The 54,566-nt window shown below is 61.1% G+C and carries 59 protein-coding genes and 6 pseudogenes (1 of these 65 only partly in view); 39 read left to right on the top strand and 26 right to left on the bottom strand.

The window, feature by feature from the left end; genetic code table 11:
• The 3 genes from L6637_RS32835 to L6637_RS32825 all read left to right on the top strand — a co-directional run.
• Positions 1 to 729, top strand: partial view of a trypsin-like peptidase domain-containing protein gene (locus L6637_RS32835; protein ID WP_377803196.1) — the 3' portion only. The gene continues 447 nt to the left of window position 1, outside the view; 729 of the gene's 1,176 nt are visible here — the last part of the coding sequence; its start codon lies beyond the left edge, outside the window; the stop codon is at positions 727 to 729.
• Between the two features lie 21 nt (positions 730 to 750).
• Positions 751 to 1,056 (top strand): hypothetical protein, encoded by a 306-nt coding sequence (locus tag L6637_RS32830; RefSeq protein WP_237873141.1) that lies wholly within the window; start codon positions 751 to 753, stop codon positions 1,054 to 1,056.
• Between the two features lie 1,057 nt (positions 1,057 to 2,113).
• The gene (locus L6637_RS32825) at positions 2,114 to 3,013 is read left to right on the top strand and encodes a site-specific integrase (RefSeq protein WP_237873140.1); all 900 of its coding nucleotides are present in this window, start codon (positions 2,114 to 2,116) and stop codon (positions 3,011 to 3,013) included.
• A 102-nt stretch (positions 3,014 to 3,115) separates the two neighbouring features.
• Here L6637_RS32825 and L6637_RS32820 read toward each other — a convergent pair whose 3' ends face one another.
• The 3 genes from L6637_RS32820 to L6637_RS32810 form a co-directional block, all read right to left on the bottom strand.
• Positions 3,116 to 3,625, bottom strand: a complete 510-nt coding sequence (locus L6637_RS32820; protein ID WP_237873139.1) for a lipocalin-like domain-containing protein — start codon at positions 3,623 to 3,625, stop codon at positions 3,116 to 3,118.
• A 201-nt stretch (positions 3,626 to 3,826) separates the two neighbouring features.
• Positions 3,827 to 4,624 (bottom strand): MBL fold metallo-hydrolase, encoded by a 798-nt coding sequence (locus tag L6637_RS32815; protein WP_237873138.1) that lies wholly within the window; start codon positions 4,622 to 4,624, stop codon positions 3,827 to 3,829.
• Between the two features lie 8 nt (positions 4,625 to 4,632).
• Positions 4,633 to 4,797 carry a hypothetical protein gene (locus L6637_RS32810; protein WP_237873137.1) on the bottom strand — a complete coding sequence of 55 codons (165 nt, stop codon included), beginning with the start codon at positions 4,795 to 4,797 and terminating at the stop codon, positions 4,633 to 4,635.
• Positions 4,798 to 4,957: 160 nt separating this feature from the next.
• On the opposite strand from L6637_RS32810, the gene L6637_RS32805 reads away from it, so the two are divergent.
• The 3 genes from L6637_RS32805 to L6637_RS32795 all read left to right on the top strand — a co-directional run bounded on the left by L6637_RS32805 (position 4,958) and on the right by L6637_RS32795 (position 7,745).
• Positions 4,958 to 5,443: a lipocalin-like domain-containing protein gene (locus tag L6637_RS32805; RefSeq protein ID WP_128962341.1), complete on the top strand. Its 486-nt coding sequence runs from the start codon at positions 4,958 to 4,960 to the stop codon at positions 5,441 to 5,443.
• A gap of 181 nt (positions 5,444 to 5,624) precedes the next feature.
• Positions 5,625 to 5,894, top strand: coding sequence for a hypothetical protein (locus L6637_RS32800; protein WP_237867333.1), 270 nt, complete (start codon positions 5,625 to 5,627; stop codon positions 5,892 to 5,894).
• 84 nt (positions 5,895 to 5,978) lie between these two features.
• The gene (locus tag L6637_RS32795; RefSeq protein WP_237873136.1) at positions 5,979 to 7,745 is read left to right on the top strand and encodes an adenylate/guanylate cyclase domain-containing protein; all 1,767 of its coding nucleotides are present in this window, start codon (positions 5,979 to 5,981) and stop codon (positions 7,743 to 7,745) included.
• Positions 7,746 to 7,788: 43 nt separating this feature from the next.
• Here the strand turns inward: L6637_RS32795 and ku are convergent, their stop codons facing one another.
• Positions 7,789 to 8,712 carry a non-homologous end joining protein Ku gene (gene ku, locus L6637_RS32790; RefSeq protein ID WP_237873135.1) on the bottom strand — a complete coding sequence of 308 codons (924 nt, stop codon included), beginning with the start codon at positions 8,710 to 8,712 and terminating at the stop codon, positions 7,789 to 7,791.
• Positions 8,713 to 8,878: 166 nt separating this feature from the next.
• Here ku and L6637_RS32785 point away from each other — a divergent pair, with 166 nt between their 5' ends.
• The gene (locus tag L6637_RS32785; RefSeq protein WP_237867329.1) at positions 8,879 to 9,109 is read left to right on the top strand and encodes a hypothetical protein; all 231 of its coding nucleotides are present in this window, start codon (positions 8,879 to 8,881) and stop codon (positions 9,107 to 9,109) included.
• Between the two features lie 362 nt (positions 9,110 to 9,471).
• Positions 9,472 to 9,984 (top strand): GAF domain-containing protein, encoded by a 513-nt coding sequence (locus L6637_RS32780; protein WP_237873134.1) that lies wholly within the window; start codon positions 9,472 to 9,474, stop codon positions 9,982 to 9,984.
• A gap of 70 nt (positions 9,985 to 10,054) precedes the next feature.
• Here the strand turns inward: L6637_RS32780 and L6637_RS32775 are convergent, their stop codons facing one another.
• Positions 10,055 to 10,264, bottom strand: coding sequence for a hypothetical protein (locus L6637_RS32775; RefSeq protein ID WP_237873132.1), 210 nt, complete (start codon positions 10,262 to 10,264; stop codon positions 10,055 to 10,057).
• A 517-nt stretch (positions 10,265 to 10,781) separates the two neighbouring features.
• On the opposite strand from L6637_RS32775, the gene L6637_RS42665 reads away from it, so the two are divergent.
• Together L6637_RS42665 and L6637_RS32765 are read left to right on the top strand one after the other, a co-directional pair.
• Positions 10,782 to 10,982 (top strand): hypothetical protein, encoded by a 201-nt coding sequence (locus L6637_RS42665; protein WP_237873131.1) that lies wholly within the window; start codon positions 10,782 to 10,784, stop codon positions 10,980 to 10,982.
• A 327-nt stretch (positions 10,983 to 11,309) separates the two neighbouring features.
• A complete protein-coding gene (locus L6637_RS32765) occupies positions 11,310 to 11,468 on the top strand; it encodes a hypothetical protein (protein WP_237864914.1) in 159 nt (52 codons plus the stop codon).
• A 19-nt stretch (positions 11,469 to 11,487) separates the two neighbouring features.
• Here the strand turns inward: L6637_RS32765 and L6637_RS32760 are convergent, their stop codons facing one another.
• Positions 11,488 to 12,096, bottom strand: coding sequence for a cell envelope biogenesis protein TolA (locus L6637_RS32760; protein ID WP_237873130.1), 609 nt, complete (start codon positions 12,094 to 12,096; stop codon positions 11,488 to 11,490).
• Between the two features lie 248 nt (positions 12,097 to 12,344).
• Here L6637_RS32760 and L6637_RS32755 point away from each other — a divergent pair.
• Positions 12,345 to 13,241 (top strand): annotated as a pseudogene (locus L6637_RS32755) (3'-5' exonuclease).
• Between the two features lie 11 nt (positions 13,242 to 13,252).
• Here the strand turns inward: L6637_RS32755 and L6637_RS32750 are convergent.
• The 3 genes and pseudogenes from L6637_RS32750 to L6637_RS32740 all read right to left on the bottom strand — a co-directional run bounded on the left by L6637_RS32750 (position 13,253) and on the right by L6637_RS32740 (position 15,291).
• Entirely contained in the window at positions 13,253 to 14,041 is a 789-nt protein-coding gene (locus L6637_RS32750; RefSeq protein WP_237864912.1) for a hypothetical protein, read from the bottom strand.
• A gap of 91 nt (positions 14,042 to 14,132) precedes the next feature.
• On the bottom strand, positions 14,133 to 15,032 hold the full coding sequence (locus L6637_RS32745; RefSeq protein WP_237873129.1) for a methyltransferase domain-containing protein: 900 nt from the start codon (positions 15,030 to 15,032) through the stop codon (positions 14,133 to 14,135).
• Between the two features lie 76 nt (positions 15,033 to 15,108).
• Positions 15,109 to 15,291 (bottom strand): annotated as a pseudogene (locus L6637_RS32740) (DUF3606 domain-containing protein).
• Positions 15,292 to 15,404: 113 nt separating this feature from the next.
• Between L6637_RS32740 and ligD (L6637_RS32735) the strand changes: the two are divergent.
• Positions 15,405 to 16,324 (top strand): annotated as a pseudogene (gene ligD, locus L6637_RS32735) (non-homologous end-joining DNA ligase).
• Between the two features lie 58 nt (positions 16,325 to 16,382).
• On the opposite strand, the gene L6637_RS32730 reads toward ligD (L6637_RS32735), so the two are convergent.
• From L6637_RS32730 to L6637_RS32715, 4 genes are all read right to left on the bottom strand, one after another.
• A complete protein-coding gene (locus L6637_RS32730) occupies positions 16,383 to 16,646 on the bottom strand; it encodes a GlsB/YeaQ/YmgE family stress response membrane protein (RefSeq protein WP_237873128.1) in 264 nt (87 codons plus the stop codon).
• 23 nt (positions 16,647 to 16,669) lie between these two features.
• Positions 16,670 to 17,131, bottom strand: coding sequence for a YidB family protein (locus L6637_RS32725; RefSeq protein ID WP_237864908.1), 462 nt, complete (start codon positions 17,129 to 17,131; stop codon positions 16,670 to 16,672).
• 74 nt (positions 17,132 to 17,205) lie between these two features.
• Positions 17,206 to 17,826 (bottom strand): hypothetical protein, encoded by a 621-nt coding sequence (locus L6637_RS32720; RefSeq protein ID WP_237864907.1) that lies wholly within the window; start codon positions 17,824 to 17,826, stop codon positions 17,206 to 17,208.
• Between the two features lie 37 nt (positions 17,827 to 17,863).
• Positions 17,864 to 18,184 carry a hypothetical protein gene (locus L6637_RS32715; protein ID WP_237873127.1) on the bottom strand — a complete coding sequence of 107 codons (321 nt, stop codon included), beginning with the start codon at positions 18,182 to 18,184 and terminating at the stop codon, positions 17,864 to 17,866.
• A gap of 466 nt (positions 18,185 to 18,650) precedes the next feature.
• On the opposite strand from L6637_RS32715, the gene L6637_RS32710 reads away from it, so the two are divergent.
• From L6637_RS32710 to ligD (L6637_RS32695), 4 genes are all read left to right on the top strand, one after another.
• Complete coding sequence (locus L6637_RS32710) at positions 18,651 to 20,330, top strand: DNA polymerase/3'-5' exonuclease PolX (RefSeq protein WP_237873126.1); 1,680 nt, start codon at positions 18,651 to 18,653, stop codon at positions 20,328 to 20,330.
• 78 nt (positions 20,331 to 20,408) lie between these two features.
• The gene (locus tag L6637_RS32705; protein ID WP_011090751.1) at positions 20,409 to 20,648 is read left to right on the top strand and encodes a DUF2171 domain-containing protein; all 240 of its coding nucleotides are present in this window, start codon (positions 20,409 to 20,411) and stop codon (positions 20,646 to 20,648) included.
• A gap of 676 nt (positions 20,649 to 21,324) precedes the next feature.
• Positions 21,325 to 21,513: a hypothetical protein gene (locus L6637_RS32700; RefSeq protein WP_080677645.1), complete on the top strand. Its 189-nt coding sequence runs from the start codon at positions 21,325 to 21,327 to the stop codon at positions 21,511 to 21,513.
• Between the two features lie 133 nt (positions 21,514 to 21,646).
• Positions 21,647 to 22,594 (top strand): non-homologous end-joining DNA ligase, encoded by a 948-nt coding sequence (gene ligD / locus L6637_RS32695; protein WP_237873125.1) that lies wholly within the window; start codon positions 21,647 to 21,649, stop codon positions 22,592 to 22,594.
• 629 nt (positions 22,595 to 23,223) lie between these two features.
• On the opposite strand, the gene L6637_RS32690 is transcribed toward ligD (L6637_RS32695), so the two are convergent.
• From L6637_RS32690 to L6637_RS32665, 6 genes and pseudogenes are all read right to left on the bottom strand, one after another.
• Complete coding sequence (locus tag L6637_RS32690; RefSeq protein WP_237873123.1) at positions 23,224 to 23,955, bottom strand: hypothetical protein; 732 nt, start codon at positions 23,953 to 23,955, stop codon at positions 23,224 to 23,226.
• On the bottom strand, positions 23,952 to 24,368 hold the full coding sequence (locus L6637_RS32685; RefSeq protein WP_237873121.1) for a phage holin family protein: 417 nt from the start codon (positions 24,366 to 24,368) through the stop codon (positions 23,952 to 23,954). The genes L6637_RS32690 and L6637_RS32685 overlap by 4 nt, the downstream gene beginning before the upstream one ends.
• On the bottom strand, positions 24,365 to 25,030 hold the full coding sequence (locus L6637_RS32680) for a hypothetical protein (RefSeq protein WP_011090757.1): 666 nt from the start codon (positions 25,028 to 25,030) through the stop codon (positions 24,365 to 24,367). The genes L6637_RS32685 and L6637_RS32680 overlap by 4 nt, the downstream gene beginning before the upstream one ends.
• Positions 25,031 to 25,040: 10 nt before the next feature.
• A complete protein-coding gene (locus tag L6637_RS32675) occupies positions 25,041 to 26,003 on the bottom strand; it encodes a DUF3618 domain-containing protein (protein WP_237873120.1) in 963 nt (320 codons plus the stop codon).
• Between the two features lie 813 nt (positions 26,004 to 26,816).
• On the bottom strand, positions 26,817 to 27,239 hold the full coding sequence (locus tag L6637_RS32670) for a hypothetical protein (RefSeq protein ID WP_028150871.1): 423 nt from the start codon (positions 27,237 to 27,239) through the stop codon (positions 26,817 to 26,819).
• Positions 27,240 to 27,254: 15 nt separating this feature from the next.
• A pseudogene (locus L6637_RS32665) lies at positions 27,255 to 27,454 on the bottom strand (hypothetical protein).
• Between the two features lie 221 nt (positions 27,455 to 27,675).
• On the opposite strand from L6637_RS32665, the gene L6637_RS32660 reads away from it, so the two are divergent.
• Positions 27,676 to 29,040, top strand: coding sequence for a carbohydrate porin (locus L6637_RS32660; protein WP_237873172.1), 1,365 nt, complete (start codon positions 27,676 to 27,678; stop codon positions 29,038 to 29,040).
• Here the strand turns inward: L6637_RS32660 and L6637_RS32655 are convergent.
• Positions 29,037 to 30,347 (bottom strand): NRAMP family divalent metal transporter, encoded by a 1,311-nt coding sequence (locus tag L6637_RS32655; RefSeq protein ID WP_028150869.1) that lies wholly within the window; start codon positions 30,345 to 30,347, stop codon positions 29,037 to 29,039. The genes L6637_RS32660 and L6637_RS32655 overlap by 4 nt on opposite strands.
• Before the next feature lie 274 nt (positions 30,348 to 30,621).
• On the opposite strand from L6637_RS32655, the gene L6637_RS32650 reads away from it, so the two are divergent.
• The 5 genes from L6637_RS32650 to L6637_RS32625 all read left to right on the top strand — a co-directional run bounded on the left by L6637_RS32650 (position 30,622) and on the right by L6637_RS32625 (position 34,049).
• Positions 30,622 to 31,143 (top strand): hypothetical protein, encoded by a 522-nt coding sequence (locus L6637_RS32650; RefSeq protein ID WP_237873119.1) that lies wholly within the window; start codon positions 30,622 to 30,624, stop codon positions 31,141 to 31,143.
• Between the two features lie 294 nt (positions 31,144 to 31,437).
• Entirely contained in the window at positions 31,438 to 32,061 is a 624-nt protein-coding gene (locus tag L6637_RS32645; RefSeq protein ID WP_237873118.1) for a cysteine hydrolase family protein, read from the top strand.
• A gap of 9 nt (positions 32,062 to 32,070) precedes the next feature.
• On the top strand, positions 32,071 to 32,382 hold the full coding sequence (locus L6637_RS32640) for a hypothetical protein (RefSeq protein WP_237873117.1): 312 nt from the start codon (positions 32,071 to 32,073) through the stop codon (positions 32,380 to 32,382).
• Between the two features lie 484 nt (positions 32,383 to 32,866).
• Positions 32,867 to 33,010: a hypothetical protein gene (locus tag L6637_RS32630; protein ID WP_237864895.1), complete on the top strand. Its 144-nt coding sequence runs from the start codon at positions 32,867 to 32,869 to the stop codon at positions 33,008 to 33,010.
• 883 nt (positions 33,011 to 33,893) lie between these two features.
• Entirely contained in the window at positions 33,894 to 34,049 is a 156-nt protein-coding gene (locus L6637_RS32625) for a hypothetical protein (protein WP_237873116.1), read from the top strand.
• Between the two features lie 255 nt (positions 34,050 to 34,304).
• On the opposite strand, the gene L6637_RS32620 is transcribed toward L6637_RS32625, so the two are convergent.
• A complete protein-coding gene (locus L6637_RS32620; protein ID WP_028150865.1) occupies positions 34,305 to 34,865 on the bottom strand; it encodes a type 1 glutamine amidotransferase domain-containing protein in 561 nt (186 codons plus the stop codon).
• A 137-nt stretch (positions 34,866 to 35,002) separates the two neighbouring features.
• Here L6637_RS32620 and L6637_RS42465 point away from each other — a divergent pair.
• Both L6637_RS42465 and L6637_RS42460 read left to right on the top strand, forming a co-directional pair.
• A pseudogene (locus tag L6637_RS42465) lies at positions 35,003 to 35,329 on the top strand (SDR family NAD(P)-dependent oxidoreductase); the annotation flags it as partial.
• Positions 35,330 to 35,438: 109 nt separating this feature from the next.
• A complete protein-coding gene (locus L6637_RS42460) occupies positions 35,439 to 35,759 on the top strand; it encodes an SDR family oxidoreductase (protein ID WP_276575785.1) in 321 nt (106 codons plus the stop codon).
• Between the two features lie 22 nt (positions 35,760 to 35,781).
• Here L6637_RS42460 and L6637_RS32610 read toward each other — a convergent pair whose 3' ends face one another.
• From L6637_RS32610 to L6637_RS32600, 3 genes are all read right to left on the bottom strand, one after another.
• Positions 35,782 to 36,459, bottom strand: coding sequence for an HAD family hydrolase (locus tag L6637_RS32610; RefSeq protein WP_237873115.1), 678 nt, complete (start codon positions 36,457 to 36,459; stop codon positions 35,782 to 35,784).
• A gap of 494 nt (positions 36,460 to 36,953) precedes the next feature.
• On the bottom strand, positions 36,954 to 37,175 hold the full coding sequence (locus L6637_RS32605; protein WP_237873113.1) for a hypothetical protein: 222 nt from the start codon (positions 37,173 to 37,175) through the stop codon (positions 36,954 to 36,956).
• A 705-nt stretch (positions 37,176 to 37,880) separates the two neighbouring features.
• Positions 37,881 to 38,120 (bottom strand): hypothetical protein, encoded by a 240-nt coding sequence (locus L6637_RS32600; protein WP_164935701.1) that lies wholly within the window; start codon positions 38,118 to 38,120, stop codon positions 37,881 to 37,883.
• Between the two features lie 469 nt (positions 38,121 to 38,589).
• Between L6637_RS32600 and L6637_RS32595 the strand changes: the two genes are divergently transcribed.
• The 4 genes from L6637_RS32595 to L6637_RS32580 all read left to right on the top strand — a co-directional run bounded on the left by L6637_RS32595 (position 38,590) and on the right by L6637_RS32580 (position 43,047).
• On the top strand, positions 38,590 to 39,393 hold the full coding sequence (locus L6637_RS32595; RefSeq protein ID WP_377803194.1) for a DUF72 domain-containing protein: 804 nt from the start codon (positions 38,590 to 38,592) through the stop codon (positions 39,391 to 39,393).
• Between the two features lie 105 nt (positions 39,394 to 39,498).
• Positions 39,499 to 42,042, top strand: coding sequence for an excinuclease ABC subunit UvrA (gene uvrA, locus L6637_RS32590; protein WP_237873112.1), 2,544 nt, complete (start codon positions 39,499 to 39,501; stop codon positions 42,040 to 42,042).
• A gap of 113 nt (positions 42,043 to 42,155) precedes the next feature.
• Positions 42,156 to 42,383, top strand: a complete 228-nt coding sequence (locus tag L6637_RS42655; protein ID WP_312016861.1) for an NUDIX domain-containing protein — start codon at positions 42,156 to 42,158, stop codon at positions 42,381 to 42,383.
• 322 nt (positions 42,384 to 42,705) lie between these two features.
• On the top strand, positions 42,706 to 43,047 hold the full coding sequence (locus L6637_RS32580; protein ID WP_237873171.1) for a hypothetical protein: 342 nt from the start codon (positions 42,706 to 42,708) through the stop codon (positions 43,045 to 43,047).
• Positions 43,048 to 43,164: 117 nt separating this feature from the next.
• On the opposite strand, the gene L6637_RS32575 is transcribed toward L6637_RS32580, so the two are convergent.
• Positions 43,165 to 43,392 (bottom strand): hypothetical protein, encoded by a 228-nt coding sequence (locus L6637_RS32575; RefSeq protein ID WP_128962293.1) that lies wholly within the window; start codon positions 43,390 to 43,392, stop codon positions 43,165 to 43,167.
• A gap of 181 nt (positions 43,393 to 43,573) precedes the next feature.
• On the opposite strand from L6637_RS32575, the gene L6637_RS32570 reads away from it, so the two are divergent.
• The 11 genes and pseudogenes from L6637_RS32570 (at position 43,574) to L6637_RS32520 (ending at position 54,210) form a co-directional block, all read left to right on the top strand.
• The gene (locus L6637_RS32570) at positions 43,574 to 43,996 is read left to right on the top strand and encodes a hypothetical protein (protein WP_377803193.1); all 423 of its coding nucleotides are present in this window, start codon (positions 43,574 to 43,576) and stop codon (positions 43,994 to 43,996) included.
• An 85-nt stretch (positions 43,997 to 44,081) separates the two neighbouring features.
• On the top strand, positions 44,082 to 44,309 hold the full coding sequence (locus tag L6637_RS32565; RefSeq protein WP_128962291.1) for a hypothetical protein: 228 nt from the start codon (positions 44,082 to 44,084) through the stop codon (positions 44,307 to 44,309).
• Between the two features lie 71 nt (positions 44,310 to 44,380).
• Positions 44,381 to 44,653 carry a hypothetical protein gene (locus L6637_RS32560; RefSeq protein WP_128962290.1) on the top strand — a complete coding sequence of 91 codons (273 nt, stop codon included), beginning with the start codon at positions 44,381 to 44,383 and terminating at the stop codon, positions 44,651 to 44,653.
• Positions 44,654 to 44,800: 147 nt separating this feature from the next.
• Positions 44,801 to 45,878: pseudogene (locus tag L6637_RS32555) on the top strand (IS630 family transposase).
• A gap of 716 nt (positions 45,879 to 46,594) precedes the next feature.
• Positions 46,595 to 46,801 (top strand): hypothetical protein, encoded by a 207-nt coding sequence (locus L6637_RS32550; protein WP_128962289.1) that lies wholly within the window; start codon positions 46,595 to 46,597, stop codon positions 46,799 to 46,801.
• Positions 46,802 to 46,937: 136 nt separating this feature from the next.
• Complete coding sequence (locus tag L6637_RS32545; RefSeq protein ID WP_128962288.1) at positions 46,938 to 48,014, top strand: glycosyltransferase family 4 protein; 1,077 nt, start codon at positions 46,938 to 46,940, stop codon at positions 48,012 to 48,014.
• Between the two features lie 12 nt (positions 48,015 to 48,026).
• Positions 48,027 to 49,034, top strand: coding sequence for a L,D-transpeptidase family protein (locus L6637_RS32540; protein WP_237873111.1), 1,008 nt, complete (start codon positions 48,027 to 48,029; stop codon positions 49,032 to 49,034).
• Between the two features lie 124 nt (positions 49,035 to 49,158).
• Positions 49,159 to 50,352: a DUF1236 domain-containing protein gene (locus L6637_RS32535; RefSeq protein ID WP_237873110.1), complete on the top strand. Its 1,194-nt coding sequence runs from the start codon at positions 49,159 to 49,161 to the stop codon at positions 50,350 to 50,352.
• Between the two features lie 396 nt (positions 50,353 to 50,748).
• Complete coding sequence (locus tag L6637_RS32530) at positions 50,749 to 51,372, top strand: response regulator transcription factor (protein WP_237864880.1); 624 nt, start codon at positions 50,749 to 50,751, stop codon at positions 51,370 to 51,372.
• A 289-nt stretch (positions 51,373 to 51,661) separates the two neighbouring features.
• Entirely contained in the window at positions 51,662 to 53,764 is a 2,103-nt protein-coding gene (locus tag L6637_RS32525; protein ID WP_237873109.1) for a response regulator transcription factor, read from the top strand.
• Between the two features lie 110 nt (positions 53,765 to 53,874).
• The gene (locus L6637_RS32520; protein WP_237864878.1) at positions 53,875 to 54,210 is read left to right on the top strand and encodes a response regulator; all 336 of its coding nucleotides are present in this window, start codon (positions 53,875 to 53,877) and stop codon (positions 54,208 to 54,210) included.
• A 97-nt stretch (positions 54,211 to 54,307) separates the two neighbouring features.
• On the opposite strand, the gene L6637_RS32515 is transcribed toward L6637_RS32520, so the two are convergent.
• Positions 54,308 to 54,526, bottom strand: a complete 219-nt coding sequence (locus tag L6637_RS32515) for a hypothetical protein (RefSeq protein WP_128962348.1) — start codon at positions 54,524 to 54,526, stop codon at positions 54,308 to 54,310.
• Positions 54,527 to 54,566: the final 40 nt, after the last annotated feature.

Raw genomic sequence — 54,566 nt, 5'->3', positions numbered from 1 at the left:
CCCGTGGGGCTCAAGGCGCTTGCTTTTGGCGACAGTGACATCCTGGAGGTTGGTGATTTTGTGCTCGCGATCGGCAATCCCTTTGGTCTGGGTCAAACCGTAACCTCGGGTCTGGTCAGCGCACTCGGCCGCACCGGCCTTGGCAAGCAGGGCTTTGAGGATTTCATTCAGACTGACGCGGCGATTAATCCCGGCAATTCCGGCGGTGCGCTGGTCAGCCTCCGCGGCGAGCTAGTCGGAATCAATTCAGCGATCATCTCGCCAGCGGGCGGAAACGTCGGAATTGGCTTTGCGATCCCGTCCAATATGGCGCGGAGAGTGATGGAGCAAATCGTTGCTACCGGCCATGTCGAACGTGGCCGCATCGGCGTTTCTTTGCAGGACCCGCGGCTGTCCGGTGCTCGGGCCGAAGGTGCTTTGATAGCTGAGGTTCTGCCAAACTCGCCGGCGGAAATGGCCGGTCTGCGCAAAGGGGACATTGTGACAATGGCCGACGACCGTCCCATTCGGTCGGCTGCGCAATTGCGCAACAAGGTCGGCTTGGCGCGAGTTGGACAGGACTTGAAACTAACGCTTCAACGAAGAGAAGGCACAAGCAGTGTCGTTGTCAAAGTGGCGCCTCGGATGGAACGAGGCGCGGCAATTACCCCAGGTACCCTCGGATTGACGAGCCGACTACCGTCGGCCGGGCTTGCGGGGCCCTATCACCGGTCCGGGACATCGACTTAACATCTTACGATGAGAACCCCAATGATTGAGAATCTCAAGGACAGGACCGAACCAGAAGCGGATGTTCGCGAGCGACAAGCGTTGAGTGCTCCTGTCACGAAGGCGACCCGAGCGAATTCGGCCGTATTGGTTCGAGTGCATCACGGCAACACCGAACGTTATCTTCGCTTGCTCCGAACCAAACTAATGGCCGCAGAGCGCCAGTTCGTCGAGCGACGTTTGTTTGAGGAGCAGCGTGCAGCGGATAAGCTCATCTCCAGTTCTTTCAGTACTGCTTCGGCTCAAGCGACCGATGGCTATATCCCGAGCCCGAACCGTGCTGCATAATACCGTGTCGCATCAATTTCCTACTTTCGAGATCATCCTGCAGCCCAAGGGCCGGCGATGGCGCTGGCGCGTATGTTCAACGAACGGGACAGTCGTTATGCAGGGCTCGCGAAGCTCGCGCGCTGCTGCGAGATATGATGCGCATAACGCGTTGTTTCTTGTGCTGCTCTCGACAACCAGCGCGGGCTGGCCCCGGGGGTAGGGGCTCGGCAAACCTATGATCGCTCCGCTATTTCCACGGGCCCTCAGCGAGCGATCATTGAAGACTTTTTCGGTCTCCGTCTCAGACGCCCGGTAATTACCTCCTTTCTGTATAAGGTTGGGGGCGGTTGTGGCCTTGGGATCGGAGCCGCGACCGGCTCTGACCCGCCGCCCCTGAGGGAGTACGCCACGCTTCTAGTAGCAGCATCTTGAGAAATCGGCTGGCATGAGGGATAGCGTCGACCCGTGCGGCGGGTAACGCTCAAACAGCGAGGTCATATGAGGTGATTAGCGAAGAAGGGCATTCCACGTATCGCTCGGCACGTCGGCCAACGGAGATGGCGCCTTCAGTCGCGTATGTGTCCTGGCTGACGGCGGATGCGTCGTCAATTTCGATAGTTTGAACTGCCACGTCGTAGGGAGAAGAGTAGGACGCTTTTCAACGGACGTCCCCCGTTACTACCCCAGAAATGTAACGCGTAGTTGTGTGAAAAGTAACGCGCCGTTTCCAGCTCACCAAAATCGGCCGGTAACGCGCAGTTTAGTGAAATGAGACGCCCGGTTTGGCAGTTTTCGAAGAACGGGGTTTGCCGTTGGAAAGGAATATTTTTCTCCTGTGCGTGATATGCACGCGCCCGTCGCGTAAGCCGTGCTGGGCAGTGCGAACGAAAGGCGCCGGAGCCTGCGAGAAGCCGAGAATGCGAAGTCGCATGTCAGCCCGTAAAGGGCAGGCGGTAGACTCGCCTAGGCTTGCGGGCGCGCATGGCCACGACTTGGGTGCGACGATTGCCCAACAAGTTATTGGAACGAAAAAACCCAGCGGCAGGTCCGTTCACTTGTCGCGACGTTCGTCGAAATGATCGGCGAGGACCATGTTCGAGCCCTCGCCCAGGGCCGCATTGCCGAGTATCGCTCGCTTCTGCTCGCTCTTCCGCGAGGCTACGGCAAGGGCCAGCGTGACCGCGCCACGCCGCTTTCCGAATGGCTGGAACGCGCCAAGAAATTGCCTGCACACGAGGTCGGGCGCGAGTCGGGTACGGTCAATCGACATCTTACGCAGCTTCAGGAGGTGTTAGTCTACATCGAGGCTTGCGGGCACAAGATTCCAGAGTTCTCCGGCGTTTCGAAGCTGCTGTCGAAGAAGAAGGGTCGCGCCCGCGACGAACGGAATCCTTTCTCTCCAGAAGACCTGACCTCGATCTTTCGACAGCCGCCGTGGACGGGATGCGAAAGCCTCAAGAAGCGGATGGTCCCGGGCGAGGTGATCTATCACGACGCTCTATCTATCGTGCCTTATCTTGCGAGATACACGTTGGCACGTCGCGAGGAACTCTGCGGCCTCGATGTCGATGATGTGTTGGAGGAGAGTGGGATCCCCTACATTTTCGTTCGTCCAAACGAACACCGGACGCTCAAGAATCCGCAGTCCACGCGAAGAATACCCCTGATCGGCGAAGTGGTCCGTCTCGGGCTTCTTCGCTACAGGGCGGAAATCAAATCGCTCGGACATAAACTGCTGTTCCCGGAGCTCCGCGCCGCAAGTGATCGCACGCCGTTGGGCGACGTCTTTTATGGCGACTGGATCAAAGTTCAAAATGTGGCTGTCGCCAACGCTGCTGAAGAGAAAAAGACTTTCCATTCGTTCAGGAAAGTCGGTGGTGCCGATCTGAAGGACGGCGGGGTCCCCTCCGAACTTCGAGCGGACATTCTTGGCCACTTCCGGACGGGGCTCTCCGGATCGTGGCACGGGGCGTGAAGGAAGATCCGGCGCCTGCGGCTTAAAGTTCTGCACTAGCCGCGGGACGGGTGGACCGGGGGCGTCGCCGCATGTCTACGGCCCGATTGCCCACTTGTCGGATCACTTCGCTCTTTTCCAGATCACGTCGACTACGTCTCCCGCAGGAGGACGAACAGTCAGCGTCAGTTGATCTCCCGCAACCGCGACGAAGCGCTTCTGTTGCGTGCCATTCCAGTTGGGAAACGAACTGCCTTCGACCTGGATCGCGATGCTGCCATCTGCCTCGTTCGTCGAATACGTTCCGAAGTAGGTTATCGTGCCGTCCGCGGTCTCTTTGTTCTCCTCGGATGTGCCCTGCCACAGGGCATTACTCGCGTATTTGGCTCGATCCGATCGCATCACCGTGATGATGTAGTGCCCATTCCCGTCGAAGAAAGCGATGCCCTTCGGAGCGGCCCCATAACGCTCGATCTTGGTGCCGTCGCTTTTCTTCTGCTCCCACGACAGCAGCGTCCACGTACCGACCAGTTGATCTTTCAACGATTGCTTCTGCCCGATCGCGTCGACTGTCATCATGATAAATCCAGAAGCCGCAATCGCGCACGCGGCGAAAATTGCACGCAAAGTCATCGGTCCATCCCTAGGCAATAGTCTCGACCAGACGCCTGCACGGTACCATGCACAGCCACGCCGGTTGAATCCTTCATCCAGCTATTCAAAGTGCTGGCTGCTTCTTGCCAAGGGCCAGAAGCATCCTGACGTGCCGAGCGGTTCGCCCGCTACCGGCTGCAGTCGTCGTCGCATAGTCATGGCTTAGTGCCACGGGGGATGTCACCCCTTGGCTGCGAATAAGTAGCCGTTGCCATCCTTGGCAACCGTGCCGACGTTCGGCATCAACCAGTGAGTACCCGAAATGGTGAGCTTGTCGGCGACCGCGCGATCGAAGATCTTCCTTCGCGTTTCCACCGCCATTTGCGGATCCTGATCGATCGAGAGCTGCCACTCGGGATGTGTTGCAATGTGGGGCGCAAGATTGACCACGTCGGCGCTGATCAGGAACTGCTCGCCGCCGGAAGCGACGAGATGCGCGACCATTCCCGGGCTATGGCCGGGCACCTCAATTGCGTGCACGCCAGGCAGGAGTTCAGGTTCTCCCTCGAATGTCCTGACGTTTTTCCAAGTCGCCACGGTAGCCTGAATGCGCCGCGCGAGGCCCTTGCGCGTCGGTCCGAGATCGAGTGACTCGACCCCTGGGCGCGTCCACCATTTCAATTCCGCGGCGGGCACTACGATGTCGGCATCCGGGAAGACCTGCGCATCGCTCTCATTGTTCATGAGGCCATAAATGTGGTCGCCGTGGAGATGGGAGATGAGGATTGTCTTGACTGCCTTGGGGTCAAGGCCCGCCGCCGCCATGCTCTCGAATAACCGGCCGTTCCCCTCGCCATAAATCGAATGACCGCCCGTACCCGCGTCGATCAGGACCACTTGACCGCGCAGCTTGAGCGCCATGACGATAAACCGCACGGGCGCCTGATTCTCGGGAAAACCGGCACCACGCAACACGGTCTTCACTTGGTCGGCGCTGACATTCCTGACCATACTGTCGCGCAGCGGCGCCTCCCGCATGCCATCGATCAGGGAGAAGACCTCAATGTCGCCGACCTGTATTTGCGGAAAGGTTGAGTGACGGACTGTTGAGCGTAAGCCGCGTCGACAAAGGTGATCGGCTTATCGAGTCCAAACGCGGCGCAGGCACCTGCTGCGCCAAGTGTGAGGTCGCGGCGCGAAATATCGAACATCGTTCGCTACTCCTCGTTGGACGATCAGCATATCAACGAGAACGTGCGCTGTACAAGGCGGTTTCGGGCATCGGACATCTCGCCCGAAGGGTATCGCGGGTCTTGTGGGTTTCGGCTAATCTGCCAAAGTTGAGCACGATCTACTTTTGAGGAGGACAACGTGGTGCGTCTCCTTGCCTTGGCCTTTGCCGCCTATTGCTATCTGCAGCCCGCGTTGCTTCTCGCGGACGATGCAGCAGGGCAACTCGCAGGTAGCTGGAAACTCACAGCCTGGACCATTCAGATTATCGGTGGCGAGCTCACCGAACCGATGGGCCACGATCCGAAGGGGCGGGCAGTTTTTACGCCGGACGGGCACGTCGCGTTCATCATTGCCGCGGCAAATCGCAAGCCGGCAGCCAACGATGCGGAGTCGGCAGCCCTGCTCAAGAGTCTACTTGCCTACACCGGAAAATTCACAATAGAGAGCGACAGGTTTACGACCAAGGTCGACATTTCGTGGAACGAGCTTCTAACGGGTCAAGATCAAGTCAGGTTCTTCAAGCTCGAAGGGGACAAGCTGAGCCTCAGAACGGCCGAACAAATCAGCGCCGTCTATCCGGGCAAGAAAGTCGTGGGGACATTAGAATGGGAACGCGAGCGCTAAGGCGGACAAGCTCGAAGTTGCGCACCCCTTGGCAGCGTGATTCAACGAAAAGTAAGTCCGCTTTGCCCCCACAGGAACAGGTGGACAAGCTGGAGCTCCGCCGATTGCGAATCCCTGACCCGTGCTAACCGCCGGGAACGATCAGGTGGGCGGAAGGATTCGTCCGGCAGGAGCGATCTCGATGCTGATGACGAAGGAAAGACGGTCGGCAATCCGGACGCTGCGGGGCTGGGCGATCGGCGTGCTGCAGGAGGCCGGCGTCATCCGCGAATGCGAGGAGCACGGTTGGATGCAGGACCGCGCCGATCCCCATGCCCGCGAGCGCGCCTTCGATGTGGCCCGCCGCGAACCACCGCCCGGTGCCTCGCGGGCGGACGCCGTCGCGGAGATACGCGACGTCCTGAATTCGATCGGCGATACCTGCCCGGAGTGTCCGCCGCATGTCAGTTAGCGACGACGACATCTTCGGAGTCCTAGCCGACGTGTACTGCCGTGTGCTTTACTTTCCGGGTGACATCGCCGGCAGGGGCGTAAGTTGAGCGAAGCGCGCGTTGAGCGGAGGTTGGCGGCGGTTCTGGCGGCCGATGTGGCCGGCTACAGCCGGCTCATGGGAGCGGACGAGATGGGCACGTTGGCGGCCCTGAAAGCATGCCGTCGCGAGATTGTTGATCCCGCTATCGCCAGACATGGAGGCAGGATCGTCAAGACCACAGGTGACGGCATGCTGGTCGAATTTGCCAGTGTCGTCGATGCCGTCACGTCTGCGATGGCCGTGCAGGAGGAGATGGCAAAGCGCGCCGGACATCTCGCAGCCCCGATCACCTTTCGCATCGGCATCAATGTCGGCGACATCATCCTGGACGGCGACGACATCTTCGGCGACGGCGTCAACATCGCCGCACGGGTCGAAAGCGAGTGCGAACCCGGAGGCGTGTACCTTTCCGACGACGCGTTTCGGCAGGTCCGCGGCAAGACAGCGTTCGCGTTCGAGGACGCCGGCGAGCGAAACTTGAAAAATATCGACCGACCAGTCCGCCTCTATGCGGTTCGGCCCGCGGATGGCTCGAATCGGCCGTCCAAGCCGTCTCGGATGAACGGCAAGCCGCTCCCTCTTCCGGACAGGCCATCGATTGCCGTCTTACCGTTCCAAAACATGTCCGGCGACCCCGAACAGGACTACTTTGCCGACGGCGTCGTCGAGGAGATCATTACGGCGCTGTCGCACTTCAAATCGCTGTTCGTGATCGCCCGCAACTCGAGCTTCACCTACAAGGGGAAAGCGGTCGACATCAAGCAGGTCGGGCGCGAGCTTGGCGTCCGCTACGTTCTTGAGGGCAGTCTGCGAAAGGCGGGAGACAGGGTACGCATCACGGGGCAGCTCATCGATGCATCGACCGGAGCGCACGTCTGGGCCGACAAGCTCGACGGCGACTTGCGCGACATATTCGCTCTGCAGGATCAGGTCGCCGAAAAGGTCGCTGCCGTTATCGAGCCGAACATCAAGCGGGCCGAAATCGAAGGAGCGGCGAAGCGACGACCTGAAAGTCTGAACGCGTACGACACGTATCTGCGCGCGCTGCCTCGGTACTACTCGCTGACCAAGGAGGGCTTCGAGGAGGCCCTCAGCTTGTGCTATCGCGCTCTTGACATGGACTCTCGCTACACGGCCGCCGCTCGGCTCGCGGCGGAGGTGCTGGGCGTAAAGGTAGCCCAAGGGTGGTCGTCGGACGTCAAGGCAGACTACGCAGAAGCATTCCGCTTGGGCAGACTGGCCCTGACGATCGACGACACAGATCCCGACTCGCTTGCACAATGGGGGCGCGGCGTCGCCGCCTTCTCGGACGACTATGACGCCGCAAAGGACGCCGTTGATCGCGCGGTTGCGCTCAACCCCAATTCCGCCCGCGCTTGGACCAACCGTGGCTGGACGTATCGATACATGAAGGACGTCGACGAGGCGGTGACCAGTTTCGAGCGAGCGATCCGCCTCAATCCGCTCGATCCGATGTTGTACGACACCCTGACTGGGCTTGCGAGTGCACTCATTGTGGCCGATCGTGACGAAGAAGCGGCGGCGCAGGCGAGGAAGGCGCTCGGGTTGAACCCCCGGTTTACCTCCGCGCATCGTGTCCTGGCAGCGGCCCTGGCCCTTCTAGGACGCGAAACGGAAGCGAGGAACGCCGCTGCCGCCTTGCTAAAGATCGAGCCGTCCTTTTCGATCGGCAAGTGGGCCACCTACGGAGGCCACTGGCAAGGCCAGCGGTTCTTGGAGGGACTTAGGCTTGCCGGGCTTCCCGAGTGATCTTCGAGAACAGCAGTGCCGACGTCGTGGCGCCGCACGCGCTCTACGCCGACTTCCGCTGCGGCTTGGCCGATGGTTTCTTCGCAGCCGCTTCCTTCGGCTTCTTGCCCTCGATCGGCATCAGCATTTCCTTCTGCCCAGCCGATGCCTTGCGCCCCTTCTTGGCGGGCTTGCCGGCCTTCGCCGGCGCGGCCTCCTTCCCGACGGACCGGCGCAGCGCCTCCATCAAGTCGACGACATTGGTCGCCGCCGGCTTGGACTTCGGGGTAATCGGCTTGCCGGCGCGCTTCTGATTGATGAGGTCGATCAGCGCGGTCTCGTAATGGTCCTCGAACTTCTCGGGCTCGAACCGTCCCGCCTTCTGGTTCACGATGTGCCTGGCGAGGTCGAGCATGTCTTTCGTGACCTTCACGTCCTGGATCTCGTCGAAATACTCCTGCTCCGAGCGCACTTCGTAGGGGTAGCGCAGCAGGGTGCCGACGAGCCCCTTGTCCATCGGCTCCAGCGCGATGATGTGCTCGCGGTTGGTCAGTACGACGCGGCCGATCGCGACCTTGTCCATCTCGCGGATGGTCTCGCGGATCACTGCGAAGGCGTCGTGGCCGACCTTGCCGTCGGGGCGGATGTAGTACGGGCGGATCAGGTAGCGCGGGTCGATGTCCGACTTGTCGACGAACTCGTCGATCTCGATGGTGCGCGTCGATTCCAGCGCGATCTCCTCGAGCTCCTCTTTGGTCACCTCGATGTATTGCCCCTTGTCGAGCTCGTAGCCCTTGACGATGTCCTCGTTCGGCACCTCGTCGCCGGTGTCGGCGTCGACCTTCAGGTACTTGATGCGGTGTCCGGTCTGCCGGTTGAGCTGGTTGAACGAGATCTTCTCGCTCTCGGAGGTGGCCGGGTAGAGCGCGACCGGACAGGTCACCAGGGACAGTCTCAGGAAGCCTTTCCAGTTGGCGCGGGGGGCCATGTACGCAGAACTCCGGTTGGGATGGCTTGGATTCAAGACGAACGAGCGGGGCCGGTTCCGACAGGCCCCTCGTCACCGAGGAAGATTCATTCGCTCGGCCGGCTGGTGCCAGCCGAATCCGATGGAGAGGCATTGACTCCCTCGGAACAAATAAAGAACATGAGCCATGCCCGCAGCACCAGAACCTGCCGCGCCCGCCGAGGGCGATCTCGAGCTCGCCGCCCATCAGGCGATCGCAGCCTGCGGCGGGGACGCCCGGGACGCGGTGAAGGCGCTGCTCGTGGCCAACGGTTTTCTCGAGGCCCAACTGGACAAACTCAGGAAGAAGGTCTCGACAGGTTACGCCCGGGGACGACTTCCAGGGGCACGCGCGCATTGGAGTGAGCCAGATGACTGACGTGACCTACTACGTCGCTCTGCCGTTCATTTTCTCCGACGACGGCGTGGCCGCCGACGACGATTGAAGAGGCCCGCTGGTGAGAAAGACGCTGGAATGCATCGACGCTTGGTCTCGCGGAGCTCTCGGCCGGATTGGACCCTTGGAGCTCTTTCCTGCCTCCTCGCCCGCGCTTGCGTCGTGATGCTGCAACTTACGCTAGGACCTTAGGCTGGCCACCGGCTGGCTATTGACCCCGACTTCGAGGCCGCCTGAACCAAGAAAGGCTTTGCGAGTTCCTAGATTGATGACGAGAGCGTCCATGCGGAGAAAGCATACCGCTGACCGACCTATCCGCATAAGCTGGGGTAGTGGATCGACCGATGCCAAAGAATTCTTCTTCAGATATGACTGATCCGCTCGACTCGCAGATTGCCACCTTGTGCGGCCGAGTGGAGGCATTGGTGCCTGGATGCAGAGCGGGCGTCTGCATTGCAAGTGCCGATCATACCAAGTTGGAGCGATCCGTCTTTCCCAATCTGCCGCCGACGTTTCAGCAGGCCATCAAGGAACTCCCAATGGGACCACCTTACATCGGCTGCTGCACGGCCGCGATGCAGGGGAATCAAATCATCACCGTTCACGACTTGGAGAAGGAAAGCCGGTTCAGCGACCTCTTCATCGCGACGTGCCTTTCGCACGGCATAAGATCGTTGCGCTCGCGCCCCGTTTATGGTCGAGCGGAAGCAGCTATCGGCACTTTCGTCATGGGTTATGGTGAGCCGAGCGACGACCAGCGCTTCGACCTACCCTACATAGATTTTGCCGCAGATGCGGTCGGGGCAATGCTCCAGCGGGAACTTGATCGAACGCGCGGACCTCTTTCAAGCCACTGATACCGCTTCCGCCGGTCGCGGCGCCAGGGCGTACTGATCGGGCGACCTTGAGCGGGTCCGGATGCGGCCTTCAGGCCGAATGCCGCACGTGCGGCGGCGGTCCGCTCCGATCGCCGAGCAGCTTGCCGGTCACGGCGTTCACGAAATGCAGCGAGGCGCAGGCCGGGCACCGCACCGAAACGCGGATGTTTTCGGCGGGGCGCTGCAGGGCTGCATCGTCGAGCTGATGCTGCACGTTCATGCCGGTGCGCGAACACCTATAGATGATCTGGCGCTGCATGACATCACCATGCTCCCGGATCCGCCCGTGCGAAATTGCGGTTGATTACCTAAGGGCCCCTCCGACACGAACAAGTCGGATCGTTGCGACAGGTCAACGGCAAAACAGACGCTCGTCCCAAATTGTTACCTACATCGGCAGCAAGCGCCAGGTTTGTTCGAACGCGAAGTTACTCCAACGCCGCTCATTTCGCGGGCGGGCGAAGAGGACTGTCAGCCCATTTGAGGGCCGCCGGGTCGTGCAGCGGGTCGTCGTCGCAGCTGGTGCAGACGTAGCGCAGTCGCCCCTCCCGAGCTTCGTCGGGCACAGCCTTCATCGGCTTGCCGCACCCCGGGCACGCCTTCCGGATCGGGTAGAGTACCGCCATTGGATTTGCCCCTGCCTCAGGTAGCTTAGTTCCCGACGTGCGGAGAGCGCAAGTGGATCGCAGGAAGCTATCCGACAGCGTCAGATCTCTTGACGCGACGGCCACCCCGCGTTGAAATTCGGCTTTCAGTGAGTTGCGGGGGGTGGCGTCGTGGAAGAGTTCTACAGGAGCTTCGCGCAGCGGGCGCGCGATCTGGCCGAGAATGCGGACCCGTTCACCAGGCGACGGCTGCTCGACCTGGCTCAGCGATACGATCTCAAGAGCAGAGCCGGAGCCTCGGGCGGAAGGTCGATCCCACCGCGGGCGACGCCTCCGACGGTGCTGTTCTCGGGCTCTGGCGAGGCCCGATAGATCCTCGAGCAAAACCTCACCGATCGCCCTCTTCGCCTTGGGAGGTGATCTCGGCCGCGCGCCTCTCGCATTCCTCGGCGAGATCAGTGAGACGCTCGACCGTGTCCGGATCCGTGATCGAGGCAACAAGCCTCCGGCACCGTTCGGCCTGCGCCAGCAATTTGGCTCTCTCATTCTCCATGGGAGATAACGACCGCTGCTCACTGCAGTTGCTCGCCGTCTGCGCCACATCCGCGAGCTCAAATCGCGCAGCATGTGAGACCCAGTTCACACGGCGCCACGCCCCGTCCAGCTACGGTGTCCTCTCCCGTTCTTCGGAGAAGACCGATGTTTGTCACCTTGGCCAGAGCGCTCTCACAAGCGACCCGCGCGGAAGTCGATACCGAGGAGCTGAAGATCGTCGCGATCTTCTGCGGCGCCGGCCTGCTGCTGTCATTGTTGGCGGCCATGGCCTTCGGACTCAGCCTCGGAGCCGAGCCGTTCTGAGCCTCGGCTCCAGCGCGTCCTAGTCTCGCGCCCGACGGAGAGCCGCCTGCAGCTTCTCGCGCTCCCGCTCCCAGCGCGTGTCCTCGGCCTGAGCGCGCTCGTCGAGCGTGGCCCGCTCGGCTTCGATATCAGCTACTCTCGCGTCGTGCGCCCGCTTGGCCTTCTCGATATCGGCTTGCGCCTGGGCGACAGCCTTGTCGCGGCGGGCGCGGTCCCTCTCGCGAGCGGCTTCCTCCTTGCGTCGCTCGGCGTCCTGTCGGCGCTGCTCCTTCTCGAAATCCTGCGCGGCTTTGCGCGCGGCCTTGTCGTCGATCTTGGCCGGGCGCTTCGCAGGCTTGGCCTGACGCCGCTTGGGACGTCTGGCGCCTTCCTCTTCCGCCAGGTCGGTCGGCAGCTCGGCGTGCTCGGTGAAACCGCCGGTCGAGCCGACCGGACGCCGCAGCACCACGCCCGGCTTCGCCATCGTGACGGCGACGATGTCGGGGTCGTCCGTTTCACGCGCGGCGCCTTGATGGAAGAGGTTGCTGCTGGCGCCCCAGGCCTCCAGCGCCGCCTTCATCGATGGCGCCGCGACCGCCTGGTCGTAGAAGCCCAGCGACGTGACGTAGGTTTTCAGTTTTCTCGCCATTGAGCTGCTCGCTCAGCCTGTCGTGAACAACGACGCTACGCAGGAGGGCCGGCCCGTGTTCCCAACCCTGGGAGACGGTCCGAACTCCGCCCCGCTGCCGAGCCGCTCAGCCGATGCTGCTGCGCCTGCAATCCGGCCGAACAACATCTACGCTCCTGAAAACGCCGTGAATCGCTTGAATCTCGGATACCTCGCGGGCCCGTATTGTGCCACACCGGTAAGCGAACAGCGCTATCCCTTGAGAATCGATGCTTCAACACACGACCGATCTCGCGGCCTTGGCCGAGGCACTCAGCCGATCGTCGGACTATCGGGTGCTGCGCCGCCTGGTCCCGCGCATACCGTTGTCCCGGCCAGCGGGGCAGGAAACCAGGACCGGCATCCTGCTCGACACAGAGACGACCGGCCTCGATCATCGTAAGGACGAGATTCATCGAGCTCGGCATGGTTAAATTCGACTACACGGCGGAGGGGAGGATTGTCGGCGTCAGGGACACGTTCGCCGCCTTCAACGAACCTTCCGCCCCCATCCCACCCGAGATAACCGCGATTACTGGCATCACCGACGAGATGGTCGCCGGCCAGCGGATCGACGACGCTGCCGTCTCCGCGTTCGTCGACGACGCGGTCATCACGATCGCGCATAACAGTGGTTTCGACCGGAAGTTCGCGGAGCGCTATTGGCCGGTCTTCGAGCAGAAGGCCTGGGGCTGCAGCGCGACCGAAATCGACTGGCGTGAGCACGGCTTCGCAGGCGCGCAACTCGGCGATCTGCTGAACGGGACCGGCTTCTTCCACCAGGCGCACCGCGCCGTCGATGACTGCCACGCACTGCTGGAGTCCTGGACTTCGTACTGCCGACGACCGGTGCGCCGGCGCTCGCGCTTCTGCTCGAGACCGCCCGCAGGCCGACGCTGCGGGTCTGGGCGGAGCAGACCGCGTTCGAGCTCAAGGACTCGCTGAAGCGGCGCGGCTATCGCTGGAACGACGGCAGCGACGGCAGACCCAAGTCCTGGTTCATAGATGTCAACGAGAGCGGTCTGGACGACGAGATCGCCTTCCTGCGAGCCGAGATCTACATGCGCGAGGTCGAGCCAAGCGTACAGCGGCTGACCGCATTCACCCGGTTTTCCTGCCGGGCATAGCGATAAATCCTTCAGGGCGTCCATCCTCGCGTGCCCAAAAGAACGCCGTGATTTCTGCCGGCAGCATTGAAATCGTAGATCTTCAGGTCGGACCAATCGAGCTTTCCTTGAAGCTCGGCCAGAGACTCCTTATCCAACTTCTCGTACACCTGAACGGCGAAAAGGATCCGCCTAGCGGCAAAGGCGTCGCCGAACTCCGCGATGATCTTGGTTATGGGAGGTTCTGTCCGGCGCAGATCGAGGCCTTCCATCTCATTCAGCGCAGTGCCCCAAGGCGGCGCCACGAAGACGATCATGGCCTCATCGGGCGCGGTATGGAGTTGACCCAGCATGACGCTGTAATCGCCGCACTTCAGATCGATGGCCCGATCGAGGGCCGCGAGGTTTTGCTTGGTCAGCTGAAAGACCTGAGGGTCGAACTCGAAGGCGATCCCGCGCGATCGCGGCACGTGCCGCAATATCCAGTACAAGGTATTGCAAGAGCCTGCGAAAGGATCGACGACGACCCACCGGCCCGGTGCCGGAAGCGACGCCGCGACGGCCGCGACGTCCTGCCCGATGCGGTCGGCAACGGCATCTCGGGTGCACTCGACGGCGGTCCGGCCGAGCAAACGCACTCCGCGCGCGTACCACTCGGCCGGCTTCATGCCGTACAGCCGGACGAAGTCGGGATCGGAGAAGCTGTCGCTACCGTATCGACGGACCTCGTCCAAGGTCAACAGCTGGTTGCGCTTCGCGCCGTGCAGCAGCAACGCTCGGTCATGAATCGGTGTCTCGGATTCCTTCGAACGCTCATTCATGTACGGAAGCTCCTGCGATCGACGTTTCCAATTTCAGCACGCTGTCAGGGCTCGGCTGCCACGAGCAGACCCGGACGAACGAAATGGACGGTCAGCGCAGCGATGCGACAACCACGAAGGACTCCTGTGGAAACGTCAGCCTGCCGTTCGCGAGCATCGAGCGATCCAGACGGGCCGCCACGTCGTCGGCGATAGTCGTGATCGTGCGCTCACGTCCGGCGTCGTCCTCTCTCGTCAACAGTGCGGCCATCGGGGTCGCCGTGAGCTGGAAGCGAACGTAGTCGAGCGCCGATGGAAAGCCGATCTGCTTGGTCACGGTCTCGACACCCACACGGTCGAAGCCCGCCTGGCGCACCCAATTGCCCACCTCGTCGGCGTTGCACGTAAGATGCTCGGCACGTTTGGTCCGCGAGGACTCTGGCCCGAGAAACCCATCCAGCGCCTGCACGAAAGCGTTCGCGGCCGGAGTGTGCTCGATTGCGCTGTAAACGCTCAGCCCGAGACGTCCTGTTGGTCTGAGGACCCGGGCCATCTCTCTAAGAGCCTGCGGTCGGTCGGGGAAGAATTGCAGCCCGAGTTGGCAGAGCACGAGATCGAAGCTGCGCGTTGAGAAGGGCAAATCCAGCGCGCTGCCCTCGGTCCACTCCACGTCGCTGGATTTCGCCCGGGCCACGGCCAGCATAGCCCCGTTGAGGTCTATGCCGACCAGCCTTCCGACGTGGCCGCGCTCGGCCAGCCGTCGCGCCACGACACCGGTCCCGCACGCCACGTCCAGTACGCTTTCGCCCTTCGCAGGCTCGATGCGATCGAGTAGATCATCAGCCCAGACCGACGTGATGGCGGGGACGAGATACCGTTCATACAATTCGGGAGCGCTGGCATCCATCTGCCAATGATCGTGAACTGTCATGACACCCTCTTGAAATTGGCCGGGTGAAACCGAGAAGATCAACAAATATTCCCCATGCTGACCGATAAGGACGGCCAACACAAGGTCTCTAAAAGTATGCTCGTCTTCCGGCGGAGTGTCGACGTTTGGCAGAAACCGGCGAAGACTGGCCGCTGGTTCAGCGTCCCAAGCGCTTCTCGACCCGCTTGCGGCTATTGCCGACCTTCTTGACAGCCTTCTTCACGGCCGATGCCGAGCGGCCGGTCTTCTTCGCTTCGTAGCGGACTTCCTAGTCCTGTCCCTTGGCGACGCGCGCCCGGTCCTGCTTGCGTCCACGCGCTGTCTTCTTCGCTGCCGCCATTGGCTCCTCCTCTTTCGAACTGACGGCGATGCAACGCTGCAAGGATTCGGGGGTTCCTGAAACGAATCCTGCCGTCCCGGCTTGAGTCCACCAGTTGCGTTGGAGTTCGTTGCGTGGCGTTTCAGCGACGTAAACCGGCGGCGGTCGGCGTGAAGGCGCCGTTCCCCGGCTTCGTAGAACCGGCCTTGGCATCATCGATCGAGAAGGTGCCGTCCGGGGCGCGATGGATTCACGAAATCAAGTTCGATGGCTACCGGGTCCAGGTCCAGCTGGCGAACGAAGCCGTGAGGGTATTCACCCGCCGCGGCCACGACTGGACCAACCGCTTCAAGAAGGTCGCCGACGACGCCTGGCACATCAAGGCGGGGTCGGCGATCGTGGACGGTGAAATCGTGGTCCCCGCCGCGGACGGCACGACGGACTTCTCGGTCCTTCAGAACGAACTGAAAGGCAAGTCGACCAGCATCGTACTGGTCGCCTTCGATCTCTGTACGTGAACGGCCGCGACCTCCGGAAGCTGCCGCTCTTCCAGCGCAAGACCGAACTCAAGAAGATCATCGACGGCACCGAGATCCAGTTCAGCGAAAGCTTCGAGCTTGAAGGTGCCGACATATTCGCACATGCCTGCAAGATCGGGCTCGAGGGCATCGTTTCGAAGGTACGCGACAGCGCATACGCCAGCGGCCGCGGCAACAACTGGGTGAAGAAGACCTGCGCGCAGCGGGAGACCCTGACGATCGCCGGCTTCGCGCTCGACGAGGGGAAATGGGACGGCATATACCTCGGACGGCGAAAGGGCGACGACCTCGTCTACGCAGGCAAGGTCGATCACGGCTTCGACAAGGTTTCGGCTGCCGAGTTGCAGAAGCGTCTGAAGCCGCTGATCCGGAAGACCCAACCCTACGCGAAGCGGATCGCACACAAGGGCATCTGGGTCGAGCCGAGGCTGTTGGCCGAGGTCGAGTACAGGGCCAAGTCCGCCGAAGGAAAGGTCCGGCATCCGTTCTTCAAGGGACTGCGAGAAGACCTTTGATTTGGTTTCGAAGAGCCGCTGCGCTTCGATCCGCCGCGGCTCCTGCTGCTTGGTCGGTCTAGATAGCCCGGCCGCTCCTGCCCGCCATCAGCCCATAGACGAACAGTACGATGATCGCGCCGATGACGGCGCCGACCAGCCCCGCTCCTTCGCCAGGCCGATACCAGCCGAGCCCCTGACCGAGATAGGTCGCCACGAACGCTCCCACGATTCCAAGGATCGTGGTCAGAACGAAACCAGTCGGCTCGTTGCCGCCGGGCATGATGAATTTCGCGATGACTCCTGCGATGAAACCGATGATGATCGTCCAGATGATGCCCATTTTCCCTCCGAGTGCGCGTTGTGTTAACCAGCCGACGGAGAAGGAACGCGTCCATCGGGCGTGTATTTGTCCACGGCAGTCGGCAGCTCGCGGGACAAGCGGTCGAGTATCTCCTGCTGCGACATTCCAGTCTGCTGTTCCAGCTTCTGCAGGACATCCGGACCGATCGCCTGCTTAAGTTCGGGCGGCGTGACCTCCCGGTTCGGCCCGTGATCGACCCAGGACTGCGCGGCGTCACCCTGACCGTTCTGTTTGAAGTGCTCGAGAAGTTCGCCGATCCCGCCGTTGAGCAGCGAACCCACGCCACCGCCGCCGACGAGGCCGCCCAAGTTGCCGAGCATGCCGCTTAGCGAATCCTTGTTGCCTGCCGCCGGCTGCCCGGTGGTCGCGTTGCGAAACATCTCCGCCAGCTTGTCCCGATTCTGGTAACCGGCGAGAGCGAGCATGCCCAAGAGGGCGGTCATCGATGGCATTCCGCGGCTCATTTTCCGCTCCTGTATTCGATCGTTGTCGCGTGCAAAAAAAGGCGGCCCGCTTTGGAGGCGGGCTGCCAACCGATTTACCGTACGCCTGTGCCGTAGAGTTGGCGCTCGCGGCGGACCTCGTCCGCGCCGTAAGGTTGCGCCGCGGGATCGTAGCTCTTCCACCCCGACTTTTGCCAAGCCGCGCTGCGGTCGCGCAGATTGACGGCGGATTGGTCGAGGATTGCTTCGTACCGCGCACGGTCGCCGTCAGCAACGCGGGCCGAAACCATCGTGCCGCCGCGCCTTACGCCTTCGGCATAGAGAGGTGCTTCTTCCTCGGAAACGCCGGCTTGCGTCAGCGCACCGACGACTCCGCCCGTGGCGCCGCCGGCGACCGCGCCCAGCGCCGTCGAGGCGAGCCATCCGGCCGCGACCACCGGACCCAAGCCCGGAATGGCCAGCAGTCCAAGGCCAGCGAGCAGACCGGCTGCGCCGCCGAGACCCGCGCCGACGCCGGCCCCCGTGGCAGCACCTTCGGCACGATCGTCGACACCGTCGCGGTCGCGATCGACTTTCTTGTCTGTGCTGTACCAGTTGTCCGAATTGTTCGCGACGATGCTCACCTCCGAATGCGGCAGACCTGCCGCTTCGAGGCTCGTCACCGCGCGCTGTGCGTCGGAATAGTTGTCGTAGAGACGTGAAATCGTAACGGTCATTTTGAATCCTTGTCTGCGTTCGCTACTGCGCTCAGTGTTACTTGGCCGCGTTGACGTTGCCCTGAAAATCCAGGCTGACGTTTGTCGATGTGCCGCCCTTGCTGGCCTTGCCGCGCCACACGCCGTTGTCGTCCTTCTTCAGGCCCGTGACGTCGGTGTAACCGGCCTGCTCGATCTTCGATTTGGCTTGGCCCTCGGTGAAGCTGTTGGCCCCCGAAACCGGTTTGTCGGAATTGTTCTGGCCGGAACTGTTGACCGCGTTGTTGTTCGGGCGGTCGGTCGCCGGCGGATTTTGCGCGAACGACGGACCCGTCAGAAGCGAAGCGACCGTCAGCAGCAGAAGAACTTTCTTGTTCATGTCGTCCTCCAGTATTGGCCGGGCACAACATGTGCTGCGCCCAGAGGTTCCAAGTTTTCCCGGTCGGATTGACGCAGCACTCAGGCCGTGACGCCGACGCCGCGAGCCCGCCGCGGCGCCGGCGCCGGAGAATGAGACCCATGGCTGCTGATCGAACCATGAGGGGTAGCCGGCGTTTACTGACATCATGTCAGACGCTTTCGACTATTTCCGCGCCTACGCAGTCCGGGCTCTTTGCAAGGCGCGAGCGATGCCGAAGGGCCGGATGAAGCACCTGCAGCTTGTGGTCGGCCGGATCTATAACCTTCTCAAGAAGGAGGCGGCTTACGGCCCGAACACGCAGCACCTCGAGGATTTTCGCGCGGCCCGGAAGCTGGAGAGCTCTCTCGATCGTCGGTCAAGCGACCGCCCCGGGGGTCGCCTTACTCCGGCGGCGCCGCGAAGCTCGGACCGGGAGGCTGGCTGAATGCCTTCGCTCGACGCGCGCGATGTGGCAAGTCTCCTGCGAGAGTACGCGCAGCGCACCGCCTTGCGAGGCGGCAATCCCTACCGGGCGAAAGCCTACTCTCGGGCCGCCGACAGCCTGGCGGCTCTTGCCGTCCCTCTGGACGTGCTCATCGCCGAAGACCGGCTTACGGAGATCCCGGGGGTCGGCGACGCGATAACCGACATCATCACCAAGCTTCACATAACGGGCAGTCATCCCAGCCTCGAAAAGCTGCGGAAGGAGATTCCCGAGGGCGTGCTCGAGATGCTCGCTGTGCCCGGCCTTCGTTCGGAGAAGGTGCTGCGCCTCTACAAGGATCTCGGCATCGCTTCGCTCGCGGAATTGGAAGCCGCTGCCAAGGACGACCGCATCAAGAAGGCAAAAGGACTCGGCGCCGCGCTGCAGACCAAGATCCTGCAGAACCTAGCGATCGCCAAAAGTGGAGAAGGTCGCCTTCACTTGCACCGTGCCGCCGCCTTGCTCGAGCACGCGCGTGATTCCATCCGGAATGCCCGGCCCGAACTCAAGCGCGCGACGTTCGCCGGTGATTTCCGTCGAGGCTGCGAACTCGTCGGCGACCTCGTAATCGTTGCGGAGGCGGCCAAGCCGGACAAGACATCGACGCCACCGGCCGACGGGCTGCAAATCCGAGTATCTGACCGCAAGCACTTCGGCGCTGCTCTCCTCTTCGCGACAGGCTCCGCCACTCATATCGAACAACTCCAAGCTTTGGCTGCGGAAAAGAGGATGCGATTGGAGCCCGACGGCTTGCACAAGGGGCGCACCCTAATCGCCAGCGAGGAGGCGGAGATCTACCGCGCCCTCGGTCTGCCCTTCATCGACCCTGAGCTCCGGGAAGGGCGCGGCGAGATCGAGACGGCTCTGAAAGGCAAGCTTCCAATGCTCGTCACCGATCAGGACCTGCGCGGCATCCTTCACTGCCACACCGATGCCTCCGACGGCACCGAGACCCTGGAGACCATGGCGAAGGCGACGCGCCAGCGAGGCTTCGAGTATTTCGGCGTCGCCGACCATTCCAAGTCTGCCCACTATGCGGGCGGTCTCTCCGTCGAGGAGATCGCGCAGCAGCATCGGGAAGCCGACCGGCTGAACAAGCGCTTCGGCAAGGATTTCCGGATTCTGAAAGGCATCGAGTCCGACATTCTGGCCGACGGCTCGCTCGACTATGACGACGACGTGCTGGAGCGCTTCGACTTCGTGGTGGCCAGCATCCACGGTCGCTTCAAGTTGGATCGCAAAGCGCAGACGCAGCGCCTGCTTGGGGCTATTTCCGATCCCCACACGACCATCATCGGCCACATGACCGGGCGACAGCTCCAGCGGCGGCCGGGCTACGAAATCGACGTCGAGAAGGTGCTGCGTGCTTGCGCGAAGCACGATGTCGTCGTCGAAATCAATGCCCATCCATGGCGGCTCGACCTGGACTGGCGCTGGCACCAGGCGGCCCTCGACTTCGGCTGCATGCTGAGCATCAATCCGGACGCGCACTCGATTCCCGAGCTCGACCACATGCACTGGGGCGTCCTGATGGCCCGCAAGGGTGGTGTCCCCGCCGAGCGGGTCCTGAACGCGATGTCGCTTTCAGAGATCACGCGCTACCTACGCCAGAAGCGGCGCTCGCTCTCGCGGGCGGCCTGATCGGCGTATGCTGAGCGTTGGGAAGCAATCAAAAGTTTCCCGGACCGACCGATTATTATTGCTGACTGAGAGATACCGATGACAGACATTTCTAAGATCAAGGAACACATGGACGTGATTTCGTCGGATAGAAAGATGGTCGGAAAAGTCGATCATCTGGACGGAACCGATAAGATCAAGCTGACGAAGCAGAGTTCGCCGGACGGTCAGCATCATCACTTCATTCCGCTCTCATGGGTCGATCACGTCGATCAGCACGTGCATCTCAATAAGACAGGCGCCGACATCACCTCACACTGGCAGCACGCTCAAAGCTGACCAACCGACCGGTCAACCCATGCATCACTGCGGCAAAGGCGTCCAAAACCACGTAGGCGCGCCACCTGCCCGACTCTAAGAACGGTCCCGCCGCCGGCCCGTTTCCAGCGCGAAGCCAAGGAGCAACAATGACGGATCAGGCACGATATGGAGCGCTGAAGGGCGCAGCCGCGGCAGGCGCATTCGCTCCGGTCGGACCAGCGGGGCACATTGCGCTCGGACAACATCGTAGGCACCACTTCAGCAAAGCGACCCTTGACCGCATAGTCCTGGTGGAAGGCCACGGCGTCGAAGGCGACGCCCACGCCGGCGCGTTCGTTCGGCACCGCTCCTTGTCCGTCGCCGCCTGCCCAAGTTCCGGCAGTTCCATCTGATCCCATCCTAGCTCTTGGCGTCCCTTCTTGATGCCGGCTTCGAGGTCCCTGCGGGCGACCTCGGCGAGAACCTCACCACTGCCGGTCTGGACCTCGAGCGGATGACGCCACATCGAAGGGCGCCTCGCTCAGTGCCTTGCGGCCGACCTGCGGCAATCTGAAACCCATCACAGTAGACGCACTAGCTTCGCCCGAACTGGAACAATTGTCCAAGCGATCTAATTGAAGTTTGTTACGACTTAGCTGGGATGACACGGAGTTTTCCTGGAGAAGCGTGTAGTTGATCAGGAAAGGTGCTTCACATGGATCACGGACGAAAATCATCAAAAGCGGGGGAACAGGCCGCTGAAGGCTTGCGCGAGGCGACTGCTAAGGAAGAAGCGAAAAACGAGACCAAGTCGGGACACGATCTAGCTAAGGGCGCTGACCGCTTTGAAGAACGATCTAAAAGCTCCGATGGAAGAAGCGCAAAAGAAAAACAAAAAGGGTGAATGTAAGACCCGGCGTGGCGTCCGCCACTGGCTCATCTGCGAAGCGGTCCCGAGCCAACGAAAGTCCGCTCATCGAAGTACACTCCGACAATGCTCTCGGAGCGTTCGTCCGGTGGACGTTTTGGAGAACTGAATGGGCCGCACGTCGAGTTTGCCGAAACGCCTGCAGCCGATGCTCGCGACCTTGACAGATGATCCGTTCGACGATCCCGCCTGGGTCTTCGAAGACAAATACGACGGCTTCCGTATGATTGCCGAAATCAGGGACGGCAGGGCCGCTCTCTACAGCCGCAACGGCAAGCTGATCAGCCGCAGCTATACCGAGGTGGCCGCAGCGCTCGAGATGGTGAAGGGCGACGCCGTGATCGATGGCGAGTTGGTCGCGATCGGAAAAGACGGAGTATCTCATTTCCAGTTGCTTCAGAATGCCCTCCGCCATGAAGCGAAGCTGCTGTATTTCGCCTTCGATCTCATGTTCGCGAATGGAGAAGATCTGCGGAAGCGGCCTCTCCTCGAACGCAAGGAGCGGCTCAAAACCATTCTGCCGCGCCACGGGCTGATCGGTTTTAGCCGCCACCGCAAGGGGAAGGGCAGGAAGTTCTTCGCTGAGGCCGAGCGCGATGGGCTCGAAGGCATCATGGCGAAGCGCATCGACGGTGCATACGCGTCCGGAAGCCGGACTCCGGACTGGCTCAAGATCAAGACCGCGAAGCGCCAGGAGGTCGTCATCGTCGGCTTCACGGCGCCAAGGCGCACCAGGCCTTTCTTCGGTGCCTTAGTTCTTGCTGTCAGGGAGAAGGAGTCCTGGCGGTACATCGGGCATGTGGGAACGGGCTTCAGTCACCAAACGTTGGCGGAGCTTCACTCCAGGCTAACCCGGCTGCAAGTGGCGAAGTCGCCTTTTCCTGCGAAAGTGAAGGATGAGACAGTCACGACCTGGGTGAGACCTTTCTTGGTAGCCGAGGTAAAGTTCGCAGAGTGGACCACCAAGGGTGAACTGCGCCAGCCCGTCTACCTAGGCCTCAGATCCGACAAACAGGCGAAAGACGTCGTGCGCGAACAAGAGCGGCTTCGCTCATAGGATTTCAGCGACCTAGTTTCACGCGGACCTCCGGGCGAGGAAGAATGGCAGGTACCCCTCCTATGAATCCGATGTGAGTCGTCTGGTCTTCCACTCTTGGCAGCTCGAGGGAACGACGCTCAGGCGGGACCGTTCGAAAGACGTTGCAGAATTTCAGACCGAAAGGAGCGGCTGGTGCGCATACTCTTCGTCGAGTATGACTCGCTGATCCGGGAGCTCGTGGTGGAGGCTCGACGTCATCCACGCCTCGACCGGCGGAGAGGCACTGGCATCGTGCGGGCGAAGCGCCGCCGATGTTCTCATCACCGACGTGCAACTGCTGGGAAGCGTCGATGGATGGCAGATCGCCGAACGCTCAAGCAGGATCCGGGATTGCGGGTTATCTACGCCATCGGCTTTTCGCCGGTCGCGCCTCGTCCGGCGGCAACGTGTTCCTGCGCAAGCCTTTCCCACCGGAGGTAGCGTTGCGAAACATGTCCGCTAACTTGCGCGATTTTGGTAACCCGCGATTGTGAGCATGTCCCAAAAGGGCAGTCATGGATGGCATTCCGCGGCTAATGTTAGGCTCCTAATTTTCCAAACGGGGGATCGTGGTTGCGCGAGAGGTCGGAAGCATGGGCCGGCAACTCTCACAACTGTTTGGTCTTTTCCTTCGCGGCCTGGGTGGCATCAGTCCCCGCTTGCCTCATCCGATCGACTGCCTCGGCTCCCATGTCGCTCGCTTCGGCCACGAGCGTATCGGCAGCTTCGCGCAGCGCCTGAGACACGGCGGATCCGCGCCTGCTCAGATCATCCTTCACTTCGTCGCTGACCTCGCCGATGTAGTTGTCTTCTATCTGAGACGTTCGAAATGCGCTCGCAAGTGCTGCGCCTATCGCCAAGCCAACGGCGCCGATTACCAGGGGCTGTTTCTCCATGACGTCGCCGATTGAAGACTGAGCTTTCGCCAAGGTGTCTGCTGTCGGTAGAGGACTTCCCATCTGGGCGAACTGTTCGCGAGCGTAAGCCACGCCTTCGTCGAAGCGGTCGCGGACGCTGTCCGTTGCATCAGACATCGAGCCGACCGCAGTATCGGCGGCTGTATCTACCGTCCCGCGCGAACCGCTCCCTTCATGATCCATGTCCGGGGCGGTCGGAGGCGCTGCGGTCCGCTGCAAGCCCGAGGCTGCAGCCCGCAGATTGGTCGCACCGGCGCCGACGACGTCTGATGCGACGGTGGCCGCGGATCGCGCAGCCCCCTTCAACTTCGCGTCCCCGAGCATCAGCCAAAGTGCTCCGCCGCCGATCAGCGCGGCGGAAAGCGGGTTCTCTCGGGCTGCAGCAAGGAAACTATCAAAAAAGCCGGTTTGCGGGCCGCTCATCGCATCATTCCCTTCACGGTGTCTTTGTCCTTTTCAAGCTGCCTTATGGTCTCCCGCGGAGCCAGGCTGCGCGCATCCAGCCGCTTGATGCCCATGGCAAACAAAGCGCCCGATATGGCAGCGGCGACAATCGCGGAAGTCAGGTAGGCTAATGTTGGCGACCACCCCCCGTTGATCAACGCGGATGCCAGGGCGAACAACGCCATGACGATGGCCGGGATGACAAGGACGGCGCCCCCGGCCAAAAGTCCAAATGCTTTGCCGAGCCTTTGCACCTTTTCGCCAAGTTCGGCCTTCGCCAGGTCGACCTCATTCTGGAAAAGCTTGGTGACCTGAACCAGCGCATCTCCGACAAGGCCCGAAATGTTGCTAAGATCGCTTTTCCCCGTTTCGATGTCGTGCTCGATGCTCATGATGCGCTGCCGTCCTGCGAAGGTGGCTTCTGCTGCTGTCCGGTCGGTGATCCCGTAGAGGTCTGGCCACCGAAGTCCTTGCTCGCATAAGCGGCTCGGCCGCCGGATGAGCCAGCTTCCGCGCCTGTCGCCGAGCCCGTCCGCTGCGCGGTCGAGCTGCCTCCCGAAGCCTTCAGAAACCGTACAGCGGCGAACCCAGCCAAGACAGACAGGCCAAGAAAAGCCGCGGGTTGTCGCTTCGCAAAATCGGTCGCACCGTCGACGAGGTCGCGAAAGCTGCCGTCGCGAACCTTTGCGGCCGCGTCTTCCACATAATCGGCGGCTGAGTTGATACCGCGTGCGGCAAATGGCACGTCAGTTTGGAATGCGCCGGCGGCCTGGCGGAAGTTTCCGGCCAAGCGCTGGATGAAATCGGCGCTGGTCTGCTGCTGTTCTCGTGCCCGTTCTTGGATCTGGTCGACGGTGCCGCTGGCGACGTTCTTGGCTGCATCGGTGGCTTCGCTGAACTTGTCCCGTGCCATGTCCGCCGATGCCTGCAGGGCTTCTCCGGCGCGCTGCTTTATCTCGGCCCCTGCATCGCCGATCTGTTCCTTCAGACCGATGGAGGAGTTGCTCTTACCTTTGTTGAAGTTGGCCGGCTTGATGACGTCTGAATCGCTCATGGTGTATCTCTCAGGTGCTAGAATTTCGGGAGGGGCTGAACGCCGCGTCGACAACTTCTGCGGCCGCTTCCTTGAGGTTGTCGGCCAGATTCCGGGTCATACGGCTCGCGTGCCGCCCCAGATCGGCTTCACTCACGCTCCTTGTCGCGGCATCGGCGGCCGACAACGTCGCATCCTTGGTCGCCTCCAAACCGGATTCAGCTGCTTCGCCTGCAGCGCGCTTCAGGCTATCGCTGGCGGGGCCGGCCGTCCGGTCTTCGAACTTCGTTTCCGGCAGGGCCGCCGCGATTATTGCGCCGATGGCGATGCCAAGTCCTCCGATCAGCGCGGCATTATCACCGATGATCTGACGCGCTTGTTCTGGAGCGGCGTTCGCCGAATCCTTGATGGCATCCATCCCTCTGGTGATGTTGTCACCGATCGCCCCTGCGGCCTCCGTTGCTCGAGCCTTGAGGTCGTCGGCTGATGTCTTGGCCGCATCCATGGCATCGTTGACCGCACCAGCGGCCCGCCCTTGGGACTCGGAGAGTTTCGCCTGCGCCCCACTTTTCGCTTCCTGCACCCTCTCGGCAGTTTCGTCGATAAACCGACTAGCTCCATCCATCACGGGCGACACCGCTTCAGCAGCCCGGTCGCGCACGCTCTTGGAGGTAAGAGCGAGGCCCGCAGTAATCATGAGAAGCGGCAGGGGCGCCCCTCGGGCCAATCGCAGCAGCGGCACAGCCACCGCGGTACCCGCGGCGACCGCGCCCAGCGGGTTATTCATCATTTTCTGTTTGAGCTCTTTGACCCAGCCTTGAGCCGTGTCGCTCACATAGTCCGACACTTCCGATTTAATTCGCTGAGGCGTGACCATGTCACGCAGATCCTGCTTCGTGTCGGATAGTCCCTGCTTCAGACGGTCGACCGTGGCCGCCAGCTCCGCCCGGTTACGCTCGGACTCGCGTCGTAGCTCATCCACCGATCGTGTCATGTTCATCCTCTTGGGCTTATTTTTGGACACTGCTTCGAGGACGAACTCGCCTTTGGTTGGATCGTTCCTAGTTGCTCGTCCGGCGCTCTCGCGATCAAGAACGCTCGAAAGCAGGACAGACAGGTCTGGCGAATCCTTCCGCAAAGGCACGGAGGAACGGCCCTGAGTACTCCGCTGAACCGTCCACGTCCGGTTCTATCGCCGCCCACGTCGGCGGCATCGCCGCTTTCCCGGCTTCGCTCTCTTATGTCCCTCAGGTCCGGGAAGCATGGCGGCGGAGATTGGCGGACGACCCGTCTGCAACATGCTCGCCGCCCTCAAGCTGGGCCTTAGTCTCCCGGACAACAAGGAACGGGGCGAGTCTCCCCCTCGCGAGGTGAGCCTCGGCGCGACCAACATGCCCTCCAAGGTGCGATGGACTGCAGCTCCCTCGTGGCGGCGGCCGATCGCGTGCTCTAGGCCGCCAAGGACAGCGACCGCGATCGACTCGTCACGGCGATCGTAGAACTGACCGGCCTCCGGACGCCCTGCGTCCTCATCGACCGCTTCCGGGCCGGCGGAGCGGTTGCGGGTGGCGATACCGCGCGGATTCGGCTCACGTCCACATCGTTTCGCGCCTTATCGACTTTGTAAGAGCCTGGTGCACAACCCGGCAACCCCATCTCCGAATCGAAACGCGTTCGGTAGTCGGGCGGGCATGGCCGGAAACAAGGTAACGGCGGTACGCTTAGGGCTGGGGAGACAATCGACAGTCCGGGACTAACCAAGCCGCCGCGCCCAGCCGGCGGTTTCTTTTTTGACCTCGATATCACCTCAGGAGGCGTTCGCCCTCGCCCGTTCGCGCGCCTCGCGACGACGTTCGCGGCGTTCGCGCCGCCGCTTGGCACGGTCAGTAGGCTGAGGCAGGGGAGGAAGCTGGTTTGGAGTGACTATCGGAGCCGTAGCCTCCTCGACGAAAGGCGCCTGAATCGGTTCGGGCGCGGCGGGGCGAGCCTCCATGAACTCGAGCACTGCCCTCCCATTGGCCGTGATCTGCCATCCGCCGCTGATGCGTTCGACCAGCCCTTGTGAAAAGATGTCGAGATCCGGAACCCGGGCGGCGAGGCGCTTGGTTCGATCCGCCCATTCGCGGCCACTGGTCGCCAGGATGGCCATGTCGCGCTTGAGGTCTTCCATGAGGGCGAAGCCGTCCGAATAGCTCACCAGGATCTTCAGCACCGTGACCTGGAAATTCACGCCCGCCTCGACCGATCAGCGCGACATCGTGGGTGCGCGCGAAAGGGCATCACGGCCTACCTGCCTGAGTTCTTCCAGCGATACCTCACCTTTGGTAGCAGCCTCCAGTATCTTTGAGGCAACATGGGTACGCGCTCCGATCTCGCGGTGCGAAACGCTCTCGCAAACTTCGTTTAAGACCGCGCGCATAGCGCAGTAGTTGTCGGATCGAACATGAATGCCCCCAGAAGGGAAGACCCCATCATAGCCAACATTTCGCGTGCCGCGATTCAAAAATGTTAACGATTGCGATAGGCCAGTTGGTCTGACCGACCTTTTGGAAATTGGCTCGACGGTGGACTTACCTTGCAATATCGGGCAATTCGTAAGGCTATCTTCGAGATCAGGAAGTCGCGTGTCGAGACCTCACCGAGTCTATAGGCAGGTCGTTCTTTCGATGTCGGTAGTCATGCTCCTGGCAGCTGGCGCCGCGGCCCAGGAGGACAAGAAGACCGACGACGACAAGCCGGCCGATCCGGACACGGGTGAGAGCACCGTGGAGGAAAAGACGCTCGGCATTCTGCCCAATCCGCTGCAGAAGTACGGCGTGAAGTTCGCGGCCACTTACATAGGCGAGGCGTTTGGTAACGCTACCGGCGGCCTGAAACAGGGCGCTATCTACGAAGGTCGCCTCAACCTCGCGGTGGATGTCGACCTGCAGAAGCTCGTCGGCGTCGACAAGCTCACTTTTCACGCCAACATGTTCCAGATCCATGGCGACGGTCTATCGCGCAGTAATCTTCAGAACTTCTTCGTCGTCAGCGGCATCGAGGCCTTGCCGTCGACGCGACTTTACGAAGCCTATTTCGAGAAGCAATGGGGCGCAAAGAAAGTCTCGTTGAAAGTCGGCCAGCTTGCCGCCGACAGCGAATTCTTCAACACCAAATATACTGACGTGTTCACCAACGCCTCGATGGGTTGGCCCGCGATCACCTCGCTCGATCTTCCCAGCGGCGGACCGTCGCCACCTTTGGCGGCTATGGGCGCAAGGCTGCTGGTCAACGTGACTGACCAACTTTCGCTTCTGGGCGGGATCTTCGACGGCGACCAAGCCGGACCCGGCTCAGGCGACCCGCAGCAGCGCAATCGCTACGGCGTGAATTTTCGCGTCAACGATCCGCCGTTGCTTCTAGGTCAAATCCAGTACGCCTGGAACAACAAGAAGGGCGACCCGAACCTGACCGGCCAGGTCAAGTTGGGCGGCTGGCGCCATTTCGGCTCTTTCGCCGATCAACAGCTCGCGTCTAATGGCGTCTCGTTCGCCGCTCCCGGCACTAGCGCGGAGCCTCTATTGCTGGCAGGAGATATCGGTGGCTGGGCAGTGTTCGAGCAACAGATCTACCGGGTGCCTCACAGCGACGATCGTGGGATCGGTCTCTTCGCAAGGGCCGCTGGCGCGCCCGCCGATCGCAACCTGATCGATCTCTACGCCGATGCCGGCCTCGAGTTCATCGGCCTTCGCGACGACCGGCCCTACGACAAATTCGGGATCGCCGCGGGTTGTGCGCATGTCTCAAAACGGGCGCAGGCGCTCGACGCCGACTACCGGACGTTGGTCAATCCAAGCTGGCCGATCCGAAGCTTCGAAGGATTGCTGACGGCCGTCTATCAGTATCAGATCAGGGATGGCTGGACGGTACAGCCGAACTTTCAATACATCGTCCACCCCGGCGGTGGAGCAACATTACCCGTCGGCCCGCTGGCGGGGAAGATTCTCAAGAACGCTTCGGTGTTCGGCCTCAGGACCACACTCAAGTTCTAAGACGACGAGCCCATGAACATCGTGGCGACCATGCCAACGATGCAGAGAGCCATCGCGGCGGTCGCCGCCCAGCCCAACCAGTACAAGGGCCCGGTGACGACAAGCTTGCCCATGACCTTCGGTCGCCGGACGAGCACCATCAGAAGGACCATCACAGGCGCGGCCAGCACTCCGTTGACCACAGCGCTCCAATAGAGGGCTTTGATCGGATCAATCGGGGTGAAGTTGAGCCCGATACCGCAGAACCCCGAAAGTGCCAGCACGGAGTAGAACGCGATGGCCTCCTTCGGCTTACGGGACAGACCGACCTTCCAGCGACGCCCTTCGCCAATGGCGTATGCGGTTGAGCCGGCCAGGACAGGGATCGCCAACAGTCCGGTCCCGACGATGCCGAGCGCGAAGATGAGCTCGGCGAAAGGACCTGCGATCGGCTTCAAGGCTTCCGCCGCTTGCGCCGAACTTTCGATGTCGGTCTTGCCTTGGGCGTGAAGCGTCGCCGCGGTCGTCACGATGATGGAAAGCGCGATGAGGTTTGAGAAGGCCATGCCGATCATCGTGTCCAGCCGGATACGCCGGAATTCTTCCGGTGCGTCAGACGAATCCTTCTTTAAAGGCTTCTTGTCGGCGTCGATTCGCTGCTCCTCGGCTTCTTGCGACGACTGCCAGACGAAGAGATAAGGCGATATCGTCGTGCCGAGAATGGCGACGAGCGTCGTCAAAAACGCAGCGTCCCAGCTTACGCGGGGGATTAGGACGCCCTTCAGCGCCTCCTCCCAAGGCACCTTTACGACGGCGAGAGCGATCACGTACGCGAACAAGCTAAGCGTCAACCACTTCAGCACGGACACGTACCGGTCGTAATTGAAGAAGATTTGGGCGAGGACCGACAGAGTGCCGAACAGCACCACGTAGGCGATGCCGGGACCTCCGATCAAAAGCTTCAGCGCGTCCGCCATCGCGCCGAGATCGGCGGCGATGTTGATCGTATTGGCGACGAAAAGCAGTCCCACCAGACTCCAGACCCAAGCTGCGCCGAAGTTCCGGCATACATTCCCCGCGATGCCGTGGCCGGTCACTCGCCCTATCCGTCCGGAGATCTCCTGGATCGCAGCCATGAGGGGGTAAGAGAGCAGCATGGTCCAACCGATGCCGAACCCAAGCTGCGCGCCGGCCTGGCTGTAGGTGCCTATCCCGGACGGATCATCGTCGGACGCGCCGGTGATGAGGCCTGGTCCCAGCGTCGAGAGAAAGTTGCGGACGCGGAACGTCTTTCGCCTCTGAACCTTCGGTTCGATCGCCGCATCCATTCGAATGGTTCTCCAAACATTCTGGGACAGTCTCTCATGCGCAGAACTAAGTCATCAAAGTGCTCGCCCGCCCGGGCGCTCGGCCAAGGAGGGAGGATCGAAGGCTGCTAGTGTCCGCGTCGCTCCGGGTAGGGTAGGTTCCGAACGGCGCCTGATAACGGGCTGGAACCCCCGACGTTCCTTAGCCGGGAGCGGCGAGATCTGCTTGCGGACTTGCTGGTAAGGGCGGCCTGATAGTGTCACGATGTGCTATCGACAAATCCGGGGGTGTGTCATGCGATCGCAGGTCCGGCTTCCCGATCCGATCGCCGCCGTCTTCATCACGGAGCAGCTCGCCGACCGCCAGACTGCCGCGCCTGACTTCCTGCGCGAAAAACTTGCCATTCAGAACCTTGCTGAGGTGATGTCCGACCATCCGGATGAGGTGCTGCCCCGGCTGGTCAAACTCGGCATGGAAATCTGCGGGGCTCACTCCGCCGGCATCAGCATCTTCGAGCCGGAAGTCGGCCAGTTCCGCTGGTACGCGCTCGCGGGCGAACTGGCGACCTTCGACGGCGCGACGACTCCGCGGAATTTCAGCCCCTGCGGGGTCTGCCTCGATCTGGCCCAGCCCATCCTCATGGAACATCCAGAACGTGCCTACGACTGGATCCGAGACGCGGGAATCACGGTGCCCGAGGTGCTGCTCGTCCAATTGACCATGAAGGGGGCGGACGCGGCTTCAGCAAGCCGGTGCAGACCATATTACGCTGATGAAAGGGGAACGGCGTCGACGGCGATGCCACCCGGACCTTGAAAAGATGCCGCTCGGCACACGCATTGTACGCGATCGTCGAGCTGACGGGCCTGCGGACGCCCTGCGTGCTCATCGATCGCTTCAGGACCGGCCTAAAAAGGCAGGTCGTGTGCCGATAAAAACGGACCCTGCATTCAGATGCGGCGTCATGGACGTGGTGCGAGCGGGCGGACCAGTGGCAGAGTCATCCTGCCTGATGGATATCAAAAACGCTTCCTTCGCTATAGCCCCGTGGCAAGCCGGAGGAACCAAGCCGCTACACCTCCGTTGGAGCTGGCTTTTGAGGACAGGTCCATGACGAAGGGTGACGAACTCCACTACGGCGCTCCCCGGAACGCAGTCCATCTCTGCGTCGACATGCAGCGGATGTTCGCGGGAGGTACGGATTGGACGATGCCGTGGCTGCCGCGCGTCCTGCCGAACGTCGTCGCGATCACCTCCGCCCATCCCGAGCGGACAATCTTCACGCGCTTCATCCCGGCGCAAAGCCCAGGCCAGGGCGCCGGCACGTGGCGGCGCTACTACGAACGCTGGAGTTCGATGACTATCGACCGGCTCGGGCCGGAAATGGTCGATCTGGTGCAGGAGCTCGCCCGCTTCGTCCCGCCGGCGCGCACTTTCGACAAGTACGTCTACTCGCCTTGGACAGGGAGCGGCCTGCATGCGCAACTTCGCGAAGCCGGCGTCGAAACCGTCATCGTCACAGGCGGCGAAACCGATGTTTGCGTCCTCGCAACCGTATTGGGCGCGGTCGACTGGGGCTTCCGCGTGATCCTCGTCGCCGATGCGCTTTGCAGCTCGGCAGACGAGACGCATGATTCCATGATGAAGATCTACATGAACCGGTTCGGCCAGCAGGTGGAGTGCGTCACGACCGAAACGCTTCTCGCCAACTGGCCGGCCGACGGCCGGGGCTAGGTCCCTCTGATGAACCGTTCCTACGTCGTGCAGATCCTCGTGCCGAAGGAGACCGGCAAGGGCGAGCCGGTTTCCAAGGAATGGTTCGACAAATTCCTGCAGAAGCTGACCGACGAGTTCGGCGGGGCTACCAGCTACATCCGGGCCCCTGCAAAGGGCCTGTGGCGCAGCGGCGATACGACCGAGCGCGACGATATCGCGGTCGTCGAGGTCATGGCCGCGAAGCTCGCACCGGAATTCTGGCGGTCCCTCCGCGAGCGGCTCGAACGAGAGCTCTCGCAGGAGGATCCAATCAAGAGGAACGCATGGGATCACCAATGACATCAAGACGCTCCATGCTCCGGTGGAGTTCTTCGCATTTTGACTGCGGACATCGCAGCCGTATCAGGATGGCTGCGATGGAATGCTCGGATCGAAAACGTCGTGAAGTGCACATTTTGAGTAATTTGAGCCGATTCTCTCGCCCTGCGAATTTAATCTTCGATAGCGAAACCGTTTCTGGACTATGGTAGTCTGTGTTCTATCACAGCCCGGTCCGTGGCTTTTATCTGTGATGAGAACGCCGGTAGCGCTCCCGCCTTCCTCGAAGGATAGGAGCGCGCCATGGCAAGTCGGCGTCGTTTCAAGCAAACAAGATCGCTCAAAGATCGGCTCGCGTCGTTCGCCAAGGATGCGCGAGAAAAGGCGTCGTCTCTCCCGCCTGGCGCAGAGAAAGACGAGCTGCTTCGCAAGGCGGGACAGGCTGACACCACGGCCCGCGCTGCGATCTGGATCAATTCGCCTGGCTTGCAGCCGCCGAAATAACGTGAAGGATTATCAAGCCTCCATTGAAAAGCTTCGCAAGGATGCTGCCGAGGCGGCGCTGATCCGCGACTCGGCTATGGATGAAGCAAAACGTGAAGTATTCAATCGTCTATGGGAGCACCTCAATCGTCTCGCTGATGAATGAGCAGGCGCTCCGAAAGGGGCAGACATAAGAGAAAAGGATCTACCTAAAAAAGCCTCCTGCTCAAAAGGAGCCCGAGGGGCTGAACGACTTTCGAGAGTTGGCCCGCGAGGGCATCGAGGAGCAGCGCGAGCAAGCGCAACAAGGCTTCCGGCGAGTTCATAGGCGTCAAGAAGCCCGCGAAGGGCAAGAAGGCTGCCAAAAAAATACAAGGGCGTGCGGGTCGAGAAGAAGGCCGCGAAAAGAAGAAGGCGCGACGATAGGAACGGACGACACAGGCGCCGGTTGAGCGCAACAACTCTGGAGGTTCGCCGTGAAAATAGTCCCGTTGATAACAGCAGGCCTGATCGTCCTTTCGACTGCCGGTGCCTCGGCGCAATCAGGCGGCGCTCCGAGCGGACGAGGAGCGGTGACCGGTGATCCCGCGGCCAGCTCGACAGCGCCGAACGCGGATCCGCGCAGCACGACTGGCATGTCACCAGGCTCGCGCAGCGGTAGCGGCACGTCCACGTCCGGCGGGAAGGATGACAACGGCGATCAGGGGCGAGACAGAATGCCGGACAGCAATATGGCAGTAAGGCCGCAGAGCGATCAGCCGCAAAAGCCGCACTGACCCCCGATAGGAACGAGGCTGGCACCCAGCCGTTGGTTCCTTGAGGTGCTGGCATCTCCGCCCCCTGAGATGTCGGTACTGAGAGCCCCGTGGCGCCGCCGCTGCGGGGCTTGTCTTTTAAGGAGCCTACGATGAGTGACCGTACAGGCAATGAACCTTCGCCGTTGATTATTTTCGGCATCGCGATCGTCCCCATCATTGCGGTATTGGCGTGGTTCGCTTTCTGATCGCGACATTCAGCCCCACTCGGGCGCTAAATCGCGCGAGGCACCTATGAAGATCGACCTACTTGGTGATTTCTCACATTATGCGCAGATGACATCGTCCGCTCAGCAATTCTACAAAGAGGCGGCGGCCTGCCGCGAAGAGGCATCTCGAAGCCTCAACGCTGTCGATCGCGAGGGCTGGGCAAAGCTTGCCCGCGAATAGGCGGAACTCGCGCTCGCGGCGGAGCGTGGCCAGATTTTCCGTCGGCGGTAGGGTGGGTGCATCCCAAGGACGTGCTACTTGCTGGATTAAGCTTCCGAGCGCAGCCCCTTCAAGGCGCCGATGGCCGTAAGCGATGCCGCCGGGATTCTAGCGTCGTGGGCGAATTTCGCGAGTGTCGTGAATGCTGCCTCGCCGGATTCGAGGATTGCGACGCGTGCTTCCGAGCCCGCCTCGTCCGATAGTTGGGCGCTCGTCTCATGCCCCGCTGCGCTGGGTGTGCCGACCTTCCTTGACCTCTTCCACGATCTTGGCGCAGAAGGCCTCGAGATCGCCCGGGTTGCGCGAGGTGATGATGCCCTGGTCAACGACGACCTCTGCATCTTCCCACTTCGCACCGGCATTCGCGACGTCTGTCTTAATCGACCTAAAGGACGTCATCTTGCGACCTCTTGCGATTCCGGTCTCAATGAGAAGCCATGGGGCGTGGCAGACGGCCGCCACGACCTTCTTGGCATCGAAGATATCCTTGATGAACTTCAGCGCCTTGGGCTCGACGCGCAGGAGATCCGGATTGATCTGCCCGCCAGGCAATACGATCGCGTCGTAGTCGGCGGCCGACGCCTCGTCGAGCGTCTTGTCGACCTTCACGGGCCGACCCCAATCCTTCTGGTCCCAGCCCTTGATCTCGCCGGCGGCGAGCGACACCACATCGACCGTCGCGCCAGCTTGCTTCAGGCGCTCTTGCGGCACTTCCAACTCGGCCTGCTCGAAACCGTTCGTGGCGAGAATGGCGATCTTTTTGCCGGTCAGATCCATGGGTCCAATCCTTCATTTCGGGGTTTCCTCCAACAATCGATCGTCTCGAGCATCGTTCCTGAAAAGCTGGATCGGGCGGGAATTATGACCCGACCGTCGCGGCGACGGTAGAATTGAAAGCAGCAGGAGAGTTTCGCATGGCCGACAGGTTCCACGGCAAGGTCGTTGCAGTCACTGAAGGGGCTTCCGGCATCGGAGAGGCGACAGCGCGCCGCTTCGTTACGGAGGGCGCGAAAGGCGCTGGTCGACCGCGAGGAAGCCTCACTCGAAAAGGTGGCCAGAGCCTGCCTGCCGACCAGGTCACGGTTCAGACGGCCGACGTGTCGGATTCGCGTGCCGTCGATGGAATGGTCGCGGCCGTCGTCCGCCCCTTCGGACGGCTAGACGTCATCGTGAACAACGCCGGCGTCCGTGAAGATCCCGCTTCAATCACTGACGAGAAATGGCGGAAGGTCATGTCGACCGACATCGATGGCGTGTTTTATGGCTGCCGCGCGTCGCTGCGCACCTCGAAAAGACCAGGGGCGCGCTCGTCAACACGGCGTCGGTCTCTGGGATCGGCGGCGATTGGGCATGAGCCCATACAACGCGGCGAAGGGCGTCGTGGTCAATCTGACGCGTGCCCTCGCCCTGGACCTCGGCAAGAAGGGCATCCGCGTGAACGCGGTCTGTCCCAGCCTGACGGGAACCGGCATGACGGAAGATATGATGGACGGCAAGAAGCTGCTGGCAAAGTTCGCCGAGCGGATCTCGTTGGGTGGCGTCTGCGAACCGCAGGAAGTCGCCGCGGTCATCGTGTTCCTGGCAAGCGACGACGCGAGCTTCATGACCAGTGCCAACGTCGCGGTCGACGGGGGCGTATCCGCCTCCAATGGACAACCGCCTCAGGAATAGCCGTCGAGCGTCGTCCACCGTTCTACTTTGCGAGCGCCGTGTCGTCGAAGCGTGCGTAGAGGGTGCTCGGTCCTGGGTACACTTCGACGCACCCGGCCTCCCGCGGCGAATGTTCGGTAAATCCGCCGCAGAGGACGCCGATCGTCGGGATTCCGGCCTTGCGGGCCGCGATGGCATCGTACGGCGTGTCGCCAATCGCGACCGCTTCGGCTCCTTCGATGTCTAGCTTCTTTAGCACGACCTCAAAGATGTCCGGGGCTGGTTTGGATTCGTCGACGTCTTCTGAGGACGTCGCGACGTCTACCAAACCTGAGATGGCCGCGATGTCGAGGTACTTCTTCAGTTCATCCTTCTTCGCCGAGGAAGCCACGGCGATGCGGAGACCGGTCTCGCGGACGCGCTGCAGGAGTTTCGGAACAGCCGAGAAGGGACGGACAAGGGGCAGATAAGTCGACTTGAACCAATTGCCGCGCCACTCCTCCAGATCTCTGCCGTGTTCATTCTGCTGCCGCTCGGACAGAAAAACGGGAATCAGCTTATCGCCGCCTTTCCCGATCTGGCTGCGCACTTGCTCGAAGGTGACGTCGTGACCGAACTTGACCATCGCTTCTTGCCAAGCGAGCGCGTGGAGATCGACCGAGTCCAGAAGCGTGCCGTCAAGATCGAAAATGGCTGCTTTAGGCAATTCGAGGTCCTCCATGACTAAAACTATCGAGCGACACGTACCACTCGGCGTAGCGTGTGTTCTTCACCCATGCGCCGGTTGAGGTCTGGAGCGCCGTCGTTCCAACATAAGGTCCACGGTCGCCCAGCGCGCGCTTGGCATCGTCGACGGCTCGACGCGCGGCGGATTCCGCATTCGGATCCGACGACGGCCTCGCGTCTCGATCGCTCCGGATCTCGTTCCGCTGAATTGGCGGAGCCCGGTCCTACCCTTCCTTCAACGCCGACTTGACCTCACGCACCGGCCAGCTTTCGCCCCCGCGATCACGCGGACCTTTGCGTCTCCGCCGACCAGCTGAGAACTCAGATCATCGTCGGCCGGCATGACGACGATTTCCGTCTCGGGCTTCGAGTTCAGCGCCAGATCGAGATCGCCGGGGAAATTCGCCAGCGCGAGCCATCCTCAAGCTCGACGAGGTGGCTCTCGGAGTGCGATCTGATCTTCATGGCGCGGCCCAGAGGTGCCCCGCGCTACTTCTGCCCCGATGGAGCCTGGGCGTTCGAATTATTCGGGTTTTGCTTATTGGCTTCGTGATGTCCGACCGCGCATCCCGCCGCAGCGCCAAGTTTGCCATGGCCCGCCATGTGGCCAGCGACGCCGCCAACGATGGCGCCCTTGATACATCCTTTGGCTTCCGCCGGTGAAGCCAGCGCGAGCACGGACAGGCAGATGATGACCAAGATTGTTCTCATGATCGTTCTCCGATTTGGCGACGTTCGGAGAATCAAGTCGCATGGGGGATCGTCGTTCCGCTCGGGCAGCCGATGGTCGCTGATTGCACGGTTCGCAGCCCCGGAACCTCCCATTCGTGCCTCGCTGGGGAAATTCCTGAATCCCGAGATCCGGTTTTCCTCAGGGGGGCGGACTCGGAAACGCGCGCGCGGCAAAAGGCCGGCACAGAGTCTGGGGCTTGGACGGTGGCGCTGCAATCCTCTCCGAGTCGAAGCGGCCCCGTGCGTGCTCCCGAGAAAAAGGGAACCTTAACCCACCGATCGCAACGTCATCTCAACGCCGACGGGCGAACCACAGTCCCAACACGAAGGCCGTCAGCGCGGACGCTTTCGTCATCGCTGCGGTTTCGCTGGCGTCCATGCCGTCCTCCTACGTCTAACAAAGCAAGCGTCTTGGGACCCACCGGTTCCTGGCCGACTTGCGTTATCCCCGGCGCTTGGTTTCCTTACGGTCGCTTCCACTGCCTGTTGCCCGGCCCTCGCAAGAGGAGGGGGTGCGAGCAATCGACCGCGAATAAGAACTGTCGATTGCGGCTCTCGGACGTTGACGGAACGTGCGGCGGTCGAGGCAAGAGACTGGACTGGCCCGCTGCCGCGAGCGTCGGCTGTCATCGTTGTTGAGGAATTTTGAGCGCTCCGCGACGCCGATCGCTTAACGTGCCTAGCCTAGGCAGATAGCCGCACGACATTGGCCGCCACGATCTTGCGATAGTTGTCAATCACGTGACCCGAATGCCCGCCTTGAATGAGAATGTTGCGGGCTTCCGCCATCGCGTTGACCTTTTCGTTCACCATCAGGAACATCTCTTCAGATGTGCCTTTCCCGGCCGCGATAAGCTTCAGGCGCATGTCGATGACCTGCATGGCGTCCATCATCAGCGTCAGGGCGGGATACCAGAAAAGCATTTTAGAACTCCGGGCCCAGATGTTGAGCCGATTGGCCATATGTCCCTAACCAAGCATACGGCAAAACGGTTGTTCCTAAGTCAGACCTGGCACTCCGGGACGGTATTCTTGGGCGCGAGCTCCGAGCAACGATCCAGGCACGTGGGCTGTCATCAGGAACGACACGTGCCGCTCTCCATTATCGGACGGAGGGAAACGTGGTGTCATCATCGAATGCCGACCGATTCACAAGCAAGGCGGAGGAATGTCGCCACCTGGCGGCACGGGCCGGAAGCGAAGCGGACAAGAACGCCTGGCTTCGGCTCGCTGAGGAGTGGGAAAGGCTTGCCGAGCACGCGTCTCAGGGACGGGGCATCTTCGACAGGTACGATTAGCTCAGGAATAGTCTGCCAGACATGGAGAACCTTGTCGCCTATCGTAGGCTGCTCGGGCTATCGACGATGAGAGGCATCATGTCGCGGCGCTCATCATGAGTGCCTTAGCGAGTGGTCGGCGAGGTCGGGCCAAAGCAGGGCCCGCGCTGCGGATCGGTACGGCCGGGTGGAGCATCGACAAACGCTATGCCGGCGGACTTCCAGCACCAGGAAGTCATCTCGAACGCTATGCGCGACGTCTAAACGCCGTCGAGATCAATTCCTCTTTCCGAAGAAGGCACAAACCAAGGACATACGAGCGCTGGGCGAGTTCGGTGCCTGAAGACTTCAAGTTCTCTGTGAAGCTCCCGGAAGAAATCACCCACGATCGGGGCCTGGTCGGCTGCGATGAAATCCTGAAAATCTTTGCGGCTGAAACTGCGGGCTTGGGATCGAAACTCGGGACGTGGCTCATTCAGCTGCCGCCGAAGCTCGCATTCGACGCGAAGACATTCGACGGCTTCTTCGACTTGGTCAACGGATGCAGCGATGCCATGGTCGCGGTCGAGCCGCGGAATGCCACTTGGTTCACTGAGGAAGTCGAAAGCAGATTGATTGAACGACGCGTCGCGCGGGTGGCAGCGGATCCCGCTAGGGTGCCGGGCTCCGGAGAGCCAGGTGGTTGGCGCGGTCTGGCCTATTTCCGTTGGCACGGGTCCCCCGCATGTACTATTCCGACTACGACCGCCAGGCCCTTTTCTCACTGGGGCGGCGTCTCGAAAGCGCTCGCCTTCGGGGAGCCGAGACGTGGTGCATCTTCGACAATACGGCGGCTGGGGCCGCATTGGGAAATGCTCTGGAGCTATCGTAGCTGTGGCGATGTTTCAGAGCTCGGGACCACGCAACCCGTTCCGGAATGACCAAAGAGCCAAATGAATCAACCGACGGGCAAGGAACGGGCTGTTTCGTAGGGACTTTCCCATGTCGGAGCTGCCGCGGCTTTCGCGAGCGCCTAGGGAGGTCGCATGAACAAGCTGGTCAGCTCCGTAATCGGACGAGACATCGCAGATGGCGGCTTTGTTCGCGTTCGCGGAGCTCGAGAGCATAATCTCAAGGACGTCTCGGTCGAGATTCCTCGCAATGCGCTCGTGGTGTTTACCGGCGTCTCCGGATCCGGAAAGTCGTCCTTGGCTTTCGGGACGCTGTATGCAGAGGCCCAGCGTCGCTACCTCGAGTCAGTCTCGCCGTATGCCCGGCGGCTTTTTCACCAGATGGCAGTGCCCGAGGTGGATTCAGTAGAGGGGTTACCACCCGCGGTGGCATTGCAGCAGCAGCGCGGCTCGCCGACCACGAGGTCGTCCGTCGGCAGCGTGACCACGTTGTCCAATCTGCTGCGTATGCTCTATTCTCGTGCCGGCGACTATCCGCGCAAGCAGCCCTTGCTTTATGCGGAGTCGTTCTCGCCGAACACGCCCGAGGGTGCCTGTCCCACCTGCCATGGCATCGGCCGGGTCCATGAGGTCAGCGAACGCACGCTTGTGCCCGACGACTCCCTCACCATCCGGGAACGGGCCGTGGCCGCATGGCCGACGGCCTGGCAGGGCCAGAACCTCCGGGACATCCTGGTGACCCTTGGCTACGACGTGGACCGGCCATGGCGCGAGCTTCCGAAGCGGGATCGTGACTGGATCTTGTTCACTGATGAACAGCCGACCGTGCCGGTCTACGCCGGATACACAGCAGCCGAGACGAAGCGGGCTCTGAAGCGCAAGGAGGAGCCGAGCTACCAAGGCACCTTCACGGGAGCCCGAAAATATGTCCTGCAGACCTTCGCCACGACGCAGAGCGCAATGATGAAGCGACGGGTATCGCGGTTTCTTTCGAGCTCGTACTGCCCTGTCTGCGGGGGTAAGCGGTTGAAGCCGGAGGCTCTGTCGGTCACCTTCGCCGGGATGGACATTGCTGACATCTCGCGGTTGCCGCTCAAAGGCTTTAACGAACTTCTGCGATCGCATGCGCTCAGTGGGGGCGCCGCCTCCGGCGACCATCCCGAAAAGGTTTTGGTGGTCCGGCGGATCCTCGAGGACATGCTCGCGCGCCTTGACGTATTGCTCGATCTCGGGCTCGGCTATCTGACGTCAGAACGTAGCACACCGACGCTGTCCCCGGGCGAACTGCAGAGGCTGCGCCTGGCGACGCAGGTTCGATCAAATCTGTTCGGTGTCGTGTACGTACTGGACGAGCCTTCGGCTGGTCTGCATCCGGCGGATACCGAGGCGCTGCTGCGCGCGTTGGACCGTCTCAAGGCTGCCGGCAATTCGCTGTTCGTCGTCGAACACGAGCTTGACGTTGTCAGGCGAGCGGACTGGATTGTCGACGTCGGGCCGGGCGCCGGAGAGCACGGCGGCCAGATCCTGTACAGCGGACCGCTGTTGGGCCTCGCCGACGTGAAGGCGTCGCGAACGCGATTATATTTGTTTGGTGAGGCCGAGAAGCGCATCAGAAAAACGCGTTCAGCAGCCAATTGGTTGAAATTGCGGGGAGTGGCCCGTAACAATCTTGATAGCGTCGACGTGGACATTCCCCTTGGCGTGTTCACATGCGTCACTGGAATATCAGGATCGGGAAAATCCAGTCTCATAAGCCAGTTCCTGGTGGACACGATCAGCGACGGCCTGGGCCAGCGCGTGGACGTCATCGACGATGATGACGGTCTCGAAGCCCCGATTGAGACCCTGGGTGGGGAGATCACCGAAGGGTTCGACCAGATCAAGCGTCTCGTCGTTGTCGACCAGAAGCCGATCGGGCGCACGCCCCGGTCGAACCTTGCAACCTACACAGGCCTGCTGGACCACGTCCGCAAGCTCTTTGCATCCACGAAGCAGGCGCGCGTCAGGCACTACGATGCCGGCAGGTTTTCGTTCAACGTCGCGAAAGGGCGATGCGAAACCTGCCAAGGTGAGGGCTTCGTCTGTGTCGAGTTGCTCTTCCTTCCCAGCGTTTATGCGCCTTGCCCGACCTGCAAGGGCGCTCGCTACAACGCCAAGACGCTGGAGATCAAGATTCGCGGCAATTCGATCGCCGACGTGCTTAGAATGACCGTCGACGGAGCGTTTGAGTTCTTCTCCGCCGACGAGTCGTTGCGGCGATCGCTGGGTGTCCTCAGCGAGGTCGGCTTGGGCTATATCCGGCTTGGCCAGTCTGCCACGGAGCTGTCGGGAGGGGAGGCGCAGCGTGTCAAGCTTGCCACCGAACTACAGCGGGCCCAGCGAGGGGGTACGATCTATGTTCTGGACGAGCCGACGACAGGGCTGCATCCGTCGGACGTGGCGAAGCTGATGAAGCAACTTGGCGGGCTCGTTGAGGCTGGAAACACCGTCGTCGTCGTCGAACACGACATGTCTGTCGCCGCGGCCAGTGACTGGATCATCGACATCGGCCCGGGGGCCGGCGACGAGGGCGGCAAGATTGTTGCGGTAGGTACGCCGGAGCAGGTTGCAGCCGACTCTCGAAGTCGAACGGCGCGGTATCTCGCTGATTGCATCGGCGGCTCGCTCGATCGAGCTTGAAAGGGTGTGGGTTCGGGCTTAGAGGTATTACCTGCCTGCGGCTTCATTTGGTGGAAGAGAAAGCGTGGGCGTGTCCAGCGAACTCCCGCAAGAGCCAATGTGAGCGCGGTATATTGGGCTATCGCCGTGGACCGCGCGGCTTCGAGGTGCTGCTGGTTCACCCTGGCGGTCCATTCTGGCGCAACATGGACGAGGGCGCTTGGTCGATACCGAAAGGAGAGATCGACGGTTCGGCCGAAGAGAGGGCCCATCGCGAATTTGCCGAAGAGCTCGGCCCCGCAACCACGATCGGCTCGCTAGAAGGTCTGGGAGGGGTCCAGCAGCGCGGGGCAAGCGCGTAATCGCCTTTTACGGTGAGGTAGACTTCGATGCGACAACGCTATCGAGCAACACCTCGAGATCGAGTGGCCGCTCAGGAGCGGTCGGCGCCAGTCCTTTCCGGAGATGGATTGCGCTGAATGGCCCGATCTGGAAACTGCGAGGTCGAGGATTCTGTCCGGCCAGGCTGAGCTCATTGATAGGCTCGCCGCAGCGTCATGGCGCTCTACTAACTATAGTGTCCATTGCAGTCCGTTCGACTGGCGACGCCGAGGGCTTCAAGACCATCGCGATCATCCTGGCGCAAGCGGGTCCCCGGTGAGCTATCCCGACGGTTTCGCGGCAATGGCCGATCTCAAGCGGGATATGGCGATCCTTGCGACCAGCGGCAGGGACTGGATCGAATGGACCAAGCGCATGGCGGCTCGCGTCCCCGACCTGGACATCTTCTCGCAAGGATTGATCGAGCGCTTGAACGGCGGCTGGCGCGTCAGCGAGAAGGGGCGCGCGATCCTTGCTATCAAGGAAGCACGGCCGTCCGATTCGGCGACGCGTGGCGAATCTGGTGTAATCGAGCAACCAATAGAGGGCGCTCCCCGACTTGCTGCCTCGGTACGGCTCGGGCGGCCCAACCGCCAACAGCGACGCCAAGCCGCTCGAGAACGGGCCCGCGCCAAGACCTCCTAATTGAAAGACTCCCCGATTGCTTCAGCGGCGCGGGCGGCGTTCCACCCCCAAAAGACAAACGGCCTGTCCAATCATCGGGCAGGCCGTCCGAGCGAAAGTCACACGTGAGTTCAGGAATTACTGCTCGGTGCAGACCTTAGTGGTCTTCACGGCTGACTCCGCTTCGGTCTTGGTCTTGTAAACGCCGTCGCCTACCACGGTCGTGGTGGTGGTCGTGGGCTTGGTGTCCACGACGGTGCACTTCTTGGTCGATGCATCGCGCACAACGTAGAATTCGGCGGCGCTGGCGGCCTGGGTGGCGAAGGCGAAGGCGGCGAGAGCGCCGCACAGGATCAGCTTCTTCATGATTTCTCCTCCAATGGTCTCTTAGTAGTCATCGCCAACGGCATGGTGGGCCGGAGGTTCCGCTTATTCCCGATGACCATACAGGCGAGCAGCAGTGAGTTAGCAGGAAAGCGCCATCATTTCGGAGGGAACAACTGCCGAAAATTCCCGTTGATTCCGCAGCCGCTAATGCTGCGGCCGATTGCGGGTGATGATGCCTCTGCTTAGATATTTTTTGTTCACCGGGAGCGTCCTACTGGCGCTGCTTTCCGTCGCCGATCGCTATCTTCCGCCGTCGTCCGAGACCGTCGCGCCGATCGACGTCGACCGCTCCATCATCCGGATCCGCTCGGCGCAGCATCTCCCCGAAAAGATCGTGTTCAACACTGCGCATCCGCCCGTCGTCGTGGCAGCCGCGCCACTCGTGAAGGATCCCCGCGACGACAATCTTAGGCGGTCGGTGGCGATGGCCACGGACGAGGTCTCTTCGCCGGCCGGACCGTCGCGAATATCGGCGGCAAAAGGAGTGCCGCAGCGTCACGCGGTCCACCCCCAACGCCGAGTCCGGAAGGAGCCCGAGCGTAGACTGGTTGCAGAAGATCGCGGATTGTTTGGCGCATGGTGAATGAAACGAACGTGGAAGGCGGGCGAGCCCCCCGCAACGAGGTGGTTGTGATCGGGATAGGCGGAACGAACTTTAGGAGAGAAATATGAAAGCAATCGGAGTGACTGCGGCTGTCGTGCTGAGTGCGATGGTGACGCTTGCGGGGCCAGCGTCGGCAAGGTTGGGAATGGCGCCATCATCTGCCCCGCAGGGCGAAACGGTGATCCAAGTCCGCGGGGGCGGACACGGCCTTGGGCACCATGGCTGGCATGGCGGACGCGGGCATCATTACGGCTGGTTCAGGGGCCGCGGCAACCCGCATCGCTATCGTTGACGAACCACCGTGACAGAGGCGCCGCAGCGCGTGCGCCTCTGCCACGGGCGCTTGGAGAGAAGCGAAGCAACATGGATCAGAAGAAACCGCTCAAACAGGTACTGTCAGATATTCGATCAACCGGCGCGCAAAATCCACCCGCGGCCACTTCGTCAGCGAACTTCGAGCATCTGAGCGACCAGAGCATACTACGTCTGTACGAAAGCATACGCCATCAGGTGGAGGCCGATAGAGCGATGGGCGGCAGGTATCGCCTGGTCGGAGAGGCGGCCAAGACGAGAGCGCAGGTGCTGCGGGCCGCATTACTGCAGCGTGGACTGCAATTCAAGGAAATCCAATGGTAGCAGGAAGAAGTCCGCCCGCTCTTCACGCGCCGTAAAGGTCGATCTCCACGGCGATCCGAATGGTTTCTAGTGTCTTGAATCTGAAGTTCAGCGGACTCCAAATCGACTCGAAGATGGCGGACTCTCCCCTTTTGGGGAGGATTGGTTATGGGTCGACGCTTTGCTCCGCTGGAACTGGATGAGGTTGAACTCACAGAGTTGAGGTCGTTAGCCGCGCGCCGAAGCACGGCCCAAGGCTTGGCGCAGCGGGCTCGGATCATCTTGGCCTGCGCTGAAGGCGAGCAGAGCAAGGTAGTTGCGGCCCGCCTGGGTATCGATCAGGACACGGTCGGCAAGTGGCGCTGGCGCTTCGCCGAGCATCGGCCTGAAGGTCTTTGGGACGAGCCGCGATCGGGAACGCCGCGCACGATCGAGGATGCCCGGATCGAAGCGGTAATTGTCCGCACCCTTAAGACGAAGTCGCCTGACGCTACCCACTGGAGTTCGCGGGGTATGGCGCGGGCCAGTGGGCTATCAGTCTCAACAGTCCAGCGGATATGGCGTGCCTTTGGCCTGCAGCCGCATCGGTTGGAGACCTTCAAACTCTCAACCGACCGCGACTTCGTCGCCAAGGTGCGTGACGTCGTCGGCCTCTACGTGGCTCCGCCCGAGCCTGCTATCGTGCTGTGCGCCGACGAGAAGTCGCAGATCTAGGCGCTGGACCGCAGCCAACCCATGTTCCCGATGCGACCTAATCAGGCGGCGCGACACAGTCACGACTACAAGCGGCACGGCGTCACCTCGTTGTTTGCCGCGCTCGACATTGCAACAGGGCGGGTCATCGGCAAGTGCTATGGACGCCATCACGCCAAAGAGTTCCGCAAATTTCTCGATTCGAAGCCGTTGTTCCGGGCGATCTGGACGTCCATCTCGTCATGGATAATTACGCAACCCACAAGACGCTGCTAATCCGCAACTGGCTGGCAAAGAGGCGCGCTGGCACGTGCATCTGACGCCTACAAGTGCGTCCTGGCCCAATCAGGTCGAACGCTTCTTTGCCCTCATCACAGAGCGCAAGATCAGGCGCGGCATCTATCGCAGCGTAGCGGCGCTACGGGCCGAGATTACGTCCTTCATCGAACTTCACAACGCAGACCCACGGCCGTTCCGTTGGACCAAATCAGCCGACGACATTCTCCGCTCAATCGAACGCTTCTGCGCTTACAACTCGCCCGCGAAGGTCTAAAATGCCACGAACTTTTGGTTCAGGAAACTAGCGCCGAGTTTGGTTTTGAGCATGGACGTCGAATTGGCCGCCGTCTTGTAGGAAACGCCGAGTTCTGAGGTGACTTCCGCGATCCGGCGACCTCGCTCCAACAGATGTCAGAGAAGCAACGGTCTGCTCCCAAAGGCGAGAGGAGATGAAGCGCTCTCCCGCGCCGCTGCGCCAGTTCGGGTCCGGATCGATCGGAAGACCAGTGTCGATCACGGTCACGTCGGAATGCTTCCTGCAAAAAGCCAAGATAGCCGGTATTTGCTGCGGACGCTTCCGAATCGGGACGGAAGCGTCCGCAGCAAACAGGGATCAGCAGCCCCATATGACCACTCGATGATCATCGAGATCAATACCTGCACGATCGTCGTCCTATGCGTCAAGAAGGGCTTCGGAGGGAGAATGTCGAACTCGATTGGAGTTTCCTGGTAACGGCAGCCAATCTTTGAGCGGTCCAGGACGCATTCTTAGCATTCTTCTTCAAGAGACGTCCCCTCAACTGGAGCGATCGCAGCTTCTGAGCCGCGCGTCCTCGGCATGATGGGATTAAGCTTCGGCGACGAGGGCGACTTCCATCATTGAACCTGGCTTCTACGCAATCTCGTCTCGCCCATTAGTTTTCCGGGAAAAAGTGGAAACCTTGGCCGTGGCAGGAGTTGCCGTCGACCAGTGTTTGACGGAGCCGGAAGATGGTCGACGACATCCCGCTGAAAAAAGCCGTGGATACCGTGTGGTCCCTCTATAGAGCGAAACATCGCGACATCGATGCTGCTGACAGCCGTCGCTGTTTGATGGAACGTCATCTTCAAGGAAGGTGCGAGGCGCGCGTAAACGAGGTCGACGAACTCACCGGGTTCGGCCTTGCGTACCTCGACCGTCTCCCAGACGAATGTTGAGGCTCATGGAGACCTTCGCCAAGCGAATTGCCGAGGGCACCGCCCGACCGGAGTGGACGCTCCTAGCAATCTCCGAACTATTATCGATTGCCGTCGTGCTGCTGCTCCGATCGTTTTTTCCGGTTTAGGGGCATTCATGCGCATAGCTCAGCTGGCCCCCCTTGCCGAGAGCGTTCCTCCCAAGCTCTACGGAGGCACCGAGCGGGTCGTGGCTTGGTTGGTGGACGAACTGGTCGAGCTCGGACACGACGTTACACTCTTTGCGAGCGGCGATTCCAGGACGAAGGGCCGGCTCCATCCGGTATGGCCGCACGCTCTGCGCTTGGGGCGTCAGGGCGTCGATCCCAACGCGGCTAGCGCGGTGCTGCTGGAAGCCATCGCCAAGCACGCAAAGGATTTCGACGTGATCCACGCGCACATCGATTGGCTGCCGCTTCCGCTGCTGAGCCGTCTTGATGTCCCCTTTCTGACAACGATGCATGGGCGGTTGGACCTTCCGGGCCTTGCCGACGTCGTAAGACAATTTCCCGGGGCCGGTTTCGTCTCGATATCGGACAATCAACGCGTGCCGCTCCCAGAAGCGAACTGGATTGCCACCATTAGGCATGGCCTACCGTCCAACCTGTTCAAGCCGTCTTTCAGCCCTGGATCCTATCTCGCCTTCCTCGGCCGCCTCACCAAGGAGAAAGGCCCTGAGGATGCGATCCGGATCGCGCGGGCGACCGGGCGCCCGCTGCGCATCGCCGCCAAGATCCCACGTGGCGAGACCGGATACTTCAAAAAGAGCCTCGAACCGCACATCGACGGCCGCGCGGTCCAACTTGTGGGAGAAGTGAACGACGCCAAAAAGCAGCCGTTCCTCGCCGACGCCGCGGCCCTCCTGTTTCCGATCGATTGGCCAGAGCCTTTCGGTCTCGTCATGATCGAGGCGATGGCCTGCGGAACTCCCGTGATCGCCTACCGATCCGGGTCCGTGCCCGAAGTCGTCGAGGACGGCGTGACGGGTTTCATCGTCGAAAACGAAGACCAAGCGGTAAGGGCGGTTGGTGACCTTGGCCGTCTGGACCGGCGCACGGTGCGCGCCCGCTTCGAAGCGCAGTTCGCGGCAGGCCGAATGGCGCGAGATTATGAACGCGCATACCGCAATCTGATCGCCGCATCGAGCGCCAAGGAAGCCCGTTTTCGCGAGGATCCGGACTCATCAAAGCCATGAAAAGGTAGGGCCATGTGGTTCAAAAAAGCCAAGCTGGTTGCCGTGCTGCTGATGGTCGTGGCCCGGCCGGCGTGGAGTGCCGAGATGGGGTCCGCCGCCATCGATGCTGCCGAACCGACGAACAAGACCTTATCGAACACAAAGCCGACGCCGGCGGGGGTTCGCCTGCAGGTGCTGCTCGACCGGGCCAAATTTTCGCCAGGCGAGATCGACGGAAGGTTCGGCGAAAACGCCAAGAAGGCGCTGAGGGCCTTCGCGGAAGCGCACCAGCTGTCAAGCTCGGACATTCCGACTGATGACGTCTGGAACGCACTCCACCCCGATGATCGGCGGGTCACGGCAAATTACACCATCACGCAGCAGGATATCGCCGGGCCGTTTCTGAAAAAACTCCCTTCAAAGATGGAGGAAATGAAGGACCTGCCGAATCTCGGCTTCACCAGCCCGCGAGAAGCATTGGCCGAGAAATTCCATATGAACGAGGAACTACTGTCGGCGCTCAATCCCGGACGTCGCTTCGACCGTGTCGGAGAGACCATTGTCGTCGTAGATGTCGGCGGTGAAGAAGCCGAGGCGTCCTCGAAAGCGGACAGGGTCGAAGTCGACAAAAGCCGTCAGACGGTGAAGCTGTTCGACAGGTCGAATGCGCTGATCGGCTTCTACCCGGCAACGGTTGGAAGCGAAGAGAAGCCCTCGCCGACCGGGACCTTGAAGGTGACCGAGATCGATAAGAACCCGACCTACCGGTACAATCCGGACTATCATTTTAAAGGCGTCCGCTCCCGAAAACCTTTCACCATCAGGCCAGGTCCCAACAACCCGGTGGGCACGATGTGGATCAACCTTTCCGCCGAAGGATACGGGATCCACGGCACACCGACGCCGGGCAAGGTTTCGAAGGCGGAATCCCATGGATGCGTCCGCTTGACGAACTGGGATGCGGAGCGGGTCGCCGCACGCGTGGCGAAAGGTACAGTGGTCGCTTTCCTAGAGAGTTCCGATCGAAAACAGAGACCTTGAGCTATGCCGGGGATATGGGAGCTTTCCTCACATCAAGAGGCAACTGCCACAATTTCCCGAATGGAACATCGCGACTTTTGGAACGTTCGCCCCGGTCGTTTTTCGAACGTCGAAGGAGTCGAGAATGCGTAGAAATCTGTTGCTCTCCACCGCGGCCATCGGGCTCATGCTGTCGTCCGGTCTCGCTTACGCTCAGTCGTCGAGCGATCGAAAAGAAGAACCGAGGCGCGCCGAAGAACCCGCCAAGGGTGCCGTGCAACGCGGCCAAGAATCGACCCAAGAGCGTCAGCCGAGCGCGCAGTCGCGCGGCGAACGCGCGCAGGGCCGCGAGGAGCAGGGCCGTCCCGACACGGCGGAGCACAATCTGCCCAAAGGCAGCGAACAGGCCAGGGATTCTCGGGAGTCGCGTGAACCGAAACGTGACGCCGAGAGGGCGAAGCAGGGTCGCGAAGACAGCAAGTCCAGCGCCGAGACGAGGGAGAACTCCCCGACTCAGAAATCCGCAGCAGAGACGGAGAAATCCAAGAGCGGAGCCGCCGGCCAGCAGAAGGAGCGGGCGGGCGCGGCGAACCAGAGCGAGCGGAACCGGCCGACCCGGAATTCTGCGGAGAAGCAGCCCTCCGAACAGCAAAGCCGCCCGTCGACTGCGACGGATACGAACCGCCCCGCCTCGACCGGCAATGCGCAAAACACTTCGCCAGCGGGCGGCGCTCAGACCAACCAAGCCACTCGGGAAAACGGAGTGCAGGGCGATCGGCAGGCCCGGACCACGCCGGAAAAGCAGGTGCGCTTGTCGGAAACGTTCAGTCGTGAAAGGCTGGCCGCACCGGAACGCGATCTGAACATCTCGATCCGGGTCGGCGAGGCGGTGCCCGAGCGTGTCCGCCTGAATCGGCTTCCGCCCGAAGTCGTGTCGATCGAACCGGAGTATCGCGACTACGAATACTTCACCACGGACGACGACATCGTCATCGTAGAGCCCGGCACGCATCGGATCGTCAGCCAGGTGCCTCGCGACCCCTCACGCGCGCGCGCCGAAATGAACGGAGGATCGCAGTCCAGCGGAGCAAGCACGACGGTGGCCGGCGGCAACGTGAATTGCAAGATCATGCGTCGTGATGCATCAGGAAACGTCGTCGAGGTCGAGCCTTCGACGGTCGGTTCCAGCGCCCGCTCCGATTCGTTGAGCGTGACCGTCCAGCTTCCAGGCGGCGGTTCGTCAGGGCCGATCGCTTTGGGAGCTCCCTCCGGCGATGTCGTGGTCGCGACCCAAGGGCAAAGCGACTGCACGGTAACGCTCGAGCCGCAGACACGGTAACGGCAATCCTCATTCAAGCGGCCGTCCCTTGGTGACGGCCGCTCCATCTGAACGGCGGTTCCTGTCGGACAGGATTTCGTTCCGTCGAAAGTTCGCGACAGAGCCGATCCAACCAGCCAAACTCTCTTCATGTGCCGCTTAGATACTTTCCTGTCCCGGGATGTCCCGAAGAGCCTTCCAGCTGGTCCGCTCGAAAGCGAGACGCCGGTCGGAATGCAATTGCCGAGCGCGTCGGATGCGGGCTGGGCCGAAAGGAACGAGCTGCCCAGATCTTCTGCAATTTGCGGCTTCTTCGGTCGGCTCGCGAGAAGTCCGTTCAGATACTTGAACATTACAGTGCTCGCGACCTCTCCACAGTTGAGGAAGTAACAACGTGCTAATACAGACCAGATCGACATGCGGGTACTGATCGTCGACGACCATCCCGTTGTCGTGATCGGCTGCCGAGCCTTGTTTGAGTCGGACCCCTCCGTTGAGATCCTGGAGGCTTCCGATGCAAAGGACGGCCATCGTACGTACTTGCAGAAGCATCCCGATGTCACCGTGGTTGACGCGAGGCTTCCAGACGTTACTGGCTTCGAGTTGGCCCGGCGAATCCGCAGGGATGATCCGGCCGCTAAAATAGTCATGCTCAGCGTGAGCGAAGATCCGGCGTTTGTGGTGCGCGCTGTTGAGATGGGCATTCAAGGATATGTCTCAAAAAGCGATGATCCCCGGCTTTTGGCCACGGCCATTCGGAAGGTTGCAGCCGGTGAGCGCTTCGTCTCACCGCGTTTGGCAGAGACGACGACCTTCGCGGGAGCGGCGGTCAAGGCTAGTCCCTTGACACAGATGAGCCCACGCGAACTCGAGATCCTGAGGCTTTTGGGTCGCGGCGGCCGCATCTCAGAAGTCGCGTCCGAACTCGGCATTTCATATAAAACCGTTGCCAACACGACCTCCGTGCTGAAGTCGAAGCTCGGCGCAAAGAATCACTCCGATCTCGTCCGGATTGCAGTCGAGATCGATTTGCACCGCTGAAGAAACGGTTGGGGCCCGTTTTTCGGCCATAAGCGCATTAGAAATTCTACGAAACGCGCTTCCATCCTTGATCGCAAATGCGGGGGTACAGAGATCGCTTCAAGTTGCATCTCCGCGGAGCGGTAACCTCTGACGGACGGATAAGAGGCAATCCATTTGGAGCCGTCACTACTGAACGACCTCATCGTCAAACTGTCCGTACGAATCCATTTCACAATTAGGAACGCAATCAGTCGAGCGGACTTAATTTGCTTGTCATGCTTTGTGCGAGGCCGAGCGAAGGAAGCCCATGCGTCGCGTTCGACTGGTGATAGCAGATCGACGTCCGATTGTTCTCCAGGGTTTTGCATCGCTACTGGGCGCCCAGCCCGATTTCGAAGTAGTTGCATGCTGTCTTGATGGAGCAAGTTGTCTTGCGGCCATACGCAGTGTGACCCCAGATGTGGTGTTGCTGGAGGACGGATTCACCGATGTAACCGCCTCCGACATCCTTGCCATCGCGGACGTCGAAGGTCTCTCCTCCCGGCTGGTGTTTTTCACTGCTACCGTCGCCTGCGGCGATCTCGCCAGTGCACTTGCGACGGGTGCTTGCGGCGCGATTCCGATGAACGCCAAACCAGAGGCGCTGGTTCAGTCCCTAAGGCTAGAAAAAGCGGGATCAGACCTGGCGAGGGTCGGTAACGAAGCTAATGGAATTGAATCGTTCGGCGATAACGTTCAGGCGGTTTTGACCGTCAACGAGCGGACGATCATGGATCTCGTCGCCGAAGGTTTGTCGGACAGTGAAATTGGTCGGGTCCTGGGTGTCTCTCTGGAGATCGTCAGGATTCACATCGACCACGCGCGACAGAAGCTTGGAATTAACAACCGGACTGAGCTCGCCGCGCTGGCGCTGTCGCGCCGTTATGGCGCGATGAGTATCTTGACAGCTGCGCTCCTGGCAGCGTTGGACGATTCGCCCGGTCATGCCGCAACCGAAAGTTTCACGGTCATGGCCGAAGACGGCCGCGCGGAGATCGTTACCTTTAAGATCGGCCGCAAGGAAGCAGTATCAGGTGGCCCCCCGGGCAGAAGCGCGAGCAAGGACCGCGCCGGCGTCGCAGCGGTGACCTCGTCGCCGACTGGCAAGCTCGTCGACCCCGTGGCCGAGATTGCTGCGAGCGTATTTGCCCAGGCAGCACTCAACGCGCCGAGGCCGGGTTCGAGCAGCTACAGCATCTTCATGGTTGCGGCTTTCGCCGCCTTGATCTACGAGCTCGATGGTGCCAACCATGCCGTGCAGGCGTTCGATTTCGGCGATGGCATCGTAAATTCATCTACCGCAAGCGTCGTCAACGGATCAGCATCCGCGCTTCCTGGCTTCGCAAATTTTGGCAGTATGGCGGTGTACGGTGAGGCGTTTGCATTCGAGTTCGCCCAAGGCGATATAACCGCCACAGACCACAGCGAGCTTTATGTCGGCAACGCCCATGCGGAAGATGGCGGCAGTGGCCGAGAAAACGCTATTCATCTAGGTTCCGGGGCAATTGATTTTGTTGCGGTAGCGGCGCAGGAAGCCGCGGAACGTGACGCCACGCAGACAGGCCGGGAAATTGATCAGGGTCGCTCGCAATCTGATTTGTGCACTCCCGACAACAACTCGGAAGCCGCGAAGCTTGAGGCCCCGCGAGACGATTTAAATCACGGTCAATCGCAGAAAGCCCTGCATGAGTCCGACCATACCTCCGGAGCCGCCAAGGGGCACGTCAAGAATGAGGATGCAGTAGACAGTTTAAATCACGGTCATTCGCAGAAAGCCGTGCAAGAGTCCGAACACACTTCCGGAGCTGCAAAGGGACACGCCAAGAATGAGGCCGCTGCAGACAGTTTAACTCACGGTCAATCGCAGAAAGCCGTGCATGAATCCGGCCACACATCCGGAGCCGCCAAGGGGCACGCTAAGAATGAGATCCCAACAGAAGATTCCAATCACGGACAGGCGCACGGCGATTTTCAGAATTTCGAAGATCGCTCTGCGGCCGGCAAGCAACACGGACAGCATCCGCAGGCAGGTGATTTCAATAGTGGCAAACCGCAGCACGATATGCCAATGGCGCCCGAAAATTCTGCCAGCGACGCACATTCGGGATTAAAGAACGAGGGCGGACCTTCTTCCGACAAGGCAGAGCGGGCCACATCAGTGATTGCCACTAAACTTGGCGATTCCTTTCATTTTAAAACTGGCGCCGATAATACGTCGTCAGACATGTATGACCTTCAGCAATTGAGCCTCGGAAATGGAAAAGCTCATGGAGATGGTCGGCATGCTATTGCGCCCGAGGGGCCGCCAGATACGCACCATGACTACTCCTGGCACGTCGATCTTCATGCGGCTCACGATCTGATTGTGTAGCAAATACTGAATGGCCGGGCCTGGTTCAGTGCTTTCTACGCTGCCAGCGATGAACCAAAGAGTTTCTGCGCATTATCCAGCAAATAGGGTGATGCAAGCGATGTCGAATTTTGTCACGCTGCTGGTCGAGGACGACTCTCTGCAAGGAGAGCTTTGTTGCCGACATCCTGAGAGGCGAAGGTTTCGAAGTCGTCGAATGCACGACGGCCGAAGCGGGCGAGGTCATTGTGACGCCGACCGGCGTCGATTTGCAGGCGCTGATCGTCGATCAAAATCTGGCCGGCGTGATGAAAGGCACCGAGCTTGCAGCCTACGCTCGTTCGAAACATCCACACCTGAATATCGTTGTGATGTCCGGCGATCGCCTAGGGTCACTGCCGCGCGATACCGTTTTCCTGCCAAAGCCGTTTCAAGCTGAGCGTTTGCTTGAGGCTGTACGCGATTAGCGCGCCGTCGACCGGGGGTTCAGTGGCCGCCTCAATGACAAGCACGCCGGTGAGATCGAAGACTGCATTCCGCCTGCGGGAGTTGCTTGCGGGAAGGCTACGCCCGACCCGTCAGCTGTAATTCCATAAGCGCTATTCTCTGCAGAATCACGATGTCTCGCTCTCCACTCTTGGCCGTGCGCAGGATTGATTCAGCAAGAATGTTGACGTGCGCCGAATGGACTGGCTCCGGCAGCGTAGCCAAGGCAGCGCGCAGAGCGGCGGTCATAGCCTCGACCGTATCTGGGGAAAACGCCGCGTTGGCAAAGTTTTGCATAATTTGGCACTCGATGCGCCCATGCGCCTGAAACAATGGT

Origin of the sequence: Bradyrhizobium zhengyangense, from assembly GCF_022012435.1 — a bacterium.
Taxonomy (GTDB): Bacteria; Pseudomonadota; Alphaproteobacteria; order Rhizobiales; family Xanthobacteraceae; genus Bradyrhizobium; species Bradyrhizobium zhengyangense.
Note: the sequence above shows the minus strand (reverse complement) of the source record. Positions and strands in the feature narration are given on the sequence as shown.

Coding starts and splice junctions, on each gene's coding strand:
- L6637_RS32830 (WP_237873141.1), top strand. CDS start 751: ATGATTGAGAATCTCAAGGACAGGACCGAACCAGAAGCGGATGTTCGC.
- L6637_RS32825 (WP_237873140.1), top strand. CDS start 2,114: ATGATCGGCGAGGACCATGTTCGAGCCCTCGCCCAGGGCCGCATTGCC.
- L6637_RS32820 (WP_237873139.1), bottom strand. CDS start 3,625: ATGACTTTGCGTGCAATTTTCGCCGCGTGCGCGATTGCGGCTTCTGGA.
- L6637_RS32815 (WP_237873138.1), bottom strand. CDS start 4,624: ATGCGGGAGGCGCCGCTGCGCGACAGTATGGTCAGGAATGTCAGCGCC.
- L6637_RS32810 (WP_237873137.1), bottom strand. CDS start 4,797: ATGTTCGATATTTCGCGCCGCGACCTCACACTTGGCGCAGCAGGTGCC.
- L6637_RS32800 (WP_237867333.1), top strand. CDS start 5,625: ATGCTGATGACGAAGGAAAGACGGTCGGCAATCCGGACGCTGCGGGGC.
- ku (WP_237873135.1), bottom strand. CDS start 8,712: ATGGCCCCCCGCGCCAACTGGAAAGGCTTCCTGAGACTGTCCCTGGTG.
- L6637_RS32785 (WP_237867329.1), top strand. CDS start 8,879: ATGCCCGCAGCACCAGAACCTGCCGCGCCCGCCGAGGGCGATCTCGAG.
- L6637_RS32780 (WP_237873134.1), top strand. CDS start 9,472: ATGCCAAAGAATTCTTCTTCAGATATGACTGATCCGCTCGACTCGCAG.
- L6637_RS32775 (WP_237873132.1), bottom strand. CDS start 10,264: ATGCAGCGCCAGATCATCTATAGGTGTTCGCGCACCGGCATGAACGTG.
- L6637_RS32765 (WP_237864914.1), top strand. CDS start 11,310: ATGTTTGTCACCTTGGCCAGAGCGCTCTCACAAGCGACCCGCGCGGAA.
- L6637_RS32760 (WP_237873130.1), bottom strand. CDS start 12,096: ATGGCGAGAAAACTGAAAACCTACGTCACGTCGCTGGGCTTCTACGAC.
- L6637_RS32750 (WP_237864912.1), bottom strand. CDS start 14,041: ATGAATGAGCGTTCGAAGGAATCCGAGACACCGATTCATGACCGAGCG.
- L6637_RS32730 (WP_237873128.1), bottom strand. CDS start 16,646: ATGGGCATCATCTGGACGATCATCATCGGTTTCATCGCAGGAGTCATC.
- L6637_RS32725 (WP_237864908.1), bottom strand. CDS start 17,131: ATGAGCCGCGGAATGCCATCGATGACCGCCCTCTTGGGCATGCTCGCT.
- L6637_RS32720 (WP_237864907.1), bottom strand. CDS start 17,826: ATGACCGTTACGATTTCACGTCTCTACGACAACTATTCCGACGCACAG.
- L6637_RS32715 (WP_237873127.1), bottom strand. CDS start 18,184: ATGAACAAGAAAGTTCTTCTGCTGCTGACGGTCGCTTCGCTTCTGACG.
- L6637_RS32710 (WP_237873126.1), top strand. CDS start 18,651: ATGCCTTCGCTCGACGCGCGCGATGTGGCAAGTCTCCTGCGAGAGTAC.
- L6637_RS32705 (WP_011090751.1), top strand. CDS start 20,409: ATGACAGACATTTCTAAGATCAAGGAACACATGGACGTGATTTCGTCG.
- L6637_RS32700 (WP_080677645.1), top strand. CDS start 21,325: ATGGATCACGGACGAAAATCATCAAAAGCGGGGGAACAGGCCGCTGAA.
- ligD (WP_237873125.1), top strand. CDS start 21,647: ATGGGCCGCACGTCGAGTTTGCCGAAACGCCTGCAGCCGATGCTCGCG.
- L6637_RS32690 (WP_237873123.1), bottom strand. CDS start 23,955: ATGAGCGGCCCGCAAACCGGCTTTTTTGATAGTTTCCTTGCTGCAGCC.
- L6637_RS32685 (WP_237873121.1), bottom strand. CDS start 24,368: ATGAGCATCGAGCACGACATCGAAACGGGGAAAAGCGATCTTAGCAAC.
- L6637_RS32680 (WP_011090757.1), bottom strand. CDS start 25,030: ATGAGCGATTCAGACGTCATCAAGCCGGCCAACTTCAACAAAGGTAAG.
- L6637_RS32675 (WP_237873120.1), bottom strand. CDS start 26,003: ATGACACGATCGGTGGATGAGCTACGACGCGAGTCCGAGCGTAACCGG.
- L6637_RS32660 (WP_237873172.1), top strand. CDS start 27,676: ATGTCGGTAGTCATGCTCCTGGCAGCTGGCGCCGCGGCCCAGGAGGAC.
- L6637_RS32655 (WP_028150869.1), bottom strand. CDS start 30,347: ATGGATGCGGCGATCGAACCGAAGGTTCAGAGGCGAAAGACGTTCCGC.
- L6637_RS32650 (WP_237873119.1), top strand. CDS start 30,622: ATGCGATCGCAGGTCCGGCTTCCCGATCCGATCGCCGCCGTCTTCATC.
- L6637_RS32645 (WP_237873118.1), top strand. CDS start 31,438: ATGACGAAGGGTGACGAACTCCACTACGGCGCTCCCCGGAACGCAGTC.
- L6637_RS32640 (WP_237873117.1), top strand. CDS start 32,071: ATGAACCGTTCCTACGTCGTGCAGATCCTCGTGCCGAAGGAGACCGGC.
- L6637_RS32625 (WP_237873116.1), top strand. CDS start 33,894: ATGAAGATCGACCTACTTGGTGATTTCTCACATTATGCGCAGATGACA.
- L6637_RS32620 (WP_028150865.1), bottom strand. CDS start 34,865: ATGGATCTGACCGGCAAAAAGATCGCCATTCTCGCCACGAACGGTTTC.
- L6637_RS42460 (WP_276575785.1), top strand. CDS start 35,439: ATGAGCCCATACAACGCGGCGAAGGGCGTCGTGGTCAATCTGACGCGT.
- L6637_RS32610 (WP_237873115.1), bottom strand. CDS start 36,459: ATGGAGGACCTCGAATTGCCTAAAGCAGCCATTTTCGATCTTGACGGC.
- L6637_RS32605 (WP_237873113.1), bottom strand. CDS start 37,175: ATGAGAACAATCTTGGTCATCATCTGCCTGTCCGTGCTCGCGCTGGCT.
- L6637_RS32600 (WP_164935701.1), bottom strand. CDS start 38,120: ATGCTTTTCTGGTATCCCGCCCTGACGCTGATGATGGACGCCATGCAG.
- L6637_RS32595 (WP_377803194.1), top strand. CDS start 38,590: ATGAGTGCCTTAGCGAGTGGTCGGCGAGGTCGGGCCAAAGCAGGGCCC.
- uvrA (WP_237873112.1), top strand. CDS start 39,499: ATGAACAAGCTGGTCAGCTCCGTAATCGGACGAGACATCGCAGATGGC.
- L6637_RS32580 (WP_237873171.1), top strand. CDS start 42,706: ATGGCCGATCTCAAGCGGGATATGGCGATCCTTGCGACCAGCGGCAGG.
- L6637_RS32575 (WP_128962293.1), bottom strand. CDS start 43,392: ATGAAGAAGCTGATCCTGTGCGGCGCTCTCGCCGCCTTCGCCTTCGCC.
- L6637_RS32565 (WP_128962291.1), top strand. CDS start 44,082: ATGAAAGCAATCGGAGTGACTGCGGCTGTCGTGCTGAGTGCGATGGTG.
- L6637_RS32560 (WP_128962290.1), top strand. CDS start 44,381: ATGGATCAGAAGAAACCGCTCAAACAGGTACTGTCAGATATTCGATCA.
- L6637_RS32550 (WP_128962289.1), top strand. CDS start 46,595: ATGGTCGACGACATCCCGCTGAAAAAAGCCGTGGATACCGTGTGGTCC.
- L6637_RS32545 (WP_128962288.1), top strand. CDS start 46,938: ATGCGCATAGCTCAGCTGGCCCCCCTTGCCGAGAGCGTTCCTCCCAAG.
- L6637_RS32540 (WP_237873111.1), top strand. CDS start 48,027: ATGTGGTTCAAAAAAGCCAAGCTGGTTGCCGTGCTGCTGATGGTCGTG.
- L6637_RS32535 (WP_237873110.1), top strand. CDS start 49,159: ATGCGTAGAAATCTGTTGCTCTCCACCGCGGCCATCGGGCTCATGCTG.
- L6637_RS32530 (WP_237864880.1), top strand. CDS start 50,749: ATGCGGGTACTGATCGTCGACGACCATCCCGTTGTCGTGATCGGCTGC.
- L6637_RS32525 (WP_237873109.1), top strand. CDS start 51,662: ATGCGTCGCGTTCGACTGGTGATAGCAGATCGACGTCCGATTGTTCTC.
- L6637_RS32515 (WP_128962348.1), bottom strand. CDS start 54,526: ATGCAAAACTTTGCCAACGCGGCGTTTTCCCCAGATACGGTCGAGGCT.